This is a genomic window from Buttiauxella cochleicola, from assembly GCF_021283185.1.
GTDB lineage: Bacteria > Pseudomonadota > Gammaproteobacteria > Enterobacterales > Enterobacteriaceae > Buttiauxella > Buttiauxella massiliensis.
In genome coordinates this window covers 229,646-287,316 of the sequence record NZ_JAJSOS010000004.1, presented here as the reverse complement: position 1 = coordinate 287,316, position 57,671 = coordinate 229,646, and the positions used below count along the sequence as shown (strand labels likewise).

The window sequence follows — 57,671 nt, the reverse complement described above, 5'->3', positions numbered from 1 at the left end:
CCCATCCGGTTGTCGGCGATGAGCCAGTAGCCGTTATTCTGCCAGATGTAATTCTTGATGAGTTCGAATCCGATCTTTCGCAGGATAACCTGGCCGAAATGATCAAACGTTTTGATACTACAGGCCACAGCCAAATCATGGTTGAGCCGGTAGAAGATGTTACCGCTTACGGTGTTGTTGACTGCAAAGGCGTTGAGTTAAACGAAGGTGACAGCGTGCCAATGGTCGGTATTGTTGAGAAACCTAAAGCCAATGTTGCACCATCTAATCTTGCAGTTGTAGGCCGTTATGTGCTGACTGCTGATATTTGGCCGCTGTTGTCCAAAACACCTCCAGGTGCTGGTGATGAAATTCAGCTGACTGACTCCATTGCTATGTTGATGGAAAAACAGACTGTTGAAGCCTATCACATGAGAGGCGTGAGCCATGACTGTGGTAACAAACTCGGTTATATGCAGGCGTTTGTGGAGTACGGTATCCGTCACAGCACTTTGGGCGCAGACTTTAAAGCCTGGCTAGAAGAGACAGTTGGCGCGAAAAAGTAATTCATTTCAACGCAGGATAGAAAGATGAAAGTTACTGTATTTGGTATCGGCTATGTTGGACTTGTTCAGGCTGCAGTGCTTGCGGAAGTTGGTCACGATGTAATGTGCATAGATGTCGATGCGAAGAAAGTCGAAAATCTGAAAAACGGCGTGATCCCAATTTTTGAACCCGGCTTAACGCCGCTGGTGAAGAAAAACTATGAAGAAGGCCGCTTACAGTTCAGCACCGATGCTGAATTGGGCGTCCATCATGGTGAAATGCAATTTATTGCCGTTGGAACTCCGCCGGATGAAGACGGTTCTGCTGACCTGAAATATGTCACCGCTGTTGCACGTACTATCGCGCAGCACATGACATCCCACAAAGTTGTGCTCGATAAATCTACCGTTCCTGTCGGAACAGCAGACAAAGTTCGCAACGTAATGGAAGAGACGCTGAAAGCCCGTGGCGTGGATATTCCATTTGATGTGGTTTCTAACCCTGAATTCCTGAAGGAAGGTGCGGCAGTTTCTGACTGCATGCGCCCTGAGCGTATTGTTATCGGTACCGATAACGATGATGTGGTGGATTTGCTGCGTGAATTGTACGAGCCGTTCAATCGCAACCACGATCGCATGATCCTGATGGATATCCGTAGTGCTGAGCTGACCAAGTACGCCGCGAACTGCATGCTGGCGACTAAAATTAGCTTTATGAACGAAATCTCCAACCTGGCAGAACGGCTGGGCGCAGATATCGAAAAAGTGCGTATGGGTATTGGTTCAGACTCCCGCATCGGCTACAGCTTTATTTACCCTGGCTGCGGTTATGGTGGCTCCTGCTTCCCTAAAGATGTGCAGGCTCTGATTCGTACCGCTCAGCAGATTGGCTACACGCCACGTATTCTGCAAGCGGTAGAAGAGGTCAACCACGACCAGAAGTTAAAACTCCCTGAGTTTATTACTCGTCATTTCGGTGAAGATCTGAAAGGTAAAACCTTCGCGCTGTGGGGACTTTCATTCAAACCGAATACCGACGATATGCGTGAAGCCTCTAGCCGCGTCCTGATGGAAGCGCTGTGGGAACGCGGTGCTCAGGTGCAGGCGTATGACCCGGAAGCAATGGACGAAGCTCAGCGCATTTACGGACATCGTCCAGATCTGAAATTGATGGGAACTAAAGAAGCCGCATTACAAGATGCAGATGCTCTGGTTATTTGTACAGAATGGCAAAGTTTCCGTGCACCTGATTTTGATGCAATCAAGAAATCCCTAAAGCAACCAGTTATCTTTGACGGCCGTAACCTGTATGATCCTGAGAGACTTAACAAACGCGGCTTTGTCTATTATGCAATCGGCCGCGGAGCGTCCATCAATATTGCGTAATATATCCTAAATAATTCAAGCTGCATCGCGGCGGCAAGTGAACACATCCCGATGAACTTACATCAGTAGGTGATTCGGGTATGTTTACGAAGCCAACAAAGATGTAGTTTGGAGTATGACGGGTATAAATGAGGATTATATGAAATTTTTGGTTACCGGCAGTGCAGGCTTTATTGGATTTCATGTCAGTGAACGTTTGCTGGCAGCCGGTCACCAGGTTATCGGTATCGATAACCTGAATGACTATTACGATGTCAATCTTAAGCAAGCTCGTCTTGATCTCCTCGCACCACATTCTTCATTCCGTTTCGATAAAATTGACCTTGCCGATCGTAATGCCATGGCGGAATTATTTGCCAAAGAGAAATTTGATCGTGTGATTCATCTTGCTGCACAAGCAGGTGTACGTTATTCCATCGATAACCCTCACGCCTATGCTGATTCAAACCTTGTGGGGCATTTAAATGTTCTTGAAGGTTGTCGCCATTATAAAGTGGGGCATCTGTTATATGCTTCGTCCAGTTCGGTATATGGGCTAAATCGCAAACTTCCGTTCTCAACTGATGACACTGTTGATCATCCAATATCATTATATGCGGCAACCAAAAAAGCTAACGAGTTGATGTCGCATACGTACTCGCACTTATATGGGTTACCGACGACCGGGTTACGCTTTTTCACCGTTTATGGTCCATGGGGCCGCCCGGATATGGCGTTATTTAAATTTACTCGTGCGATTGTCGAAGGAAAGAGTATCGACGTTTATAATCATGGGCAAATGCGTCGTGACTTCACTTATATTGATGATATTGCAGAGGCAATCGTTCGTTTGCAGGATGTCATTCCGCAAGCCGATGCCACGTGGACAGTAGAGGAAGGAACTCCGGCGACAAGCTCAGCACCTTATCGAGTTTATAATATCGGGAACAGTAATCCGGTTACGTTGATGGATTATATTACTGCCCTTGAAAACTCTTTAGGTAAGGTTGCCCAGAAGAATATGATGCCTATGCAGCCAGGTGACGTTCTGGAGACGAGTGCGGACACGAAGGCGTTGTATGATGTCATTGGCTTTAAACCACAGACATCGGTTCAGGATGGCGTACAGCGCTTCGTAGACTGGTATAAGGCATTCTATAAAGTCAGCTAATGCTGAGAAGTTAAAAGAAAAAAGAAAAAAGGAAGCCTGGCTTCCTTTTTTTATGAGCACTATTTGTAGTAACAAAGATTCTGCTAATGATGCGCTCAAAATAAAAATCCCGCCGAAGCGGGATTTAATAAGCAGCACTAAAAGCGAAAATTAGGCGATCAGGAAGTCTTCCAGTTTCTTGCCTTGCTCTTCCATTGCTTTTTTGATTACAGCTGGAGTACGGCCTTGGCCAGTCCAGGTTTTGCTTTCGCCGTTTTCGTCGATGTACTGATATTTAGCTGGACGTGCAGCGCGTTTAGCTTTGCCTGTAGTTTTAACAGCAGCCATGCTATTCAGTAATTCATTAGGATCAATGCCGTCAGCAATTAGCATTTCACGGTATTGTTGCAGTTTACGAGTACGCTCTTCAATTTCTGCAGCAGCAGCGTTATCTTCTTCACGGCGTTCGTTAACAACAACTTCTAATTTTTCCAGCATTTCTTCCAGCGTTTCCAGGGTACATTCTCTGGCTTGTGCACGAAGAGTACGGATGTTGTTCAGAATTTTAAGTGCTTCGCTCATTTTAGTAATCTCAAACTTATATTGATGGTTGGCTTGTTGGGCTAATAATAGAGGCTTAAATTAAGTTCTGCAATAGGAAGTAATGTAAGGAATTCAAAATTCCATAATATTTTGTCGATTTATAAAAGGGTATTAACTTAAATTTTGGCTTGCATCTAAGGTAAACAAAACGTGGGGAACTCACTTTTTCTACAACAACCCTGATAGTTTCAGGGTTGCCGAAGTAGTAAATTGAGACATAAACGCATTAATGGTGAAATATCAACCTTTGGTATTATTGCCTGTAATGGTGGATATTTTTAATAGATAGTTATTATTGATGATCCAATAGATTTCAGGGAGTACCAGCAAAAACACTGAAAACTCCGTAAGTTAAGTGCAACGTGATGAACATCAAACATCTGCCGATTTCAGGCATTCCACGCTATGGTTTATATATCTCTCTAACAATCTATGAATTCTTCCTGGAGTCATAAGGTAAAAGCAACTCCCTAACGGCTTATGATATAATCCTGTGTTAATAATATTTACATTTTAACTCAGGCTAGCTGACCAATGGCACAACTTTACTTTTACTATTCCGCAATGAACGCGGGTAAATCTACGGCATTACTGCAATCGTCATACAACTATCAAGAGCGCGGAATGCGTACATTGGTGTATACCGCAGAAATTGACAATCGGTTTGGTTCTGGAAAGGTGAGTTCGCGTATTGGATTATCGTCGCCCGCAAAGCTCTACAATGACTCAACCCAATTATTCAATGAAATACGTGAAGAGCATCAGCGGGACGCTGTGCATTGCGTACTGGTAGATGAATGCCAGTTCCTGACACGCGATCAAGTTCTGGCGTTATCAGACGTCGTGGATGAATTAGATATTCCCGTATTATGTTATGGCCTACGCACTGATTTTCAGGGCGAGTTATTTGGCGGAAGCCAATATTTATTAGCGTGGTCAGACAAACTCGTGGAATTAAAAACTATCTGTTTTTGTGGACGTAAAGCCAGCATGGTTTTGCGCCTCGACCAGGAAGGTCGTCCGTATAACCAGGGAGAACAGGTTGTGATTGGTGGGAACGAGCGCTATGTGTCTGTTTGCCGTAAACACTATAAAGAAGCGCTGCAAACAGGCTCTCTGGAAGGCATTCAGAGCGAATTAAATTAAATAGGAAGGCAGATGAGTGCCTTTCTCAATCATCGTCGTGAGAGGCTTTGTGCGGCGTTTTTAGAAAGCAGAAACAAAAAAACCCGCCGAAGCGGGTTTTTTATTAGCTATTACAATTAAGCGGTTTTCTTCGCTTTCTTGTCAGCTTTCGCGGCAGGAGCTGCTGTTTTAGCCTGTGCTGCTTCGTTGCCTTCTTCGGAGAATTCACGACCGTAGAAGGTATCCATCAGAATTTGTTTCAGTTCAGAGATCAGTGGGTAACGTGGGTTAGCACCGGTACACTGGTCATCGAACGCATCTTCAGACAGTTTGTCAACGTGAGCCAGGAAGTCAGCTTCCTGAACACCAGCTTCGCGGATGGACTTAGGAATACCCAGTTCAGCCTTGATGCTGTCAAGCCATGCCAGCAGTTTCTCAATCTTAGCAGCAGTACGGTCGCCCGGTGCGCTCAGACCCAGATGGTCTGCGATTTCAGCATAACGACGACGCGCTTGTGGGCGGTCATACTGGCTGAATGCAGTCTGCTTAGTTGGGTTGTCGTTCGCGTTATAACGGATAACGTTGGAGATCAACAGGGCGTTCGCCAGACCGTGAGGAATGTGGAACTGAGAACCCAGTTTGTGAGCCATTGAGTGACACACACCCAGGAAGGCGTTCGCAAACGCGATACCCGCGATGGTCGCAGCGTTGTGTACACGCTCACGAGCAACTGGGTTTTTAGAGCCTTCGTTGTAAGATGCTGGCAGGTTTTCTTTCAGCAGTTTCAGTGCTTGCAGAGCCTGGCCGTCAGAGAACTCGCTCGCCAGAACAGAAACATAAGCTTCCAGTGCGTGAGTTACGGCATCAAGACCACCGAATGCACACAGGGACTTAGGCATGTCCATGACCAAGTTGGCATCAACAATCGCCATATCTGGAGTCAGAGCGTAGTCAGCCAGTGGGTATTTCTGACCAGTAGCATCATCAGTTACAACAGCAAACGGAGTCACTTCTGAACCAGTACCGGAAGTGGTGGTAACCGCGATCATTTTCGCTTTTACGCCCATTTTCGGGAACTTGTAGATACGCTTACGGATGTCCATGAAGCGCAGAGCCAGTTCTTCGAAGTGAGTTTCTGGGTGCTCGTACATAACCCACATGATTTTCGCAGCATCCATCGGTGAACCACCACCCAGCGCGATAATCACGTCTGGTTTGAAGGAGTTCGCCAGTTCTGCACCTTTACGTACTACGGACAGAGTTGGATCAGCTTCTACTTCGAAGAATACTTCAGTTTCAACGCCAGCTGCTTTCAGAACAGAAGTGATCTGGTCTGCATAACCGTTGTTGAACAGGAAACGGTCGGTAACGATCATCGCACGTTTGTGACCATCAGTAATCACTTCGTCCAGCGCGATTGGCAGGGAGCCACGGCGGAAGTAGATAGATTTCGGAAGTTTATGCCACAACATGTTCTCAGCTCGCTTAGCAACGGTTTTCTTGTTGATCAGGTGCTTAGGACCCACGTTCTCAGAGATAGAGTTACCACCCCATGAGCCACAACCCAGAGTCAGGGAAGGCGCGAGTTTGAAGTTGTACAGGTCACCGATACCACCCTGAGAAGCAGGGGTGTTGATCAGGATACGTGCAGTTTTCATTTTGTCGCCGAAGTGCTTAACGCGCTCTGGCTGGTTGTCCTGGTCTGTGTACAGGCAAGAGGTGTGGCCGATGCCGCCCATCTCCACCAGTTTCTCAGCTTTAACAACTGCATCTTCGAAGCTCTTAGCACGGTACATAGCCAGAGTTGGAGACAGTTTTTCGTGAGCGAATGGCTCAGATTCGTCAACAACACTTACTTCACCAATCAGGATCTTGGTGTCAGCCGGTACTGTGAAGCCTGCCAGTTCAGCAATTTTAGTTGCTGGCTGACCAACGATAGCTGCGTTCAGTGCGCCGTTTTTCAGGATGATATCCTGAACAGCTTTCAGCTCTTTACCCTGCAGCATGTAGCCGCCGTGGGATGCAAAACGTTCGCGCACTGCGTTGTAAGCAGAGTCAACAACGATAACTGATTGCTCGGAAGCACAGATTACGCCGTTATCGAAGGTTTTAGACATCAGGATAGAAGCAACAACACGTTTGATGTCGGCAGTTTCGTCAACAACAACAGGGGTGTTACCTGCGCCTACGCCGATTGCTGGTTTACCGGAGCTGTATGCTGCTTTAACCATGCCTGGGCCACCAGTTGCCAGAATCATGTTGATATCTGGGTGGTGCATCAGAGCGTTAGACAGTTCGACAGATGGCTGGTCAATCCAACCGATCAGATCTTTAGGTGCACCAGCAGCGATCGCAGCTTGCAGAACGATGTCTGCTGCTTTGTTGGTCGCGTCTTTTGCACGTGGGTGTGGAGAGAAGATGATCGCGTTACGAGTCTTCAGGCTGATCAGAGACTTAAAGATAGCCGTTGAAGTTGGGTTAGTCGTTGGCACGATACCGCAGATAATACCGATTGGCTCAGCGATGGTGATAGTCCCGAAGGTGTGGTCTTCATCCAACACACCGCAGGTTTTCTCATCTTTATAGGCGTTGTAGATATACTCTGAAGCAAAGTGGTTTTTGATCACTTTATCTTCAACGATACCCATGCCAGATTCAGCAACGGCCAGTTTCGCGAGAGGGATTCGAGCATCTGCAGCAGCCAGAGCGGCGGCGCGGAAGATTTTATCAACTTGCTCTTGAGTAAAGTTGGCATATTCACGCTGGGCTTTCTTGACGCGCTCTACAAGTGCGTTAAGTTCAGCGACATTAGTTACAGCCATAATGCTCTCCTGATAATGTTTAAACTCTTTTAGTAAATGAGCTGCTCGAGACGACAGTATAGTCAGCGGGCAACAGCTTGCGTAAGACACGAGCCACGACTATCCAAAAACTTCCCAAAACATCTTGCTGATTTACTAAAAGAGCCTACCTAAAAAAACCTATTCATCTTCTGAATCATTTGCTCTTCAGATGCATCAAGAGTACTCACTTCTGAGTAGGTTTTTTGTGATATAAATCACAATATTTTAAGGCTGACTCCATTCAGCAGGGAGGATTCAGGTAACTGATAAGTCTTTAAAATTTTAGTCACAGCAAAGATAAAACAAATTACCATATTTTCAACAAGTGGGTAACAATATCGTTTAATATCGCATTTGCTAATAAAAGTAGTTATCTATGCTGCGAAAGTGCGTGGCGCCAGCACCTGTTTTCCATTACATTACGCCGGCCTTTGCTACGTTCATTCGCGGAGTTTTGAGTGGCTCAATCCTTGTTCGATTTGCCTACCTATTTTAAGTTCTTTATTGGCTTGTTCGCGCTGGTAAACCCAGTGGGGATCATTCCTGTATTCATCAGTATGACCAGCTACCAAACGGCGTTGGCCAGGAATAAAACAAACCTTACCGCCAACTTGTCGGTAGCGATTATTTTATGGACGTCGTTGTTCCTCGGTGACGGTATTCTGCAATTATTTGGCATATCAATTGATTCTTTCCGCATTGCTGGCGGTATCCTGGTGGTCACCATAGCGATGTCGATGATCAGCGGTAAGCTCGGAGAAGATAAACAGAACAAACAAGAAAAATCAGAAAGCGCTATCCGTGAAAGTGTGGGTGTTGTGCCATTAGCATTGCCTTTAATGGCAGGTCCCGGTGCAATCAGTTCGACTATTGTATGGGGCACGCGTTACCATAGCTGGAATTATTTGGTTGGTTTTTCAATCGCTATTGCACTCTTTGCTTTTTGTTGCTGGTTGGTTTTCCGCCTTGCCCCGTGGTTAGTCCGTTTGTTGGGGCAAACCGGCATCAACGTTATCACCCGTATTATGGGGTTGTTGTTGATGGCGCTGGGTATCGAATTTATAGTGACTGGCCTGAAAACGATCTTCCCAGGGTTATTAAGTTAGTTCTGCTGAAACCGGCATATGAAAAAGCAGAATAGCCATTCTGCTTTTTTTTGTTAATTTTTTACCAATGCGATTAAAGCATAAGCATTTTTTTAGTTTTCATAAGAAAATTATTCATAAGAAAATGCTTTGGAAACCGCGTATTAACAACCTTCACTTTTCCCCGCTGTACATAAAACTGACAATCAGTTCGTTATTTAACTCACACTACACAATGATGCTTGCTGCCGCTTTATTGAGATGATATTAGTAAATCATGCTATCCAGTAGATGAATGTGCTAAAAAACAACCAATTGTTATTTTTTCGTGAATGACAGCTGAGTGCCATCAGTCTGCGTGAAATCCATCTTTTTGGTCACCGGTATCTCTTTTATTTTTAAAGAGTTAACCGAGTGTTTTGCACGGCAAAAGCATCGTTACGAACCAGTCTCCACATAGATAAAAGAGAAATGGTTAACAAATTTGCAAATTGTATTGGCGAGCGTCAAAGGCTTTTGATACTTTCCGGGCAACACAATTATCTGAGAAATGTTTCATTTACAGATGACTCATAAAAATCAACCTGAGTACAGGGTGGGTTGATTAAGAATCGACGGAACAGGGTGCCAATAAGAGCGTCCCAAAAAATAAAGTCGGTGATAGCAAGTAATACAGAAGTTAATCCGGACAGTCGCATAACGCTCTTGCGCTGTTAAGGAACCCTAAGGGGAAGAGGCTGGCTTTCGGGTCGGTAATTATAATGAGTGGAGTATCAACACAATGTCCATCATCACAAAAAAAAGTCTGGTAGCAGCAAGCATTTTATCCGCGCTAATCGTAGGCAATGTGGCCATGGCGGCCGAAGTTCCTGCAGGTGTTCAACTGTCAGAAAAGCAGACGTTGATCCGAAATAACGGTGCTGAACCACAGTCTCTGGACCCAAATAAGATTGAAGGTGTTCCTGAGTCAAACGTCAGCCGTGATCTGTTTGAAGGTTTATTGATTACTTCTCCAAAAGACGGTCACCCAATTCCGGGAGTAGCAGAGTCCTGGGATAATAAAGATTTCAAAGTCTGGACCTTCCATCTGCGTAAAGATGCGAAATGGTCTAACGGCGAGCCAGTCACAGCGCAAGATTTCGTTTATAGCTGGCAGCGTCTGGTTGATCCAAATACTGCTTCCCCATACGCAAGCTACCCGCAATACGGCCATATCGTAAACGTTGATGCCATCATCGACGGCAAAATGAAACCAAGTGAACTGGGCGTAAAAGCCATTGACGACCACACTCTGGAAGTCACTTTGAGCGAGCCTGTTCCTTACTTCTACAAACTTCTGGTTAACCCGGCGATGTCCCCGGTGAACAAAACCGCCATTGAGAAGTTTGGTGAGAAGTGGACCCAACCTGCAAACATCGTGAGCAACGGTGCTTATAAACTGAAAGACTGGGTTGTTAACGAACGCATCGTAATGGAGCGTAATACTAATTATTGGGATAACGCGAAAACCGTTATTTCGCAAATCACCTATCTGCCAATCTCTTCCGAAGTCACGGATGTGAACCGCTATCGCAGCGGCGAGATTGACATGACGTATAACAACCTGCCAATCGAGCTGTTCCAGAAACTGAAAAAAGAAATTCCAGCTGAAGTACACGTTGACCCATATCTGTGTACTTACTACTACGAAATTAACAACCAGAAAGCTCCATTTAACGATGCGCGTGTCCGTACCGCTCTGAAACTGGGTCTGGATCGTGACATTATCGTTAATAAAGTGAAGGCGCAGGGCGATCTGCCAGCATATGGCTATACCCCTCCTTATACTGACGGTGCAAAACTGACTAAACCTGAGTGGTTCTCATGGACTCAGGAAAAACGTAACGAAGAAGCTAAGAAGTTGCTGGCTGAAGCGGGTTACACCAAAGATAAACCGCTGACCTTCGACCTGTTGTACAACACCTCCGATCTGCACAAGAAACTGGCTATCGCAGCTGCTTCTATCTGGCAGAAAAACCTCGGTGTGAACGTTAAGTTGGTAAACCAGGAGTGGAAAACCTTCCTCGATACGCGTCACCAGGGTAACTACAACGTTGCACGTGCTGGCTGGTGTGCGGATTACAACGAACCGACTTCCTTCCTGAACACAATGCTGTCTTCAAGCTCAATGAACACCGCGCATTATAAGAGCCCAGCCTTTGACGCCATTATGGCGGAATCGCTGAAAGCGACTGATGATGCACAACGCGCTGCTGCATACGATAAAGCGGAACAGCAATTGGGCAAAGATTCTGCAATCGTTCCGGTTTATTACTACGTGAATGCCCGTCTGGTGAAACCATGGGTTGGCGGTTATACCGGTAAAGACCCGATGGATAATATCTATACTAAAGATATGTATATCATCAAACATTAATGGCAATTCGTGGGGCAGGTTTTATCCCTCATACTTCACGCTGCAGGTGCGTTAACTGCGCTCATTCACCCCAGTCACATAGTTTTCTATGTTCCTGGGGGTTCATGAGCTTGTCGCCTTCCTGCAACGTGAATTATTTAAGATAAAAGGGTAGAGCTTGCCCCATCGTGTCTTATTTTATCGCACTCTAAAGGCACAGCCAGAAGGTACGGGCAATGTTGAAATTTATTCTGCGTCGTTGTCTGGAAGCAATTCCGACACTATTTATTCTTATAACAATTTCATTCTTCATGATGCGCCTTGCGCCAGGTAGCCCTTTTACCAGCGAACGCGCACTGCCGCCGGAAGTTATGGCGAACATTGAAGCCAAATACCATTTAAACGATCCGATCTCGACCCAGTATTTCAGTTATCTGAAACAACTGGCTCACGGTGATTTTGGCCCGTCATTTAAATATAAAGATTATTCAGTGAACGACCTGGTGGCCTCAAGCTTCCCAGTCTCGGCAAAATTGGGTGCTGCTGCATTTATCTTTGCCGTTGTTTTAGGGGTTTTCGCTGGGGTTATTGCCGCACTGAATCAAAATACCAAATGGGATTACGCCGTAATGGGGATAGCCATGACCGGGGTAGTTATCCCGAGCTTCGTGGTTGCGCCATTACTGGTTCTGATATTTGCGATAACCCTCAAGTGGTTGCCCGGAGGCGGGTGGAACGGAGGGGCCATTCAATACATGATCCTGCCAATGGTCGCGTTGTCTTTGGCTTATATTGCCAGTATCGCGCGTATCACTCGTGGCTCCATGATTGAAGTTCTGCACTCAAACTTTATCCGTACCGCACGTGCGAAAGGTTTACCGATGCGCCGCATTATTTTGCGCCACGCGTTGAAACCTGCACTGCTACCCGTTCTGTCATATTTGGGCCCGGCATTTGTCGGTATCATCACAGGCTCGATGGTTATTGAAACCATTTACGGATTACCGGGTATCGGCCAGTTGTTCGTAAACGGAGCGTTGAACCGTGACTATTCATTGGTTCTGAGCCTGACCATTCTGGTTGGCGCGCTGACTATTCTCTTTAACGCGATTGTTGATGTGCTGTATGCCGTTATCGATCCGAAAATCCGTTACTGACGCTGGAGTACGCCATGATGTTGAGTAATAAAAACAGCGAGGCGCTGGAAAACTTCAGTGAAAAACTAGAAGTAGAAGGCCGTAGCCTTTGGCAAGACGCCCGTCGCCGCTTTATGCATAACCGTGCAGCGGTAGCGAGTTTGATTGTCCTGGCACTTATCGCGCTGTTCGTGACCTTCGCGCCGATGCTGTCGCAATTTAGCTATTTTGATACCGATTGGGGAATGATGTCGGCTGCACCGGATATGACCTCAGGTCACTATTTCGGGACGGACTCCTCGGGCCGTGACCTGCTGGTTCGTGTCGCAATCGGTGGTCGTATCTCGTTGATGGTTGGTGTTGCAGCGGCACTGGTCGCGGTAGTAGTTGGCACATTGTATGGCTCGCTTGCGGGTTATCTGGGTGGCAAAACCGACTCTGTGATGATGCGTCTGCTTGAGATCCTCAACTCCTTCCCATTCATGTTCTTCGTAATTTTGCTGGTGACATTCTTCGGGCAAAACATCCTGCTGATTTTTGTCGCAATCGGCATGGTTTCCTGGCTGGATATGGCGCGTATCGTGCGTGGCCAGACGCTGAGCCTGAAACGTAAAGAGTTCATTGAAGCAGCCCAGGTTGGCGGTGTTTCTACCGTTAACATTGTAGTTCGTCATATTGTGCCGAACGTGCTCGGCGTGGTGGTGGTTTATGCTTCGCTGCTGGTGCCAAGCATGATCCTGTTCGAATCTTTCCTGAGCTTCCTGGGTCTGGGTACACAAGAGCCATTAAGTAGCTGGGGTGCATTGTTGAGCGATGGTGCCAACTCCATGGAAGTTTCCCCATGGTTGCTGATGTTCCCGGCAGGCTTCCTGGTTATCACTCTGTTCTGTTTCAACTTTATCGGCGATGGCCTGCGTGATGCCCTCGACCCGAAAGATCGTTAAGGAGTGCCGCGATGAGCACAATTGAAAATCCTGCGGTGGTTACTCCACTGAGCCAGACTTCTACGTTGTTAGACGTAAAAGATCTGCGCGTCACCTTCGGAACGCCAGACGGTGATGTTACTGCGGTAAACGATCTGAATTTCAGCCTGAAAGCCGGTGAAACACTGGGTATTGTGGGCGAGTCCGGTTCCGGTAAATCGCAAACGGCTTTTGCTTTGATGGGTTTGCTGGCGGCGAACGGCCGTATTGGTGGCTCAGCGAAGTTTAATGGTAAAGAGATTCTGAATCTTCCAGAAAGCCAGCTTAACCGTCTGCGTGCAGAACAGATTTCGATGATCTTCCAGGACCCAATGACCTCACTGAACCCTTACATGCGTGTAGGCGAGCAGTTGATGGAAGTGCTGATGTTGCACAAAAAATTGGGTAAAGCGGAAGCGTTTGAAGAATCTGTTCGTATGCTCGATGCGGTGAAAATGCCTGAAGCACGTAAACGCATGCGCATGTTCCCGCATGAGTTTTCCGGCGGTATGCGCCAGCGCGTAATGATTGCCATGGCGTTACTGTGCCGTCCAAAACTGCTGATTGCCGATGAACCAACGACAGCACTGGACGTAACTGTTCAGGCACAAATCATGACGCTGTTGAATGAACTTAAGCGTGAGTTCAACACCGCTATTATCATGATCACCCACGATCTGGGTGTTGTTGCCGGGATCTGCGACAAAGTACTGGTGATGTATGCTGGCCGTACTATGGAGTATGGTCAGGCGCGGGATGTGTTTTACAACCCGGTTCACCCGTATTCTATCGGTCTGCTAAATGCGGTACCGCGTCTGGATGCTGAAGGTGAATCACTGCTGACTATTCCTGGCAACCCGCCAAACCTGTTGCGTTTGCCGAAGGGTTGTCCGTTCCAGCCGCGTTGCCCACATGCGATGGAAATCTGCAATACAGCACCGCCGCTGGAACAATTTGGTGAAGGCCGCTTACGCGCCTGCTTTAAGCCAGTGGAGGAGTTAGTATGAACGCCGTGACGCAAGAGAAAAAAGTCCTCTTAGAAATCGCTGACCTGAAAGTTCACTTTGATATCAAAGACGGCAAGCAGTGGTTCTGGCAACCCTCTAAAACCCTGAAAGCGGTTGATGGCGTGACGCTGCGTTTATACGAAGGCGAAACGCTGGGTGTGGTCGGGGAATCTGGCTGCGGAAAATCAACATTTGCTCGTGCGATTATCGGTCTGGTGAAAGCCACTGAAGGCCGCGTGGCATGGCTGGGTAAAGATTTGCTGGGCATGAATCAGGACGAGTGGCGCGATGTGCGTAGCGACATCCAGATGATTTTCCAGGACCCGCTGGCGTCGCTCAACCCGCGTATGAATATCGGCGATATTATCGCTGAGCCACTGCGCACGTATCACCCAAAAATGCCGCGCCAGGAAGTTCGTGACCGTGTAAAAGCGATGATGATGAAAGTAGGCTTGCTGCCAAACCTCATCAACCGCTACCCGCACGAGTTTTCAGGTGGCCAGTGCCAGAGGATCGGGATTGCCCGTGCTTTGATCCTTGAGCCAAAACTGATTATCTGTGACGAACCGGTTTCAGCGCTCGACGTATCAATCCAGGCTCAGGTTGTGAACCTGCTGCAAAAACTGCAACGTGAAATGGGGCTTTCCCTTATCTTCATCGCGCACGATTTAGCAGTGGTAAAACACATCTCTGACCGCGTTCTGGTGATGTATCTGGGCCATGCTGTTGAGTTGGGCACCTATGATGAGGTGTACCACAACCCGCTGCACCCTTATACCAAAGCATTGATGTCTGCGGTGCCGATTCCTGACCCGGATCTGGAGAGAAATAAAACGATACAACTTCTTGAAGGGGAGTTGCCATCACCAATTAACCCGCCGTCAGGCTGCGTATTCCGTACGCGCTGCCCGATTGCAGGCCCAGAATGTGCGAAAACTCGCCCGGTTCTGGAAGGCAGTTTCAAGCATGCCGTTTCCTGTCTGAAGGTTGACCCGTTATAATCTCGCAGGGCTGGCATTACGCCAGCCCTTTTTTACAGGCGAGGTTTTCGTGACAGGGAATAAGAGTTCTTTAAGACTACGTTGTTACCACGTTTTATTTGACCAACGAACCCGCGCAGGGCGCCGCTGTGAAGCATTCTGGGGTTTACTGGCGCTGCTTAGTGTCATCACTGTTTTTATTGAATCCAGCATCGGCAATCAAGTCACTTTCACACCAGATCAGTGGCGGATGTTTATCGCCATCGAAATTGGTTTTACCCTGGTCTTTACCCTTGAATACGTATTGCGCGTGCTTGTCTGGCCCGATCCGGTGCGCTATGTGTTCAGTTTCTGGGGATTTATCGATCTTGCGACGATCTTGCCGCTGTATGTTTTGTGGCTATGGCCGGAGCTGGCAATACACTATTTCTTTGCCTGGCGCGCCATGCGGGCAATTCGCGTTTTACGCATCCTGAAATTACTGCGCTTAATGCCGGCGCTTAATAGTTTATGGCGTGCGGTGGTTAACTCCCGGCATCAATTAATTCTATTCTATTCATTTATCGCCATCGTATTAGTCACGGCTGGCGCATTAATGTATGGAATTGAAGGGGCCGTTAACGGCTTTACGAGTCTTGGTGTTTCGGTTTATTGGGCAGTGGTGACGGTTGCGACAGTAGGTTACGGCGATATTACGCCTCATACCCCGTTAGGAAGGTTAGTGGCTTCATTGCTTATCTTGATTGGCTACTCGGTGATTGCTATCCCAACCGGGATTTTGACCGCGCAAATGACGACGGAATTACAACGCAAAAGGCTGGAGCGAAAATGCCCGTTATGTCACCAGCAAGATCATGAGACTAACGCTCAATATTGTAAGTCGTGTGGTGGGCGATTACCGCTAATAGGGAAAGAAGAGTAGCGCGGCAGCAGTGCCGCGCTAAAAAACATCACTCGCGCCAGAGGATATGGCAGAGCTTGTGATCTTTTTCGCGGCACAGCAGCACACGAGCAAAGATATCGTTGATTTCACCACCGTCTGTGTCGGCAAGGCCAATCACTACTTCGGCAAAGAAGTCAGGGTTCAGGTCGAAATCTACATGTTCCTGCCAGTCTTCAGCGGGGTCAAAAAGCTCGGCACCGCCACGCTCTTCAAATTGCAGGTTAAATAAAATCACATCTGCCGGGTCGAGGTTATCAACCGCCAGCTCCAGAAAAATATCGTAAGCCTGCTCGAGAGTTTCATCTTCTGTCAGGCGGTTGTTCAGATCCATTTCCATGTCTGGTTCCACTTATTAAGTACTGATGCGCCACGTTTTACAGTAACGGGCTAAAGAAGTAAAACAGTCGCTCTACCACACGTTGCCACATTGGACGTTTCAACCACAAGCGTAGATCAACTAGCCGTGAGCGGGAGATATAATCGTCCTGTACGGCGGCAAGGTCGCTGGCAAAACCGGAGTCGTCGATAACCAGGGTTATCTCGAAATTGAGCCAAAGACTACGCATATCCAGATTAACCGTACCCACCAGACTGAGTTGCCCATCGACCAGTACGCTCTTGGTATGCAGTAGGCCGCCTTCGAACTGGTAAATCTTCACGCCAGCTTCCAGCAATTCGGTAAAGAATGCCCGGCTTGCCCAACCCACCAGTAATGAGTCGTTCTTGCGTGGCACAATAATACTGACGTCCACGCCACGTTGTGCCGCAGTACAAATCGCGTGAAGCAAATCGTCGCTCGGCACAAAATAGGGGGTCGTCATAATCAGGTATTCACGTGCCGCATAAACTGACGTCAACAACGCCTGGTGAATCAAATCTTCCGGGAAACCTGGGCCTGAAGCAATCGTGTGAATGGTATGACCGCTGGCTTCTTCAAACGGCATAATATTGGCGTCTGGGGCAGGGGGTAAAATGCGCTTACCGGTTTCGATTTCCCAGTCACAGGAATAGACAATTCCCATAGCTGTCGCGACCGGGCCTTCCATACGAGCCATTAAATCAACCCATTGCCCAACGCCTGCATCTTGTTTAAAGAAGCGTGGGTCGACGAGATTCATACTGCCGGTATAAGCGATGTAATTATCGATCATCACCATTTTGCGGTGCTGGCGTAAATCCATGCGGCGCAAGAACACACGCATCAAATTAACTTTGAGCGCTTCAACGACTTCCACGCCGGCGTTACGCATCATATTTGCCCACGGGCTGCGGAAGAAGGCGACGCTACCGGCTGAGTCCAGCATTAACCGGCAGTGGATCCCACGACGCGCCGCAGCCATCAGTGATTCAGCCACTTGGTCTGCTAACCCTCCTGGCTGCCAGATATAAAACACCATCTCGATATTATGACGCGCCAGCTGGATATCGCGAATCAACGCATGCATCGTTTCATCAGAGGTCGTGAGTAGTTGTAGCTGGTTGCCTTTAACGCCACCAATCCCCTGGCGACGTTCACATAACTGGAATAACGATGTCGCGACTTCGCTGTTTTCTTCGGCAAAAATATGTTTGCAGCTTTTAAGATCGTTTAGCCATTTTGCGGTTGATGGCCACATAGCACGTGCACGTTCGGCACGACGCTTGCCCAGATGCAACTCACCAAACGAGAGGTAGGCGATTATCCCTACCAGAGGAAGAATATAAATAATCAGAAGCCAAGCCATGGCAGAAGGAACTGCGCGACGTTTCATTAAAATGCGGAGCGTCACGCCGGCAATTAATAGCCAGTAACCTAAAATTATCAGCCAACTAACGACTGTATAGAAGGTTGTCATAGTTCAAAAATCCTTTAGAAACCGTATGTTTTGAGTTTACGCATAACCGCCATAAAACAATACCCAAATAATTCGAGTTGTAGGAAGGCGGCAAACGCGTGAGTCCCCAGGAGCATAGATAACTATGTGACTGGGGTGAAGGCGAGTAGCCAACGCACCAACAACTTGAAGTATGACGGGTATAATCGTAAAACGTCTGGTCTGGCGTGAAGAAGACACTATAATGGCGCGTCTTACATGCAACCTGAGTCGTAAAAATGAGGCGTAGTAGAACTGAGGTCGGACGTTGGCGTATGCTGCGTCAGACACAACGGCGCAGATCGCGTTGGCTGGAAGGTCAGTCACGCCGTAATATGCGCATTCACGCCATCAGAAAGTGCCAGACAAACCGCCAGCGTAACTCCTTGCTGTTTGCCATTCACGATCAATGGGCGTCGTAAAGAAAAGGGCACCGCTTGCGGTGCCCAGTATCTTCAAAATCTTCAAAATCTTCAAAATCTTCAAAATCTTCAAAATCTTCTGAAACTTCGGTCTTACGAGAAATGCATTGCCAGTAAAATAATCAGCACTGTGACCGATGCCGCCGCGACAATCACCAAAGGATGTTTGGCAAGCCAGGCGTTCCAGCGTGCTTCCTGATTACCCACAGATTGCTTGTGGCGCTCATAAGACTCATCAAACAAATCCATAAAAATTTCCTGATAACTTCATTCACCGTACGAATAGTTGAATCAGAATACCTTCTTGAATGGCTTGATTGCTACCTGTTTATAGACACCCGCCGCAATATAAGGATCTGCTTCAGCCCAGGCTTGGGCATCTTCTAGAGATGCAAACTCAGCAATCACCGTTGAACCGGTAAAACCAGCAGCACCAGGGTCATTACTGTCGACGGCAGGCATAGGCCCGGCAGTTAACAGGCGACCTTCATCGCGTAAAAGTTGTAGACGGGCCAGGTGGGCAGGGCGCACAGCCGTGCGTTTTTCGAGAGAGTCGGCATTATCTTCCGCATAAATGACATACAGCACGTGCAGCACTCCTTATAGATATGAGGTTTGTAAAACACGGTAAGTGAATGGCGCTAAGACTGCAACTTGAAATCAATTGCGCGCTAACAAGATGTTACATTGTGGGTGTTAATTCAGCAGGAATCACCATCTGGCTAAAACTTACCAAAATGATAGCCGATACTTTGTTGGTCGTGTCAGCGAGCAGTCCAGATGGTTGGGGTATCAAATTTTTTTGAAGAGTATATACAATACTAATAATAATCTAACTAATACACATGATGTGCAATGGGCAGTTACTCATTTTTTTAATAGAGTTTAATTATAATCTTTGTCAGAGATGATATTTATATTTTATATGAGTTTGTATTTTTTATTTTTCTCGTGAATAGGCAGTAGCTTGTAATGTCTTATATGTCACTATGGAAGGGTATTTTAATTGAAGGAAGGCGAAAAATATTGTTTCATACAAATTCGATTTAATTAAAAGGATTTTGGCTATGGCAGGGCTATCCGAAACGGCTCAACAGCAAGATACTATAAACCGCTATTTATTGTATTTTCACTGTAACGAGAGTGTTATACCCGATGTGAATTCTTTCACAGCGAATGAAGCATTAAGCCAGCCTTATCGATATATCATCCGTTTTACAACCTCAGAACAAAACATTTCTATTGATACGGTGCTCAATCAGAAGGCTGAATTTATACTGCGTGCTCCGAACCCAATAGCAAAATGGCACGGAGAATCTAACTGGTTGCTGGTGCGACAAATTAATGGCGTAATCACTCGTTTATCACGTATCAGTTCCTCAGCCGATGAGGCACTGTACGAATGCGTACTGGAGCATGAATTAGTACTATTGAGTCAAAATCATCGTTCGGCTGTTTATATGAATATAACTGTGCCAGATCTCGTTACGCTGGTGATGAAAAACAGTGGTTTTTTTGAAGGTTTCAACATCGATTTCGATAAGCTGAGTCACGATTATCCGCGGCGTGAAATGGTTATTCAGTGGAAAGAAAACGACTTGCAGTTTATCCAGCGACTTCTTGCAGAGGTGGGTATCTGGTTCCGCATTGAAAATCACGACAAAGTGCAAAAGGAAACGGTCACTATCTTTGGTGACTCTGCGGCACGTTATATTTTCAGCGACAAACAAACACCATATATTCGCGATTCTGGCACGACAAGCCATGAAGAATATGTCACGGATCTTGAAGAGCAGCACAAGATAATCCCTCAAAGTGTACTGGTGCGTACATATAATTATCGTGCCCCTCAATCACCTCAGGTAAATAAAACCATCGCAACACAGAGTACGCCTGCCGGTATAAATAACGGGCAGGAATATCATTACGCAGATCATTATTTGGAAAAAGGGGATTCTTACGGTAAAGAGGCTGAAACAGCTAACTTTTATGCTCGCCTTCGTTATGAGCGTCTACTGAATGAGCAGTGTATTCTTGGGGCCAAAACTAATGATCCTGTACCCCAGCCTGGCATCATGTTCAACATATCTGGCCCTATTCCCGATGGATTTAAACCTGGACTCCTCATAACAGCCATGACGATAAGGGGCAGCCGGGCAGAACATTATTGCGCAGACCTGACAGGCATTCCTTATTTTCATATTTACAATTTCCGCCCAGAACTTATTTCTCGCCCAGTGATTGCAGGAACGGTACCCGCGAAAGTGGCCGCCATGACTTCCGATAAAACATATGCCGGAGTGGATGCTCAAGGCCGTTACCGTGTGCAGTTTGATTTTGATCTGGATGAAAAGCGGGATGGTTTTGAAAGTGCTCTGGTGCGCCTTGCACGGCCGTATGCCGGTGACACCTATGGTTTTCACTTCCCACTGCTTGAGGGGACTGAAGTGGCCGTAGCTTTTGAAGGTGGCGACCCGGACAGGCCATTTATCGCTCACGTCATGCATGACGGAAGTCGCCCGGACCTGGTGACAAATCGCAATGATACCCGCAACGTGATCCGCACCGCTGGGCTGAACAAAATTCGCCTTGAAGACCGGCGCAATCAGCAACATATCAAGATTTCCACTGAATATAGCAAAGGGCAACTTAGCGTTGGTCACCTTGTCGATGCCGACGGGAAAAAACGTGGAGAAGGTCTGGAGGCGCGCACCGATAGCTGGATGACATTGCGTGCTGCAAAAGGGGTGATGATTACCACCGAAAAACAACCCCGAGCCTTGGGTCAACAACTGGATATGAACGCCGCTATTGCACAGCTGGAAGCTGCTTTGAAAGTGGCAATGACGTTACAGCAAAGCGCCAATACAGCAGGAGCCAGTAATGTGGATACCGAGCAACAAAATGCGCTAAGTCAGACGCTGAACCAGCTCTCAGCTCCAGGTATTCTGACTTATGCCGGGGAAGGCATGGCACACGTCACGCCACAGAGCCTGCAGTTATCGGCTGGAAAAGATTTGATAGCGACTGCGGGAAATAACGCAAGTGTGAACGTAGTGAAGAAATTCTCGCTGGCCGTGGGTGAAAAGCTTTCATTGTTTGTCCGCAAACTCGGTATCCAGTTGATTGCTGGCGCAGGGGACATCAACACCCAAGCCCAGCGCGGTGCTATGCATATGCTTTCTGAGCAGGATTTCACCATGGTCAGTAAGGCCGGGAAATTGAACGGTAGTGCCAAACAGGGGCTGCAGTTTGTTTGCGCAGGTGGAGGGATTCGGGTCAGTCCGAGCGGGTTAGTGACAATATTCTCGCCTACGGGCATTGAACTTAAAGCGCCTAACCTGAAATACGACGGTGCGGAAAGTGCCCAGGTACAATCCCCTTCATTTAATAAAGGCGCATTTAAGCAGCGTTATCAGTTGCATGCGAGCGACGATGCAGACCAGGTCCTTGCAAACAGAAAATTTAAATTATCCAGCTCGTCTGGTCAGGTGGTGGAGGGCGTCACTGATAGCAACGGTTATTCCCCACTGCTTGATGCGGATGATCTTGATACCTACAAGCTGGAGTTAATGGAATGACGGAGACAAAAAACAGCCCATTTGCCCCACGGGTAGTTTCCCAGGGAGATATTCCGGTACACAAAAACCTGGGGGAAGTGGCTCAGACCTGTCGTGTGGGTGTACCACGCCCGATGCCGTGTATTGTGATTTTAATTCATGGCGTTAATGATGTTGGCGAAGCGTACCAAAACCAGGAGAAAGGCATTATTGCAGGGCTAAGTAAGCGCCTGGGTCGTAATGATTTTCATGCACATAGCTGGCGTGATTTCATCATGATGCATAACGAAGAAGCACAGAAGAAAGTCTCTGAATCAGGTCGATCTCCGGTCATTCCATTCTACTGGGGTTATAAGCCGGTGACGCATGCAGACTATCGTGCTGACCAGCAACGTTACCGCGAAGAAATTGATAAAGTTTCAGACGCGGCCCATCTTCCATATGACGCTTATCAGGAAGATAACGAAAAGAACAAAGCCGCATTGGGCAACGATGGCAGTAGCCCGTTTAAGTACCAGAACGACAATTTCAAAAACGCCCTGGATGCAAATTTTGCAAAAAATGGCGGGACGTTTGCGAACGCGACAACCAACATCCCCGATATGTTGGGGCCGGGAGCCGGAGGTGTGGCGTTAACTGTTGCCGGGTTTGGCACGCTGCATATGAACGGAGGAGATTATACCCATCCAATTTTCCCTAATCCGCACCGTATTTATCAGTTTTTTGCCGCCCAGCGTCTGGCAGATTTGATAATTCAGATCCGTGGTGAAGATGTTACTAAGAATGATGTGATTAACGTCGTGGCACATAGTCAGGGTACGATCATCACCATGCTGGCAAATATGCTGGTTAAGCAGGCCGGCTATGATCCGGTCAATTGCACCATCCTGAATCATTCACCGTACTCTCTTGAAGCTCGCTTGAGTGAAGACGCCCAGCCGGGTCATCACCAGACGGCTTTTGCGCGGCAGAAAACGTTTAAAAATTTCTGCGCACTGATGGCGACACAGTACAAAGGCGGGGAGCTGTCAGATGGCGCTATGCTGGAGATGGAGGCCAGCTGTACGCTGCGTAAACCGTCAGATAATCCGCTACGAAAAGATATGAAGTACCGCCGTGATAACAACGGCAAAGTTTATAACTACTTCTGCCCTCAGGATGGCACGGTGTCGTTACAAAATATTCAGGGGGTTGGTTGGCGTGGTATTCCGAATGATATAGCCAAAAACATGCCTAATCTCCGTCAACGCGGTTTTTGCCAGCATCGCTGGGTAGGACGGCTGGAAACGGAGCCGTTCAAAATGAGCCAGAAAAATAAAGGCGATTTCAGCACCACTCCAGTCATGAACGCTGGTTATTCCTATAGCGATGTGGTGATCAATGGTGAAGAACTGCCGGAGCCGTTTATTTTTGAGCTGCAAGGCGAGAGAAACAAAAAAGACGACGATCCAGCAACGTGGGATACACCTTATGAAGCCTATGTCGACCCAGACAGCCCGGATGCCTACATCTCCTATTCGGCAAAAGCCTATGCCGTTAAACGTACTGACTCAGCCACGTATTCTGTTAGCCATTATCAGAGTCTCAACTGGCGGCCCAGTCACGTTCTGACGCCTGAAGAGCTGAAGGTGGAAAGTGTTGGCCGCAAACATGAAGTGATTCGCGGTGTCGTTACGGGAACAAAAGACTTTCAGAATGTCACCCTAACCTGGCTGAAAACGCCGGAAGAGTTGCAGGCGGAATGGCAAAAAACCGATCCGGTAGGGTACAGCCAGCACTCATCTATCGTCATGAGCGAACTTGCCCCATCTCACGCGATGGCTTTTGACCTGGCACTAGGCCAGTGCAAAGCATTTGACTATAAAGCCGGTAAATTCTGGGAGGACCTACTGCACCGCGCTGACTGGCGCGACCCGCTGAATAAAAATCCTCAAGCAAAAAAATACTACCTGATAGGGAAACTGCCCGAGCCAGAAACCAAATTTTATATGAATAATCCCGATGATATTTTACCTAAAGGGGATTTTGGTGTTGAAAACCGGTTTAACAATCCCACAACGATTCAACCTTCCCGTGATCTGGCTGCCGGGAATCAGGAAACACCGAATCTGCAATGGGCTATGCCAAAACCGATGAGCGACAGCCAGTTGGCTTGAGGATAAACAATGAAAGGATTTAAAGCAGGACTTGCTGCTGTCGCTGTTTTACTGATTGCCGGATGCCAGTCCAAAGAGCCGCCGACACAGGTGGTTTACCGGTTTGATGACCATCGCTATCTGGAGCTGAAAGGCTGGGGCTGCGAGGGAGAACTTTGGTACACGGATACGCAACGAGGAATTCGCTCACGACCATATTCGCAGTTTTACCGCCTGTTTACGCGAAAGTTTGTCCATTCATCAGAAAAATATATTGCAATTACAAGCTGGGATGTTAGCGGTTTTACAGTTTCTAAAGACTATGGTGAAACCTGGCACCTTGCGCAATTTTCTCCATCAGGGAATGAACCTAACGGAGATAATCGTGCGCCAAGCCAGGATGTGATTTCCTTCACTGTCGTTAACGACCAGGGCTTTTTACAAACAAAACACCGACTGTATATGTCCTCCAAACCGTTTGATGATCCACGAGTGGTCGATGGTGGCCCTGGTATCACTTACACGCTTGATGACGGAACCATTCAAAGGATTGATCCCCGTTCGCCTGGGTGGAAATGGGGGATGGTGTATTTCACTAAAGAGGGATTACAAGGAAAAGTCATTAGTCATGAGACTAATTACCAGAATTTACCGGACCAGATACCCGATATTAAAGGCTATACGGGCTGGGACCACATGCGCTGCGATATGGATTTGGGGCGTAAGGATAAACAATGAAAGGATTTAAAGCAGGACTTGCTGCTGTCGCTGTTTTACTGATTGTCGGATGCCAGGCCAAAGAGCCGCCGACGCAGGTGGTTTACCGGTTTGATGAATATCGCTATCTGGAGCTGAAAGGCTGGGGCTGCGAGGGTGAACTCTGGTACACGGATAGCCAGCGAGGTATTCACACTGAACCCGTAAAACAGTTTTACCGTATTTTTACCAAAAAATTCGTTCATCCTTCCGAACGTTATATCGCTTTACCTACTTGGGATTCTGCAGCGTCAATCGTTTCGAAGGATTACGGGCAAACCTGGTACCCCATGATGTTCTCCCCAGGTGAAAATGAGCCGAATGGGGATTCGTCCCCACCTTACGATGACGTTCTTTCCTTCACTGTCGTCAACGACCAGGGCTTTTTACAGACCAAGCACCGGCTGTATATGTCCTCCAAACCGTTTGATGATCCACGAGTGGTCGATGGTGGCCCTGGTATCACTTACACGCTTGATGACGGAACCATTCAAAGGATTGATCCCCGTTCGCCCGGGTGGAAATGGGGGATGGTGTATTTCACTAAAGAGGGATTACAAGGAAAAGTCATTAGTCATGAGACTAATTACCAGAATTTACCGGACCAGATACCCGATATTAAAGGCTATACGGGCTGGGACCACATGGGCTGCGATATGGATTTGGGGCGTAAGGATAAACAATGAGAGGATTTAAAGCAGGTCTTGCTGCTGTCGCTGGTTTACTGATTGCCGGATGCCAGTCCAAAGAGCCGCCGACGCAGGTGGTTTATCGGTTTGATGACCATCGCTATCTGGAGCTAAAAGGCTGGGGCTGCGAGGGAGAGCTTTGGTACACGGATACGCAACGAGGAATTCGCTCACGACCATATTCGCAGTTTTACCGCCTGTTTACGCGAAAGTTTATCCATTCATCAGAAAAATATATTGCAATTACAAGCTGGGATGTTAGCGGTTTTACTGTTTCTAAAGACTATGGGGAAACCTGGCAACTTGCGCAATTTTCTCCATCAGGGAATGAACCTAACGGAGATAATCGTGCGCCAAGCCAGGATGCGATTTCCTTCACTGTCGTTAACGACCAGGGCTTTTTACAGACCAAACACCGGCTGTATATGTCCTCCAAACCGTTTGGTGATCCACGCCTTGGCGCTGGCGGGCCGGGAATCACTTACACAGCATCAGATGGTGCAGTACATCACATAGATCCCCGATCCCCCGGTTGGGCCTGGGGTATGGTGTATATGACTAAGCAGGGACTGCAACAAACCACGGAGCAATTTAAATCTAACTGGCAGGAACCACCAGATAAGGTGCCGGAAGTGAACGGCTATACGGGCTGGGACCACATGCGCTGCGATATGAACGCCGGGCGATAAGGATATAAGCAATGAAAGGAGTTATCCGTCTTAATGACCCGCTGGTGAGTGGCGGGAAGGTGATTAGCGCGTCAGGGGCCGATTTTATGGGGAAATCTGTCGCGCTGAAGGGCGATAAGGTTGAGTGTCCAGAACATAAAGGGGTGTTTGCCATTTCTGAATGTCATCCGTCATGGACAATGCACGACCGTGGCGTTGTGGTGGATGGTTGTAAGGCTGAATGCGGTTGTGTAATAAAAACGACACTAACGATTGCGGGAGCTGCATGATGAATTGGTGGTTATTTAAGGAGCAAAAAAAGCCTGAGCGATCAGAGTTTCCAGTACTAGCGACGGTAATTATTGCCCTGTTTGTCCTTATCATCAGTGTTGCTGTTCGTGCAGTGACGTGGCCGGGCGATAAACACGTCGATGAATATTTTTTTACTCAATCCGTCGTTTTTCCACTGCTCGTGCTGTTGTGCGTAGTGTTTCTCTTTCTTATACCTGTCAGTACCAGGAAGCACTACGAGGAAACTCGGGTGGCGATTGCAAAAGAGCGGGAAGAGCAGTTAAAGCAGTACGCCAGGCGGCACCTCATTATTGCTGGTTGGGCTACGCTGACTCCACTGGATGAACCAGCATTAAACATGCTTAAACTGGAAGGGGAGTTTCCGCTAGCGCCAAAAACACCTATTAAGATTCCCCGCGAATATGATTTTGAGTTTACCCACACCGAACTACTGCTGAATCGCTTATTGGCCCCACTTGCAGAAAAGCTAAAAACACCCCATTACAGAAATTTTGATTCAACATTGTGGGTTCGCGGAGGTGATGAATCGTGTTGTGACGATCTGCGCCGTACATTTGAACGCCTGGGGCTGGCATCAAACAAAATTGAATATTTACAAGACTGCCCGGATTACTCGCTGGTCACCAACTGGATAGATAGTTCCACTAACTATGTGACGAACCGGCTGCTTGTCATAGTGGATATGCATGACGAGGGAAGTGAATCGAAATCGATGGAAAACGCTAGTGCTTTTTGGCTGACTAATATATATGGCAAAACGGAAGGTGAGAAACCGATGTACTTGTATCGGCCAATTACGGATGTAACAGACGTGGAAACAGTCATACCCGTGTATTTGTACATAGCCCCAGTAAGTTCGCCCAAAACGCTCTGGTACACCGCTTTATCTAAGGTCGAAAAATATCCACTCATGCAAATACTCGATGATCGTAAGCTGGTGGCGAGTCGGCTGGATGTAGAGACTTCTTTCGGGGGAAAAACGGCGGGTTATCGATGGTTAGTCTTGGCGTTGGCTGCTGATGCTGTCAAATATTCCCAAGGCGATCAGCTTGTTGCCGCTTCTGATAATAACAAGTTAGGTTTAGCTGCTGTGTCATCACGTTTAACTACTGCACCTTCGTCATCCTGGTATGTGGACTATATGTACCCTTGGCAATACGGAGGATTATTTGGAATGTTTCTTTCAGGATCGTTGTTCGTTGGGATATGCGGCTTCGGTAAACCGGAAGCAATGGCTAATGTTTCGGGTTGGTCAGTATTATTTTGGGCATTATTCCTGCTGACTTTATTTTTGAGTATGGGGATCATGGCGACCTGGCATGCAGGCAACGAAGCATACAGGGATATGTGGGGGCTCGACGAATAAAGCTTTGAGTATTTGAACTCATCCAGCCAGCAAATGAAGTGGACGGTGAGCTTGTTTGCAACCAAGCGCTGCTACTTGAATAGCTAAATTGTCGTGAAATGGGTATTGCGTATCTGGGTTTGTTTCAGCTTGATTTCAAATCAGGGACTTGCTGCTGAAACGTAAATAGGTGATAACACTTCTCATTTGCGGTACAATCTCTGAAAGTCGTAATAACACTACAATTTCAAATGATACTTTCAGCGAATAGTTCAAATACAATGACCCTTGATTTACCTCGCCGCCGCTTTCCGTGGCCGACCGCACTCTCTGTCGTACTTCATGGTGCTATTGTCGCGGCGGCTCTCTATACCTCGGTACATCATCAGGTTGTTGAGTTGCCAGCACCTGCACAGCCTATCAGTATCACCATGGTGACTCCGGCTGAGCTTGAACCACCGCAACCTGAAGTTGTTCAGCCACCGCCAGAGCCGGTAGCCGAACCTGAGCCTGAACCGATCCCTGAGCCGCCGAAAGAGGCGCCAGTTGTCATTCATAAGCCAGAACCGAAACCAAAACCTAAGCCAAAACCGAAGCCGGTGAAAAAGGTTGAAGAGCCGAAGCGCGAAGTAAGGCCGGTTGAACCGCGTCCGAGCGCACCGGTAACTAACACCGCACCCGCACGTCCCGCACCGGTTGCAAACACTGCACCTGTTGCCTCAGCAGCACCTGTTGCCACTGGGCCGCGTGCGCTGAGCCGTAATTCGCCACAGTATCCTGCGCGTGCGCATGCACTACGCATTGAAGGCAAGGTACGTGTGAAGTTTGATGTTGCTGCAGATGGTAGCGTAAGCAATGTGACTATTCTTTCCGCGACACCTGCCAATATGTTCGAACGCGAAGTGAAACTGGCGATGAAAAAATGGCGCTATGAAAGCGGCAAGCCAGGGCAAGGTATGATTGTCAACGTGGTGTTTAAACTTAACGGCGGCGCGACGATGGAGTAATCCATCTCCCGGCACCAAATAAAAACGGAACCTGTCGGGGTTCCGTTTTTTTATGCTTATAAGAATGTGTAACTCAGGTTCACCCCCACACCATAATTTCGCCCCGGTGCGGGCTCGTAGTAGCGACCATTACTTTCGTTAACAATAACGGAACCGACATACTCGCGATCGAACAGGTTATCGACGCGTCCCCAAATATCCAATAACCAGCTTTCTTGAATCCGCAGTTTATAACCGCTATTGAGTGTGGCGACCGTGTAAGTCGGTGCTTTCGCAGTATTTTCATCATTGGCCTGAATATCACTCATATAACGCACGTCGGCTCCAGCATAGAACCCTTCTGGCGGTGCGTATTCAAGCGAAGCGTATCCCATATTACGCGCGATGCCCGGAATACGATTACCCTCGCAGTTGTCATCACCGCATGCGTTGCTGCGATAGGTCGCATCGAGATAAGTCCATGCCATTTTAACGCGCCAGTCGTAGCCAAGTTGGCTATCTGCAGAGAGTTCCACCCCACGGCGGCGGGTTTCACCGGCGTTTTTGTAGGTTGTGCGCCCACCACTGCTTTGGTCTGCAACAATTTCATCATCGGTATCTGTCTGGAAGAGTGCCGCAGTAAACAAATTATTGCCGACGCGCGTTTTACTGCCGATTTCCACGGTATCGCTGGTGGACGGTTTTAATCCAAAATTCAAACCTGACTGGCCGTTATCACGATACGAGAGTTCGTTGATGGTCGGCGTTTCAAAACCACGGCCTGCCGAGGTGTAAATATTCCAGGCATCGGTCACGGCGTATTTCAACGCGGCGGCAGGTAGCCATTTGTGGTAGCTCGCATCGCCGCTGTCATCGCCATTTTTACCGGTAATGTACTGATCATTCGAGTCGAACCAGACCGAGCTGAAACGCACACCTGCATCGAGGCTGAGTTTATCGGTGAGTTGCCAGGCAGTTTGCAGATAGGGGTCAACGTTCCACATCAGGTTACGTTCGTCACGGCGAAGGTCGCCTTTTTCGCCTAAAGCGGTGGTGCCGTTTTCTACCACAAAGTTTTCATACCCTTTGCGCTTTTCCGACATGGTTTCGTAATCAAGCCCGGTGGTAAACGTTACCGGCACAGATAGAAGATTGCCTCGATGTGTCCAGCGAGAATCTATCCCTTGGTAATGGCGTGAAAGTTCAATCACGCCACCTGGATGTGTTGGGTTTAATGGGTTTAACTGAGGGGCCACGGGAATTGACTGATATTGCGTAGTTTCGCGCACCCCTGCATAGGTCATGACACTTAAATCATCATTGGCGGTTAACTGCCTGTCGTAGCGCAGGCCAGCCTGAGTCTGTTTAGTGGTCTTGCGGGTATTGTACTGTTCGGCACGAGGGGCCTGAGTCGGGTCATTGCGCCATTCCTGCTCGGTTAACCCGCCAGGATCGTTAGCATCTATATCTACGCTATTGAGCAGCAACGTTAATTTGCTTGCTTCATTGAGACGCACACCCAGTTTGGCATTGCCGAGATTCTTTTGGGCGCTGCTGTGGTCGCGATAGCCATGAGTAGTAAAGCGTGAAGCTGATACGGCGTAATCGACATCGCCGGCCTGCGTACCATCACCCATTGCGCCGGTTGCTTTAATACTGTTACGCCAGCTTCCGAAACTGCCGTAATAGCTGCTGGCTTCAAAAGTTGGCGGCTGTGTACCCGTTGTAGTGCTGACATTAATCACGCCACCCGATGCGTTGCCATAAAGTGCCGAGAAGGGGCCGCGTAACACTTCAATACTTTCTACGCTGTTAATATCGATATTCGAGGTTTGGCCCTGGCCATCAGGCATGGTAGCGGGAATACCATCGACATACATTCTTATGCCGCGCACACCATAGGTGGAGCGAGAACCAAATCCGCGCACCGAAAGCTGTAAATCTTGCGCATAGTTCTGGCGATTCTGAACTTGCAAACCCGGTACGCTGCTAAGGCTTTCTGAAAGATTAACGCGTGGTGCCGCCTGGCGCATATCGTCGCCATTGACGACACTCACTGCCGCTGGCGTATCCAGCTCGGAAATCGTGCCTTGTGTTGCGGTAACGACCATCGTCTCTTCGGCGGCAAGTACCGGAAGGGCAAAAGACGAAAGGGCCGGGACTAATATCAGTGGCAGGGAGATCTTTCCATGGTGCACAATTTTCATCAGACATTTTCACAGGTGGGAGCATTTTACGTTCCGGACGAACCATCTGGAACATTCAAGAGGGTATGTTAATACTTGTGATGAATGTTTGAAAAGTGTTAACGGCACATAACGTTAATGCAAGTTTTTATGAACGAAAGTGTTTTGTGAGTATTTACGCGGCGCCAGGAGTGATTTTTCAGAAGTGAAAAAATATTTTCATATTCCTGCATCCAGTTCATTTCCTCGTACGTATATCAGAGTGTGAGCCAACAACGTGCTCCTGACTCAATGAGGAAATAACCATGAACAGAATCCTTACTGCTGCTATCTCTACATCATTACTCTTTAGTGCCGCCAGCATGGCTGCCATGATGTCAGACTCCGTGATGGTGGGCGGCGCTGCGATGTATCCTTCAAAAAATATCGTAGAAAATGCGCTCAACTCTAAAGACCACACAACCCTGGTTGCCGCGGTAAAAGCTGCGGGTCTGGTCGACACATTGCAGGGAACAGGACCATTTACTGTGTTCGCACCAACTAATGCAGCATTTGCAAAACTGCCCGCAGGGACCGTTGAGAATCTGGTGAAACCGGAAAACAAAGCGGTACTGACCAACATCCTGACTTATCACGTCGTGGCAGGAAAATACGACATGAAGCAGCTTGAGAAAAAAATTAAAGATGGCGGCGGCCATGCGGAGTTGAAAACCGTAAATGGGCAACCTTTATGGGTAATGAGTAACGGCCCGCATAACATCCAGTTGAAAGATGCTCAGGGAAATATCGCGAATATCAGTACTTATGACGTAAATCAGAAAAACGGTGTAATTGACGTTATTGATACTGTCCTGATGCCTAAATAAATCCTGTCTATACTCGGTGTGAGTGACTGACTCACACCCAATCAGGAAAGATATGGATAATCAGCAAGTGCAACAACAGGTAGCGCTTGTGCGGGCGGTTGCCGATGGTGACCGCCGCGCCTTTGAACAACTTTATCGCCAGACGTCACCACTCCTTTTCCCGGTAGCGTTGCGTATGTTGCGCCGCTCTGCATGGGCCGAAGAGGTCCTGCATGATAGTTTTCTTGCCGTCTGGAATCGTGCTGCAACTTATGACCCTGCCTTTAGCTCCCCGATGACCTGGCTTACGCACATTGTGCGCAATCGTTGTATCGATTGGCTAAGAAGTGGCGCCGCTCGTAGTAGTGAACTGGAAGATGAACTGAATGAATATACGCCAGTAACGAGCCATCAAAATGAAGATAGCCAGCACGACGATAAGCAAGTCGACAAACTCACACTGTGCCTTGCGCATCTGCCCCCAGAACAACGGCAAAGCGTGGTGCTGGCCTACTATCAGGGGTTGTCGCATAGCGAAATTGCAACCTGGATGCATCAACCGCTTGGTACCGTAAAAAGTTGGGTGCGCCGTGCTCTGGACCACCTTAAGGACTGCGTAGGATTATGAAAAGCAGACAAGATATCGACAGCGCATTGAGCGCGCAGTATGCCCTGGGCACCCTGCGTGGGAATGCGCGTCTGCGTTTCGAAAAACGCCTCGCACATGAACAAGAGTTGGCACAGCAACTTGGTCGTTGGCAAACCTTGCTGGCACCATTTGAAAACAACACACAGCACCAGATTCCACCAGAACGGGTGTGGAAAAAAATACAGCTTAGCTTACCGCCGCAAAAACCAACGTCATTGTGGAACTGGAATTACCTGGGGTGGGCGCTGGCAGCCGGACTCGCCGCGGTTATTCTGGTGCCGTATTTCGCGAACCGCTCACCCGATCTCGCACCGCTGGTGGTGTTAAACAGCAGCGATACAACCAAAGGTCAATGGGTTGTCAGTGCTGACAGTGAACGTAAAACGCTGCAGTTGGTTCCGGTTCAGCCTCGCGCAATTGCGGCCAATAACAGCTTGCAGTTATGGGCGATACCTTCAGGTGCAAAACCGATTTCACTTGGCTTAGTGAATGCCAGTGAGCCGACACAACTTACTGCAACCAGCGTGGCTTTATCTCCAGGCACGACGATTGCAATCAGCCTCGAACCACAAGGCGGCTCTCCAACGGGGCAACCGACCGGGCCAGTCCTATTTAGCGGGACATTGTAAAGAGCAGCAAAAAGGGCAGAAAATATTCTGCCCTTTATCGCTACGAAACATTGGCTCAGTATAGGTTTACTTCACCTTTTGCGGCGCTTCCTCATGGTGAGCGTCGGGATTGTGGGCAAGTTCTTGAACACGCTTACGTGCGCCAAACCAGCCAATCACCAGTAACAAAGCAATCAGCGGAATAGATGCAATGGTATAAGTTCCGTTCGGGTAATCGAACCCCATCAATACCAATACGCTAAACAGGAAGAGCAGGGTTAACCATGAGGTAAATGGTGCGCCAGGTAATTTAAAGCTAACGTCTTCAGCTTTCCCCTCTTTAATCGCTTTACGCAAGCGCATCTGGCAAACCATGATAAATGCCCAGGAAGAGATAATCCCCAGTGAGGCAACATTGAGAACTATCTCGAACACTTGTGATGGCACAAGATAATTCAGTACCACACCAATCACATATATCCCAAGCGTAACCAATATCCCGGCATAGGGTACATGCTGCTTGCTCATTTTCGACATGAACTGAGGTGCTGAGCCACCCATGGACATTGAACGCAAAATACGCCCGGTGGAATAGAGGCCAGAGTTTAGGCTGGAAAGCGCAGCAGTCAGAACCACCATATTCATGATGTCGCCAATATATGGCACACCGAGTTTAGAGAAAAATGTCACAAACGGGCTTTGCCCTGCCTGGTAGGCGTTCCATGGCAGCAATAAAACCAACAGTGTCACGGAGCCGACGTAAAAAAGCCCGATACGCCAGATAACGCTGTTAATCGCTTTTGGCACCATTGTTTTTGGATCTTTGCATTCACCCGCTGCCGTCCCCACCAGTTCGATTGAAGCAAAAGCAAACACCACGCCCTGAATAAGCACTAATGCAGGCAGTAACCCATGCGGGAAGAAACCACCGTTATCAGTAATTAAATGGAAACCTGTCGTGTTGCCATCAAGCATTTTCCCGCTGCCAAGGAATACCGTTCCGACCACCAGGAAGGCGACGATTGCGAGGACTTTTATCAGCGCAAACCAGAACTCCATTTCTGCGAACCATTTCACGCCGATCATATTCATGGCACCGACAATACCCAGCGCACCGAGAGCAAATACCCACTGCGGGACATCGCCAAAAGCGCCCCAATAGTGCATATAAAGTGCCACGGCGGTGATATCGACAATGCCGGTCATTGCCCAGTTCACAAAGTACATCCAGCCTGCTACGTAGGAGGCTTTCTCACCGAGAAACTCACGGGCATAAGAAACGAAACTGCCGCTCGAAGGGCGATGAAGTACCAGTTCACCTAGCGCGCGTAAAATGAAGAAAGAGAAGATGCCGCAGACCAGATAGACGATTGCCAGAGCCGGGCCTGCCATTTGTAGACGTGCGCCAGCGCCCAGGAAAAGCCCTGTGCCAATTGCGCCGCCGATGGCAATCATCTGTACCTGGCGGTTACCCATTGCTTTGTGATACCCGGAATCATGCGAATTTAGCCAGCGGCGTTTAGCTGCGTGCTTTTCCGCTTCCGTTTTGTGTGTTGTGTTCATGTAGACCCTGTTCCTTTGTTTAAAAGACCCCTGTGTAATGCCTGACATTTTTATAACTTCAACGCCATGACAAAATAGGGCGACAGATCCTATCCATAAATGGTTAAGGACGCTAACGTCTTTTTTCAAAGAGTACAGATTGTAGCGGTTATTCGAAGATGGCCTGCAACTACACAGGCCATCGCTGAAGAAGGGACGTTAGCGGCGTTGCCAACTTAACTGGTAGTGATAATGCTGCTTATCAAGCAAGTATTCCGGTGAAACGCTTGGGCTCCAGGAGTCATCGCCACCAACACCCATATGGAAACCATCCAGGTTTAAGCAGGTGCCTGTTTCTGCCACAAGCAAATGGCGATGCGAGGTTTCGCGCAATTGTTGTTGGCTAAAGCGGCTGATATTGAAGTGGAAATTCCCGCGCCACTGGTTGCCGCCGTATTCCAGTATTTGGGTATCGCAGCGCAAGCCATTCTCCGTTGGGAAAACATACGGTGTGTACAGTTCTTCCAGTGGAAGCTGCCAACTATCGAAGAGGGCAGATTGCTTGCGATCGGGGTAGTTTTCATGGGGCCCGAGCCCGAGCCAGCTCACTTCAGGATACAATTCCGCTAACTGGCAGGTCAGGCCAATGCGCGCAGGTGGCGGTGTGCCATAAGCAATTTCAACATCAACGCTGACGTGGAGTTCGCCCTGGCAGTCAATTCGCCAAAGCTTACGGCTGATAAACAGCGTTTTGCCGTTGTGCTGCCAGCTATGAACGGTGCGCAGCTGCACTTCATTGTCCAAAGCCTCCGCTTCGCAGCTCTCCACACGCCGCTCAAGCTCATACATTCCTGCTGCCTTCCAACGCTCGACCCACGCGTTCGGGTCAATGCGCGTCACTTCGCTGACGCCAATATCGTTATCTAACGGCGCGCGGGTGAACTGATCTTGCAGCGGTGTGATGAGCGCAGGTTGCTGTGCTTTCCACCACTGGTTTAACAAACCGGTTTCGCGGTTGAACTGCCAGTGATGCAGGCCGAGGCGAATATCGAAATGGCAGTTACTGGTTGTCAGTTCAGGCACTTTACCATTAAAAGGCAGCGGGGTTGCGTTGAGAATACTCGGCAGTTGCCACTGATCCCATGCACAAATATGCCCGGCATCAGACCAGTCTGTGGCGTTGGTTTGCAGCACTTTTACCGTCAGCCATACGTCACCGGAACGCTCGATGGTTGGCAGTGAATCAAAGGTAATTGTCTGCTTACCCTCTGGCGCGATATCGAGCAGCACTTCACCTTCTGCGAGGGGTTCACCCGCTTGCGAAACCTGCCAAATCAGGCGTTCGTTATCGCTGTGACGGAACAGATACTCGCTGGTTATTTCGAGGCGCAACGGGGTTTCACGATGAAGTTCAAACTGGAAAAACTGTTGTGCTTGTTGTGCTTCATACAGTGCCGGATGCGCTGTGCGGTCGGCAAAAACAAGGCCGTTCATGCAGAACTGACGATCGTTTGGTTTGTCGCCAAAATCCCCACCGTAGGCTGAGAAGGGTTCGTCATTTTCATCGTGTTTAATCAGCGACTGATCGACCCAGTCCCAGACAAAACCACCTTGCAGCCGCGGGTGCTGGCGGAATGCCTGCCAGTATTTATGGAAGCCGCCAAAACTGTTGCCCATGGCGTGGGCATATTCGCAAAGGATCAGCGGGCGGGTTTCATCCGGCATACCTATCCACTTTTTAATGGACCATTTAGGCACTGCCGGGAAGGGCTGATCCTGGTCAACACGCGCATACATTGGGCAAATAATATCGGTTGCCGCGCTGTTGGCACCACCACCTTCGTACTGCACCGGACGGGTGGGGTCGACAGATTTTACCCAGCGATAAAGTACATCATGATTGGCACCGTGACCGGACTCGTTACCAAGCGACCAGATAATAATTGATGGATGATTAATATCGCGTTTCACCATACGAGTGACACGTTCCATCATCGCGGGCAGCCAGCCAGGATCGTCACTCAGGCGATTCATCGGCACCATGCCGTGTGTTTCAATGTTTGCCTCATCTACCACGTACAGGCCGTAACGGTCGCACAAGCGATACCACAACGGGTGATTTGGGTAATGGGAACAGCGCACCGCGTTGAAGTTGTGCTGCTTCATCAACAGAATATCCTGGCGCATGGTTTCCACATCCATCACCTGGCCAAATTCCTGGTGATGTTCATGGCGGTTGGTACCGCGAATCAGCAAAGGTTTGCCGTTGAGTTTCAACAACCCTTGATGGATTTCGACTTTACGAAAACCCACGTCATAAGCTTCTGCCTCTATTGTCGCGCCTGCGCTATCCAGCAAAATAACGACAGCACGATAGAGGTTGGGGATTTCCGCACTCCACAGCAGAGGGTTTGCGACAGGCATTCGGAGGGTGGTGCGGTCGTTATATGCTCCACGTTCATCAATAATCTTGCTGACCAGCGCTTGTTGCCGCTCACTCACGCATTCGTCACCGCGCCACAGCTGCACTTTTACCTGTAACGCGCCGTCGGTTTCGCCTTTCACCGCAACAGCTGTTTCCAGTATCGCATGGCTGAAATCTTCGTTTAAATGGGTGGCAATGTGCACATCGCTCAACTGGGTGGAAGGTTTATGCAGTAGCGTCACATCGCGGAAAATACCGCTCATGCGCCACATATCCTGATCTTCCAGATAACTTCCATCACACCAACGTAGCACCATCACCGCAATGCGGTTTTGCCCCGCATTAAGGACTTCACTGAGGTCAAATTCAGAGGGCAGGCGACTATCCTGTCCGTACCCGATCCAGTGGCCGTTACACCAAAAATGGAATGCCGAATTCACTCCATCGAAAATAATCCTCGTCTGACCATCATCAAGCCATGACTGTTCGACATTAAATGTGAGCGAGTAACATCCGGTTGGGTTGTTTTGTGGCACAAATGGCGGTGTAACCGGAATGGGATAGGTGACATTGGTATAAATCGGGGCATCAAAGCCATGCATTTGCCAGTTTGATGGGACTGGTAAGATTTGAGCATCGGCTAAATCAACCTCAAGCCAACTTTCGGGAACACACTCGGGCTGAGTGAAGTAGCTAAACTGCCACTCACCGTTAAGACTGCGCAGACTTTCAGATGATGAGTCGACGCGTGCGGCGAGAGCATCATGCCAACTGGAAAATGGTGGATGGGCAGGCAAGCGATTTAATTGCGTCACTGCTGGGTTCTCCCAGTCGCGTCGCCCAAGGATCGCGGCCAACGTGGCCGCAACAGAACCCGATCTGATGGTCATACTTGATGTTCCTTTACATTTTTGCGAAGCGCTCACAATTATTGATTAATATGTTTTTTACCTGCGCAGATGTAAAGCAGTAAAACAACTTCAGGTGAGCCGATTCACAAAAATCACTTCAGACGCGCGACCTGGTGGGCAAGTACCGCAAGCGCGTCGGCCAGGGCTTGTGGTGACACAGTTTCAGAATTTGGTGCTGCCGTCGTTTTACGCTCAATAAGCGTGACGGGAAGGACGGTGGCATGGCCCGGTAATGCGGGCGTGTGGATTTGGGCAATCAGTTGGTCAACGCTGGTATTCCCCAGTGCTTTGAAGTCTTGCTTGATGGTAGTGAGCGGCGGGATAAAACAGGCGCTGTCTTCGGTATCGTCATAACCCACCACTGAGACTTGCCCAGGAACGGATAAGCCTGATTCATTGAGTGCGCGTAATGCACCTAATGCCATTTGATCGTTAGCGACCAGCAGGGCGGTAAACTTCGATCCCGTACTAATGAGCGCCAGTGTCTGGAGATAACCGGAGATTGAACTCCAGTCACCCTGCAATTGCGCGATAGCCATCAGCTGATGCTTTGCCAGAGCCCGTTGCCAACCTTCCAGACGCAGGCGGGCTGAAACTGAGGTCAACGGCCCGCTCAGTAAAGCAATATGCTGGTGGCCTTGTTGGACGAGATGAGTTACTGCCAACTGCGTGCCGGTGGTGGCATCGAATGTGATGCTGTGGGTATTGAGAGTCGGGGATACATCGAGGAACAATACCGGCACATTGCCGCACATGTCAGTGATGGCTCGAACCTGGTCATCTTCCAGAGGAATATTCACAATCAGCCCATCAACCCGCTGGGAGAGTAGGCTATTCACTGCACCTTTGCAGGCACTCAAATCAGGCTGCTCAATCATCGATATCACCACGTTAAAGTGGAGTTTGCTGGCCTGAGACTTAATGGCTGCGGCGATTTGCGACGGAGCGTGGAGGGACAAATTGCTGGTCACAAGCCCAATCGTTTGGCTTAGTTTTCCGGCCAGTTGCTGCGCCACCCGGTTAGGAACGTAGTTAAGTGCCTGCATCGCTGCTTCGACTTTACGGCGCGTTTTATCAGAAACGTGCTCTGCCTGGTTGATAACCCGCGAAACGGTCTGATAGGAAACATTGGCATGTTTTGCCACATCATAGAGAGTCATCGACTTGGGTTTCATGGCGCATCCTTCTGGCACTTTATTTCCGGGGGATAGTCTACAGGCCTGTTGTAGCCAGAGCATTATCGATCATTTGCCATGAAAAAAACGCTTTATAGTAAAGACATCGGATTTTAAGAGGTTGAGATGATGACTTTCGAGCGACAAACCTATTTTGCGCGTATCGGTTTTCATGGTGAAGCCATACCCACCTTAGAAACCTTGCAACGTATTCATCTGCTGCATGCTTGTTCCATTCCTTTCGAAAACTTAGATGCGCTTCTTGGTCGAACCATCAGGCTTGAACTCGATAATGTTTTTGAAAAGCTCGTCGTTGCTGGTCGAGGCGGTTATTGCTATGAGCAAAATGCTTTGCTGCGCGCAGCGCTTGAAGACATTGGTTTTGAAGTGGAAGACCTGGCGGCGAGAGTGTTGATCACGCAACCGCCTGAAATGCCACCAAGAACGCACCGCCTATTGCTGGTGACGATAAATCAACAGCGTTATCTGGCTGATGTAGGATTTGGCGGGAAAACGCTGACTTCCCCTTTGCGGTTGGAAACTGATGTTGAGCAGCCTACGGCGCATGGTGTCTATCGCTTAACGCATCTGGATGGCGATTACTTGCTGAGCATCAAACAACAAGATGGCTGGATGCCTCTGTATCGGTTTGATCTGCAACCCCAATATTTCAGTGATTTTCAGGTTGCAAATCACTATGTTTCGACCTGGCCTGAATCGTATTTCCGTCATCATTTAATGTTGTGTTTGCATAAACCCGATGGCACAACGTTAACGCTGAGTAACCGGCAGTTTAGCGGTGAGCAACGCGAAGAAATGGTTGATGAGAGGGCGGTGTATCAACTGCTACAAGAAAAATTTGGTTTGCGACTGGACCACGAGCAGTACGGTATCAGCTTTGATGAGTTTGCCCCCATCTGCCCCAAATGATTTTCTGTTGCTATAACCTGATTGTTTAACGTAAGAATAGAGTTCGCCATTCAAAGGAGATCTGTTGTGCCGCATATCACCGTAAAACACTTCCCGCGTGAGTTGACTGAAGAGCAAAAAGAGGCGCTTGCCGCTGATATTTGTGCCGTGCTGAAGAAGCACTTTAATTCATCTGACGAGTCGCTCTCTGTTGCGCTAACACCTATCCAGAAAGATCGCTGGAAAGAGGATGTCTACGATAAAGAGATAGCTCCGGCACTGGATACTTTGGCCAAAAAACCGGGTTACAGTATGTAGCGTTACTCCATAGTCGCTCTGTTATCCGGAGCGGCTATGGCTCTTTAGTTTTTGGTCACATCACTCAACAGCACGGCAATACTCTTGCCACCCTCGTTTTGTTCAAGTGCTATTTTCACCGCGATAGTCAGTGGAACCGACAGTAGCATTCCCACCGGGCCCAGCAACCAGCCCCAAAAAATCAGCGATAAGAAAACCACCAGAGTCGATAAACCCAATCCTCGCCCCATCATGCGTGGTTCGATGATATTGCCAAACACCAGGTTGATGGCCAGATAACCGGCAACGACAAGCAGCGCATCATACAGTCCACTAAATACCAGCACCTGTGCAACCGGTGGGATTGCTGCGAGAACGGAGCCAATATTGGGAATATAGTTGAGCGAGAAGGCGAGTAGCCCCCAGACAAAGGCAAAACGCACATCCAGCATGGCTAACATTATCCAGACCACCAATCCCGTCACCAGGCTGATAGCGGTTTTTAGTACAAGATAATGGCTGACGCTGTCTAAAGCTCGCTGGATAGCACCCATGCCTTCTGCCGGCCGAGACATCAATTGTTGGAGCTTTACCGGCAATTGCGGTACTTCAATCAACATAAATACGACGGTCAAAAGCAGCAAAAAGATTGAGGTCATCGCGTTGGAAAGCTGCGTGATAAGACTTGTGACTAACGTCATTGCCGCGTTAGGGTCGATATACTTAACCAGTTCATCCACCGACACAGAAATCCCGACCCGTTGCAGCCACGGGTCCAATGTTTGCAGAGGTGAGATTAGCAAGGAACGGTATTGTGGCAGCGTGCGCGTCAGCTCATTAAGCGTGGTTCCCAGGTAGGCGAGTAACACAGCCATAAAGAAAATAATTACTGAAATGACGAAGGTAATCGCCAGCACGCGCGGGACCCGTATGCGCTCCAGACGACGAATCATTGGATTGAGGATAATGGCAATAAACAGTGCCAGAATAAATGGCACGATGATCTCGGCAGCCACTTTTATACCCGCAAGGATGATGACTAACATCCCCAACATAATGACTGCTTTTAATCCACTTAACGTAATAATGGGTTTTGCCATTATTGACGGTCTCCATCAAAATAATCCGTTCCTTAATTGTGTATATAGTACGGGTGAGGAAAGGAGGGGTATACACTTATTTTCTGCTGCACAAGCGTAAAGAATTGAAAAGGGAAGTCAGGCATCTTGCGAAATATGGTACAAATTCAGCGTGTTTGACTACTGAGGACAATTTACTATCCGCAACTGATGAGAAGCAACACCGCGGATACGTTGTGAAAACTATGGACATTATGCTTACGAACAAGCTGTTCAAAACGTTAATAACCCATCAAGCCCCATCTTTCTCTTCTGCTTTTTCGCTTTCCGGTGAACAACACTGGCGTAACGCGCTGTAGATTCGCTCTCCTGTTTTTCCCTTGATACTTCGCTCCCCAGTTGCGTTGACTGCACCGGCTTGCTTACGGTTTTGTCGCCTTACTGGTACACGAATTATTGCGGGTAAATAAGCTTATTTTTTATTCGGCTTGTGCGCTTTATTTAGCACATTACAAGCATTAGTACGGCTATTTTCTCTATCAGGAGAGGAATCATGATCTATTGGATATTATTAGCATTGGCTATTATTGCCGAAATTACCGGCACGTTATCCATGAAATGGTCCAGCGTCAGTGATGATAATCTCGGCTATATTTTTATGCTGTTGATGATCACCTTGTCTTATATTTTATTATCATTTTCGGTTAAAAAAATCGCCCTTGGCGTCGCGTATGCCATGTGGGAAGGAATTGGTATTTTATTTATTACCCTTTTCAGTGTTCTGTTGTTCGACGAATCGATCTCGCTACTGAAAATCATCGGTCTGACCACGCTGGTGGTGGGAATTGCTTTGATTAAATCGGGAACCAGCGCTAAAAAAACGCGAACGGTAAAACCAGCAAAGGAGAGCGAACATGCAATCATTTGAATGGGTTCACGCGCTATGGCTGTTCCTGGCAATCGTGTTAGAAATTGCCGCTAATATTTTCTTGAAACACTCTGATGGTTTTCGCCGTTTTGGCTATGGCATATTGTCGCTGTGTGCAGTTCTGGCAGCCTTCAGCGCGCTGGCGCAGGCAGTAAAAGGAATTGAGCTGTCGGTAGCTTATGCACTATGGGGTGGCTTCGGCATTATCGCCACCGTGGCGGCAGGCTGGATTTTATTCGGCCAACGTCTTAACCGTAAAGGCTGGGTAGGGCTGGTTTTATTACTCACGGGCATGGTGCTTATCAAACTGGCTTAAAAGAAAACCGCCGGGAGTGATACCCGGCGGTGAAATTATTGGCTGGCTAAACTCTGTAGCTGGTCACGAAACCCGGTCACAGAAATCGCACGATTATCAGCCCGATAACGATCTTTCGCAGCAGGCGCTGAGCTTTGTACCGCAATCAGCTGCCAACCATTTTCCGTTTTCAGCATCAAGGGTGAGCCACTATCACCAGGCAAAGTATCGCACTGATGTGAGAGTACAGTTTTCTGTGCCCAGCCGGTAATCAGGCAATCGTTATGGGTATAGAGATCGTCCAGATGATCCTCGGGATAACCCGACTGTGTGACCTTACGATTCTGATTTTTAAGCGCTTCAGTTAGTGCGTCACGGTCACCCTCAAACAATGGCAACGGTGTGATACCAGAAGGCGGGTTGTGCAAAATAATCAGACCAAAATCATGAGGCGCCGCACTGGCGGGGACAATCCAACCGTCACCATCGGGTTTAAGGCGACGACCCAGCGTAGATTCAACCCGGCCTTCAATATCATGAATTTCATAACGCCATTTGCCTTTATTAGATACAAAGCGCAAAGCGATGGCTTTATCGGGTTTTCCACGGGGTGGTTGTAGCAAACAGTGCCCGGCGGTAAGTGCCAGGTGAGGGGAAATTAAGGTCGCGGTGCAAAGATTGCCGCTGGCCGTCTCAAGTTGACCGATAGCATCCCACGGCGGTGTTGCGGGATCATTCACTCTTGTGCGGTCATCCTTGCCAAAAAACAGCGTTTTGACATTTGCAGCACTTTCGTCATCAGCATGAGAAAGGGCAGGCAACAAGCACAGTACACCTAACAACATCACAACTTTTTTGCGCATATCACTCTCTGTGGGGCGATTAATTTTGATTGTTATATAAACCCAGCGAATGGACTAACTATAGACGGGTCGCACAAAAAGTGGGAGTAAAAAGTCATTACAGCCAGAAGCTTAGCGTAATAATGCCGCAAAGAATAAGCAGCGTGAGGATGATTTCAAAGCTGTAGCGTCGCAACATCATCCAGACTCCGGAAGTAAACACCCGGCGAACCGGGTGTTTTTAACCGTCATACTTCAGGTTATCGGTGTGTTGGCGTCGGTCGTTCACCCCAGTCACATAGTTATCTACGCTTCTGGGGACTCACTTACTTGCCACCTGCCGACAACTCGAATTATGCAGGTTAGTAGTGTGGCTATGCTTTCGGGATAACCCCGATAACCTTATGCAGCTGGCTGAGTTGCAGGTTTTGCTGCTTCAGTTTTAGCGGTAGGTTTTTTGTGGTGCTTTTTAGCAGCCTGGGCTTTCTGTGCAGCTGGTTTTGCCGCTTCAGTTTTGGTTACTGCTTTTTTGTGTTTTTTAGCAGCCTGAGCTTTCTGTTCGGTCTGCGCAGGTTTTGCTGCTTCAGTTTTCTTCACTTCTTTTTTGTGCTTTTTATGATGAGTAGTTTTTGCAGCAGGGGCTTTAGCTGCAGCAGAAGTGGTAGCAGGAGCTGGAGTCGCAGTAGTTTCAGCAGCGAAAGCAGCAGAAGACAGACCCATTGCAGCGGCAACAACCAGAGCTAGTACTTTATTCATCTCGACATCCTCAATTCATGTTTGAATTTATGTTTCTTTGAAGCCCTGCGGGGCCGTTGAGATGAACTATAGACTTGTGGATCAATGCGTTCAGTGAGTGATTGGTTTCGGCGTGTAACGGTTTGTACACGCCGGGGAATTGATGACGAAATTCCTTCGTAGGTCGGATTAGCGCAGCGACATCCGACATAACCTGCGTCAATGGTGGATGTCGCTAACGCTAATCCCCCCTACAATCCGAATTATTTAGGGCGCGGACAGGTGAGGAAGATTAAAGATAACGCGCTTCTAAATGTTTGCGGAAATACAATGGGTTAAGGTCTTCACCGGTAGCGTTGGTGATAAGTTCTGACGTTGTGAAGCGACTGCCGTGTTGCCAGATATTCTGACGTAGCCAGTCGAACAATGCGCTGAAGTTTCCTTCCGAAATATCGCTTTCGAGCTGTGGCAGCGCAAGTTTTGCAGCATTGAACAATTGAGCGGCATACATTGCGCCCAGCGTGTACGAAGGGAAGTAACCGAAAGCACCGTCAGTCCAGTGAATATCCTGCATACAGCCATTGCGGAAGTTATTTTTGGTAGAAAGCCCCAACCATTGCTGCATTTTTTCATCCCACAGTGCCGGGATGTCTTCCACTTCAATTTCGCCGTCAATCAGCGCGCGCTCAATTTCGTAACGCAACACAACATGGGCTGGATAGCTCACTTCATCCGCATCAACGCGGATAAAACCACGCTCAACACGCTGGTTAACGGCAATAAAGTTTGCCGTCTCAAACGCAGGTTGTTTGCCAAAGCGCGATGTAACCATCGGCAGCAGCAGTTTAAGGAACTCTTTGCTGCGACCCAACTGCATCTCAAAGAAGAGACTTTGTGACTCATGAATCGCCGTGGAACGCGCAAGAGCAACAGGCTGACCGAGCCATTCACGTGGCAGGTTCTGCTCGTAACGCGCATGGCCCGTTTCGTGGATAACGCCAAACAGTGCGCTGACCAGATCGCTTTCATCGTAACGTGTGGTGATGCGTACATCTTCCGGCACTCCACCACAGAACGGATGCGCGCTAACATCAAGCCGGCCACCGTTAAAATCAAAGCCCAACAGCTTCATGGTTTCCAGGCCAAGCTCGCGTTGGTCGTTCGTGGCGAATGGGCCAACAGGAGTTATGACCGACTCTTTTGCTTGTTTATCGACAACTTTTTGCAGCAATGCTGGCAACCAGGTGCGCAAGTCACCAAACAGAACGTCAAGTTTAGCGCTGGTCATCCCTGGTTCATAAATGTCTAACAGCGCGTCGTATGGAGATTTCCCCTTTGCTTCGGCGCGCAGTTTTGCTTCTTCACGGCTAACACGAACCACTTCTTTTAAATTGGTAGAAAAACCCTGCCAGTCGTTGGCTGGGCGTTGCGTGCGCCAGCCATGTTCACAGTGCGTCCCAACCAGCGATTTTTCTTCTACCAGTGAGGCGGGTAATAGAATGGCTTCCTGGTACTGGCGTGTCATTTCACGCAGGTTTGCACGTTCTACATCATTCAAATTTTCCTGAACCGCGGCCTGCAATAGCGTGGCGATTTTTTTATCGGTCAGGATTTGGTGCTGCAAAACACTCAGTTCGGCCAGGGCTTCGCCGCGCGCTGTGCTGCCGTTCGGTGGCATATTGGTGAACATATCCCAGCCAGCGATGGCTGAGAGATGTCCAAAACGGGAAAGACGCTGGAAGGTGCGGGTGAGATGATTATAGTTTTGCTTTTCCATAGAGCCTCATAAAGAGATGGTTTACGCTGCGAAAATAGCAAAAAGCCATCCCGAAAACGAGGCCGTAACGGGGTTATTGTGCGCGATGATGCAAACGTGTCCCCACCATTAAGGAGATGACCAGGAGTGAGCCAATAAAACTCGCGACTCCCGGCCAGCCAAACTGGTGCCAGAACACACCGCCAAGCGTCCCGGCAAGACTTGAACCAAGGTAATAGCTGAATAAATAAAGTGACGAGGCTTGCCCTTTTGCGCGTTTAGCTCGCGGGCCAATCCAGCCACTGGCGACGGAGTGTGCGGCGAAGAATCCAGCAGAAAAGAGCAGCATGCCGATGAAGATAATCGGCAGCGGTGAAAAGACCGTTAACACCAAGCCTGCCAGCATCACCGCGGTGGAAAAGACCATCACCGGGCCACGGCCAAATTTTGCGGTCATTGCCCCGGCTTTTGGCGAACTCCATGTCCCGGTCAAATACGCTACCGACAAAAGCCCGACCACCGCCTGGCTTAAATACCACGGCCCCTGCATCAGGCGATAACCAATGTAGTTAAACAGGGTGACAAACGCCCCCATCAGCAAAAAGCCTTGCGCAAATAACAGCGGTAGCCCCTGGTCACGCCAGTGCAGTCGGAAGTTGATAAACAGCGTTTTTGGCCGCAGCGAAGAAGGGCGAAAATGTTTTGATGCTGGCAGTATTTTCCAGAACATTAATGCTGACGCGAGTGCGAAGCAGCCAATAGCTGCAACCGCAATCCGCCAGTTAAAGAAGTCGGTCAACACGCCGCTTAACAGGCGGCCACTCATGCCACCAATCGAGTTCCCACTGATATACAGCCCCATCGAAAATGCCACTACGCTTGGGTGGATTTCTTCACTCAGATAAGTCATGCCAACCGCAGCAACACCGCTAAGAGACAGCCCAATCAGGGCACGCATCACCAATATGCCGTGCCAACTTGTCATCATGGTGGAAAGCAGCGTGCAGCATGAGGCGAGTAATAGCGCCGTAACCATCACGGGTTTACGACCAATGGCATCAGACAGCGGGCCAGTAAAGAGCAGCCCAATCGCCAGCATAGCGGTAGAAACAGATAGCGAAATACTGCTACTGGCCGGTGAGACTCCAAATTCATGAGAAAGAACCGGCAGTATTGGTTGTACACAATAAAGCAGCGCGAAGGTGGCAAGTCCTGCGGAAAAGAGCGCAAGCGTAACGCGCATAAATTGAGGTGAACCACGCTTGATGTAAGTGACCGGCTGGGGAGATCGTCTTTCGTCAATATCTGCTGCCGGGGCGGTGTTGACGAGGGTTGTACGGCTCAAAATCGGTCCTTAAAAATCCACAAATGAAGTCTTCTTTTCAGAGTAGAAAATTGTAATTGTTCTGTCTAATATATTAATAATCTCAATTAATATTTTAAAAGTATGAATATTGAATTGCGCCATCTGCGTTACTTTATTGCCGTTGCTGAAGAGCTGCATTTTGGACGGGCTGCCGCGCGTTTACGTATCTCTCAGCCACCTTTGAGCCAGCAAATTCAAATCCTGGAACAGCAAATTGGTGCGCGTCTACTGGCGAGAACTAATCGCAGCGTGAATCTGACCGCCGCAGGCAGCCAGTTTTTGCAAGATGCCCGGCAGATTTTAAGCCAGGTTGATGCAGCGGCAGGGCGCGCAGCCCGGCTTCATCAAGGGGAAACCGGCGAGTTGCGTATTGGTTTCACCTCATCCGCGCCCTTTATTAAAACGGTATCCGATAGTCTTTCGACATTTCGCCGCAGCTACCCGGACGTACATCTCCAGATGCGGGAAATCAACACTCGCAAGCAAATTGCACCGTTAAACGACGGTGAACTCGAACTCGGTTTAATGCGCAACACGCGGCTTCCGGATACGCTCGACTGGAGTCTGGTTCTACGTGAGCCACTACTGGCAATGGTGCATCGTGACCATCCGTTGGCCCAATGCTCAAAAATTTCACTGCAACAGCTCGCACATGAACCTTTTGTCTTCTTTGACCCGCTCGTTGGGACCGGGCTGTATGAGGATATTCTCGGCCTGCTGCAACGCCACGGGATTTCACCCTACATCACCCAGGAAGTGGGCGAGGCTATGACGATTATTGGGTTGGTGTCCGCCGGGTTAGGGGTGTCGATACTTCCGGCTTCATTTAAACGCGTCCGTCTATCTGAAGTGGTGTGGCTACCCATTGATGAGCCGGAAGCGCAATCTGAAATGTGGCTGGTTTGGCCAAAGCACCGTGAACTTTCTGCGGCGGCACTTCGCATCTCTGCGCTGCTCACTGAGTCAATAACGACGTTAAAAGAGGGTTAATACAGCAGATTATGTGCGGTAAATCACAACCCTACCTAAATATTTGACTCCTTCACTTGAAGTGTTTCACCATAGCCCAAAGTTTATTTCGAAGCGCGAAAATAAAGGGAGTCGCAAGTGGTTGCTGATAGTCAACCGGGCCATATTGATCAGATCAAGCAAACTAATGCGGGCGTAGTTTATCGCTTGATTGATACCCATGGGCCGGTGTCGCGCATCGATCTTTCTCGCCTGGCGCAACTTGCGCCTGCCAGCATCACGAAAATTGTTCGTGAAATGATTGAAGCTCATCTGGTGCAGGAAACGGAAATTCAAGACCCCGGTAGCCGGGGCCGTCCAGCAGTGGGTTTGATGCTGGAAACTGAAGCATGGCACTACTTGTCCGTGCGTATTAGTCGTGGGGAAATCTCGCTTGGCCTGCATGATTTAAGCAGCAAGCTGATAGTTGAAGATACGGTTGACCTTGCTATAAATGACGCACAACCGCTTATTGAACGAATCATCGCGCAGATTGACCAGTTCTTTATCCGCCATCAGCAAAAACTTGAGCGCCTGACGGCGATAGCTATCACTATGCCGGGTATTATCGACACCAAGCGCGGCATAGTGCATCGGATGCCGTTTTATGAAGTCTGTGATATGCCGCTCGGTGAGATTCTGGAGAACTATACCGGTGTGCCGGTCTATATTCAGCATGACATCAGCGCCTGGACGATGGCGGAAGGGCTGTTTGGCGCCTCAAAGGGCGCTCGTGATGTGATTCAGGTTGTTATTGATGATAACGTCGGAGCCGGTGTGATTACCGATGGCCGCCTGCTCCATGCGGGCAGTAGCAGCCTGGTTGAAATTGGCCATACGCAAGTCGATCCGTATGGTAAACGTTGTTATTGCGGTAACCACGGTTGCCTGGAAACGATTGCCAGTATCGACAGCGTGCTTGAGTTGGCGCAGCTTCGCATGAGCCAGTCGATGGGTTCCATGCTGCATGAGCAACCTCTGACAGTCGAGTCTCTCTGTGATGCTGCATTAAGTGGCGATCTATTAGCGAAAGATATCATTCTCGGTATTGGCACTAACGTCGGCCGTATACTTGCGATAATGGTGAATCTGTTCCATCCACAAAAAATCCTGATTGGTTCCCCGTTTAACCGAGCCGCAGAGATTCTGCATCCGGCAATCACCAGTTGTATTCGCCAACAAGCACTCCCTGCATATAGCGAACATATGGTTGTTGAAAGTACCCAGTACAATCATCGTGGAACAATGGCGGGCGCGGCGCTGGTAAAAGATGCAATGTATAACGGTTCATTATTGATTCGCTTGCTGCAAGGTTAATGTCATTGCCTGATCCACTAAAAATTGCGCTATCTCAATCTGGTCGAATGACTATTCTTTTAGACTTTCACTCCTGAATTATTCAATTTTTAATCACTCATACCCTGAATAATTTGAGTTGCGGGCGGGCTATAACCACACCTGCAACCTTAAGTTTGATGGGTACTTAAAGCATTACCTTGGGAGTTAGTCATGCTTACGCGTTTCTTTATAACGGGTACCGATACTGCAGTCGGGAAGACTGTGGTTTCTCGCGCCTTGTTGCAGGCTCTTGCAGCCAGTGGCAAAAGTGTCGTCGGCTATAAGCCGGTAGCCAAAGGCAGTAAAGAGACGCCAGAGGGCCTACGCAACAAAGACGCGTTAGTTCTACAAAGCGTTTCCACTGTCAATTTACCTTATGAAGCCATCAATCCTATCGCTCTTAGCGAAGAAGAAAGCAGCGTGAGCCATAACTGCCAGATTAACTATTCGCTGCTGTCTGATGGGCTTCAACGTTTGGCCGGGCAGGTGGATCATGTTGTTGTCGAAGGCACTGGCGGCTGGCGCAGCCTGATGAACGACTTACGTCCATTATCGGAGTGGGTGGTTCAGGAACAGTTACCGGTGTTGATGGTGGTTGGGATTCAGGAAGGCTGCATCAATCATGCCTTACTGACAGCTCAGGCGATTGCCAATGATGGCTTGCCACTGATTGGTTGGGTGGCAAACCGTATCAATCCAGGGCTTGCACACTACGCAGAAATTATCGATGTATTAAGCAAGAAATTGCCTGCACCGCTGGTGGGCGAACTGCCTTATTTGCCTCGAGCTGAGCAGCGTGAACTGGCAAATTACATCGATTTATCCCGTCTTAGCAGCGTTCTGACTGTAGACCGTTTGCGGGCGTAACCAGCGCGAAAGTGCTGAAGCAATTACGCACGCCAGCAGTAAACCGGGGAGTAAAGTAAATTCCCCGGTCATTTCACAAACCATCAATGTGGACATAATCGGTGCATGCGTAGTCGCCGCTAAAAGCGTTGCCATTCCGGTTAATGCCAGCAAAATAGCGATACTATCGCCGCTCCACGTCCAAATCCCAAACCATTGTCCGACCAGCATTCCGAGCGCGGCACCCACAAATAGTGTCGGTGTGAACACGCCACCGGGTGCGCCTGAACCGCTACTTGCCAGCACCGCTGCTAGTTTGTAAACCAGAATCCCTGCCACAAACAGCAGCGCCGGAGGCTGAGAAAGGAACGATTGCACCACGCTGTAACCATTTCCCCAAACCAATGGTGTAATCAGCGAAAGCAGCCCAACCAGCAAACCACCCAGCGCCAGTTGCAACGGCGGCGTTAAATGCAAACGTTGGAACAATTTACTACTGTGGGACATCAGCCAGAGTAATAACGGCCCGGCGACACCGGCTATCACACCGAAGGTTGCCATCAGCAAATACTGTATAGGTTGCGGAGCGCTTAACGCTCGCACGGTATAAAGCAATGTTTGTTCGTCATTGAGTAAATGAGTCATCAACAAGGCGCTGACGGCGGCAATCACTACTGGGCCCAGCGAGGCGAGCATCAGTGTGCCAAACAGAATCTCTGCGATAAACAAACTGCCCGCTAGTGGCGCGTGATAAGCACTTGCCATCCCGGCGGCAGCTCCGCAGGCGACCCATAGTTTCCATTCATCTTTATTGGTGAAACGCTGGGCGAATACCGAAGCAAACACGGTGGCCAGCAGGATCATGGCCCCTTCACGGCCAATGGCGCTGCCGCTTGCTACCACAATCAATGACGCGGTCGATTTGACCAGACTTGCGGATACATCAAGACGCCCATCGCCGGTTTCGATGGCTTCCATATAGTCGGTGGGAGCAGAAGGGCGCTGGCGTGTGGCGCGTTGCCAGCCCCAAAGTAGTGTACCCGCTAGTAAACCACCAATAGCCGGGGTGAGTAATCTGCGCCACGGCGGGAGTGCTGCAGCGGCTGCAACCAGGCTTCCACTATGGTCGCCAAGGAAAAGGCCTTCAAGGAAATACATTGACTGGCGAAACAGCCAGACGACTAATGCAGAGGCAACGCCAATCCAGACGGCGAATATTAGCCGTCGAAGCATGCCTTTCATATCGGGGAAGTGGTTTAGATGGTGCATCCAGGTATTGTAAGGTGGATGAGCGTTAGCGTCATCCACCGTTTGTTGCTGTTTTGTCGGATGTCGCTGGCGCTAACCCGACTAATGTTGGCGTTGTTAAACTACGAAATATTCAGTGCTCGGCGGGTGCGGCCTGAACTAAGGTAATCGGCGATATAATCTTGCGAAATTTCACCGCTGTAGCGGCCATCTTCGTCAGTAATCGGCATCCATACCATGTTGTGCTCGTAGAGTTTAGATAGCACAATTCGCAGGTTATCTTCCGCACGCCCGGTCACGCGGAACGGATGCAGTAACTCAGAGCAAGAACCGATTGCCCCACGCGCTTCGCGGCGCTTCACAAAGCCTAATGGCTTACCTTCACCATCCACAACGGTTATCGAGCGCATGTCGTTATCATCCATAGTAGAAAATGCCTCCGGTAACGGTGTGGACTCACGCGCGGTAATTGTCGGTTGTTGGTCGGTGACGTCACCTGCCTGAACCAACAACAGGCGTTTCAGGGTGCGATCCTGGCCAACAAACGAGCCTACAAATTCATTGGCAGGCTTAGCTAAGAGTTCATCGGGACTGGCACATTGCACAATTTTCCCCTGACGGAATACGGCGATGCGGTCACCCAATTTCAGTGCTTCATCAATATCATGGCTGACCAGCATGACTGTTTTCTTCAGTTGACGCTGCATTTCCAGAAATTCATTCTGGATTGCTTCACGGTTGATAGGGTCGACCGCGCCAAACGGCTCGTCCATCAGCAGCACCGGGGGATCCGCCGCCAGGGCACGAATCACACCGATACGTTGCTGCTGGCCGCCTGACATTTCACGCGGATACCGGTTCAGGAACTTGCTCGGGTCAAGCGCCACCATGCTCATTAATTCGCTGGCGCGTTCTTTATAGCGCGCTTTATCCCAACCCAGCATTCGCGGCACGACGGTAATGTTTTCTTCAATCGTCATATTCGGGAACAGACCGATTTGCTGGATAACGTAGCCAATATTGCGGCGTAGCGTGACGGTATCCAGCTCGTTAGTGTTTTTACCGTTAATCAGAATATTGCCGCCGGTTGGGGCAATCAGGCGGTTAATCATCTTGAGCGTAGTGGTTTTACCGCAGCCGGAAGGGCCGAGCAGCACGCACATTTCGCCTTCAGGCACGTTCAGGCTGACGTTATCAACCGCGTTAAACGTCTGGCCGTTTTTCTGAACGAACTGTTTGGTGAGATTTTCTAGTTTAATCATTATCGAATCCCCTTAGGAGTCAGCACCAATTGAAGGCGGTGCAATAACCAATCAAGCACAATAGCCAAAACACAAATCATCACCGCACCGGCAATCAACATACGGATGTCGCTGCTGCCGATACCGTTTAGCAATAACAAACCTAAGCCGCCAGCACCGATCACCGCAGCAATCGCCATCACACCAATATTCATGACCACTGCGGTACGAATACCACCAAAAATCACCGGTAAAGCCATTGGGATTTCAACCCAACGCAGGCGTTGCCAGAAGGTCATGCCGATACCGCGTCCCGCTTCGCGTAAGCCGGGCGGCAGGCTATCTAATGCGGTGTGCGTGTTGCGTACAATAGGCAAGAGCGAATAGAGGAAGACAGCGGTAATGGCGGGGAATACGCCAATCCCTTGTCCAACCAGCGAAAACAGCGGAATCATCAGGCCAAACAGCGCGATAGACGGGATCGTCAGCACGATGGTGGCGATACCCAAAACGGGCGTGGCGAGCCATTTGTGGCGCACAATTAAAATTCCCAACGGCACGCCAATAACTATCGCCAGCCCCACAGCTAATAAGACTAGCCACAAGTGTTGTAGAGTCAGACTGCCAAGATAACCTGCGTTATCAATCATATAATGTAACGTTTCCATGATGCCTCCTTAGAGCAAGCCTTTGCGCTGCAGGAATTCTTGCGCAACTTTTTGTGGGGTTTCATGGTCGATATCCACTTTGGCATTCAGGGTGGATATCACGTCGTTATTGAGTGATGCGGAGAGGGTGTCGAGAGCCTCCTCAAGCCCAGGGTTCGCCGCTAACGTCTCTTTACGCACAACAGGCGTCACGGCATAACTTGGGAAGAAGCCCTTATCGTCTTCCAGCACTTTTAGATCAAAGCCTTTCACGCGCCCGTCCGTGGTGTAAATCAACCCAGCATCCACAAACCCATCGCGCACTGCGTTATAGACAAGGCCTGGGTCCATTTGGCGAATCTGCGGTCTGTCGAGCGGCATGTTGTAGGCGTGCTGCAATGGCTTCATGCCATCGCTACGCCCGGCAAACTCCAGGTCTAGTCCGAGCATCCAGTTGTTGTCCGGGTCTGTTTTGCGGATTTGTTCAATTTTTGCCACCAGTTCCGACATGGTATTGATGTTCTCTTCTTCAGCGCGTTTGCGCTGCATCGCGAAGGCGTAGGTGTTGTTCATATCGGCAGGTTTCAACCACACCAATCCGAGTTTGGCATCGAGTTTTTTAACGGTGTCGTAGGACTCCTGTGGGGTCATACGTTTGTTGATGTGATTAAAAATAATCAATGAGGTACCGGTATATTCCCAGGTCATATCCACCTGTTTGTTGATCATCGCATTACGGGAAATTACGGTGGCAATGTTGGTCTGCGGCGTCACCTGGAAGCCTTTCTTACGCAGGTACTGTGTGGTCATGGCAGACAAAATATGTTGTTCGGTAAAGCTTTTTGTTGCCAGCACGATAGGTTCGGCTTTTGCTGCGCCTGCAAATAACAGCGTTGTGGTGAGTGCGGCAAGTAACGGTTTAAATGGTTTCATGACGGGCTCCTTTTTATTGTTTTTATTTCACTGTGTGAGGACTTAACACGCGTCCTAAGCCCGCGAGTGCAACATCAAGGATCAGGGCAAAGAGTGCTGTGGCAGCTGCACCTAAAATCAGCGTCGGGAAATCATTGAGGTAGATGCCCGGGAAAATAAGCTCACCGTAACTGCTGGCACCTATCAAAAACGCCAGCGGTGCAGTACCAACGTTAATTGCGGTTGCAATACGGATACCCGAAAGCATGACAGGCCATGCGTTAGGTAATTCGACCTGACGCAAGCGTTGCCATTTAGTCATGCCAATGCCGTTGGCAGCTTCGATAAGTGAAGAAGGGACACCGGATAAACCCGAGTACGTATTACGGACAATTGGCAGCAGCGAAGCGAGGAACAGTGCGATTATTGCAGGTTTGTCGCCAATCCCGATAAACACCATCGCCAACGCTAAGACGGCCAGCGGCGGCAAGGTATTTCCGACGTTAAAGATTTGCATCGCATATTCAGCGAAACGGCGAGCAGCAGGGCGACTGAGCAGAATTCCGCTCGGGATCCCCACCAGTAGAGCCAGCGCCATCGAACTAAACACCAAAATTAAGTGTTGTTGCCCGAGATAAAGCAAATCCACTTTACGCGCGATTATAGTTTCGGGGCCAATTCCCCAAATCAATAATCCGAGGACGACGATTATTGCCAGTGCACCAAAAAAAGTGCGTTTTACGATGGAAGTATTATGCATTGCAGTGTGTCTCCCTGGGTGCACGTTATAGCAACCTTGAGGTCGCTTGTTGTTATGCCTTGTGTCGGCAGGGTGTTTTGACCTATAGCAACGCAATGGGAATGATTCCAGTAAACAGGGAAATTACCAGGCGAATGATTAGCGTGTAAATTAACGAGTTAGCCTTGTGCCGCCTCGCTTGAAACGTGGTTGTAAAGAATTGTCTTAAAAGTGTTTGAGTGAAGTTACGTTGTAACTTTTACGGGGAAAGTGACTGAGAGTAAATGCCGGATAATGAGGGGGTAATATGCGGTTTGATATTAGAGAAATAGTCGGTGGATAAGCGAAAACGTCATCCACCGTTACTCAGATTCTTAGGAATAGAGCTCTTTTTGTGCGACAGGAATCTGCAAACCTTTACTCCATTCAGCAAGTGTCAGGTTAGTTAGTTCGCCTAACGCCTGATAGAACGGATGTTCAGCATTGGCGATAAACAACTCCAGGAAACGCCCGCTCCACGGCAGGATGTGCCAGGCAAGAAGTTCGTCAACTTTAGGCTGCAATCTTTCTTCAGCAAGCCAGGCGGCCAGCATCAGTAGCAAACCGAAGTGATCTTCGGGTTCGTTGTTTTCTTGCTCGTTGGAGATGTCGTTTTTACGCATCCAGCGGCGTAACTCAAGCATCGAATCACCAAAAAGCACTTGTTCTTTATCGAGATAGACCGAACCCCAGGGCGAGGCAGGTAAAGCGTCCAGGCCGATGAACAGGCGCTGCCAGGCTTCACTCAAAGATTCTGGCTCATAGCTAAAACCTTCCGCCATACGCTGAGCGATACTCGCCAGCTCTTCATGCTGCACTGGCCATTGCTCAGTCCAGGATGGATCCTGAAGTGAGGCATACAGTGATGCGACATCCCGGCTTTTGGGTTCTTGATAAAAAAGCGCACCGAGCACTCTTCCCGTCAGGGCGATAGTCGCCAGTCGTTGCGTTGTTTCAGACATCATTCTCTTCCTTGTTGCGCGAGTTATGCCGCGCATTCTCTACGGATTGCCTGGCAATTGCTATGCATTAGACATCGACATCCGTTTTAATAACTATTGTGGCTCACTTTGTGACCCATCCTGCGTACTACCACCGCTTACCGGATAGTTTCCGCTGCTGGTACGCGTATAAAGGATTTTTTGCGTATCATTACCACAATGGCCAACAACCTGGGCATCAGGCTTATCAGCTTGATCGTTAGGAACAATTGTTAAACTAAAGCCTGACTCTGGGACACCGTTATTGATTATCTTTTGCTGAATGTCGGCCTTGACCGTATCGCAGGAAGTCTGTGCGGCTAGTACGGGAGTTGCTGCAGCCAACAGGCATACACCAAGCCAAATTGAACGTTTCATCGTATCTTCCTTCTGTTTAGGGGCTGTAGTAAGAATAGTATCTGCAGTGTAAATTGTTGTATTTGCTTATACCCTTCATACTTCAAGTTGCATGTGCGTTGGCTGCGTTTACTCACCCGCATCACTTACCAGAGTAAGCTCATCGGGACTCGCTCTCTTGCCGTCTTCTTGCAACTCGAATTATTTTGGGTACATCATTGTTGTTACATTTCAAGTCGGGGACAGGTATTACGTGAAGAAAATCATTATCCTCTGTGCGCTGGCAGCCTCTGTTGCCGGGTGTGACGATCAGAACAATACGCTTTCTTACACGCCAGAAATGGCGAGTTTCTCGAATGAATTTGATTTTGACCCGCTGCGTGGGCCGGTAAAAGACTTCAGTCAGACATTAATCAATGAAAAAGGCGAAGTCGTGAAACGCATTGTTGGCCTGATATCGGAAGAAGGGTGTTTCAACGAGCTAGAATTTCACGATCTGGAAAACAATACCGGGGCAACCCTGGTGTTGGATGCTAATTACTATCTTGACGCTATCACCCGAGAAAAACGGGTAAAGCTTCAGGGGAAATGCCAGTTGGCAGAATTGCCGAGTGTCGCTATTACCTATGAGACGGACGATAAAGGTTTTGTGGTGGCAGCGCACAGTGAAGCGACATCCATTGTTTATAACTACGACGCAGATGGATATCCGTTAGGTAAGGTAACTACAGCAAAAAATGACACCCTGGCTATCAAGGCGAAATCCGGTAGCGACAATAAGAAAAAACTCGATTACACCTCTGAAAGCACACTCAACGGCAAGTCTATCGCTTTGGTCAAACAAACTTGCGATTACGACGGGTATTTCAACCCACTGGAATGTGTACTGAACATCACCGATGAAAGTGTCAAACCGCCGAAAGT

Annotated in this window: 55 protein-coding genes (2 of these 55 running past the window's edge); 32 read left to right on the top strand and 23 right to left on the bottom strand. The window is 48.8% G+C overall.

What is annotated here, in order from left to right; all coding sequences use genetic code 11:
* The 3 genes from galU to LVQ76_RS08470 form a co-directional block, all read left to right on the top strand.
* Positions 1 to 545: the 3' portion of a UTP--glucose-1-phosphate uridylyltransferase GalU gene (gene galU, locus LVQ76_RS08480; protein ID WP_151995691.1), read on the top strand. The gene continues 364 nt to the left of window position 1, outside the view; the window shows 545 of its 909 coding nt (coding positions 365-909); the start codon falls outside the window, past its left edge; the stop codon is at positions 543 to 545.
* Positions 546 to 569: 24 nt separating this feature from the next.
* Complete coding sequence (locus LVQ76_RS08475) at positions 570 to 1,910, top strand: UDP-glucose dehydrogenase family protein (protein ID WP_064518490.1); 1,341 nt, start codon at positions 570 to 572, stop codon at positions 1,908 to 1,910.
* 139 nt (positions 1,911 to 2,049) lie between these two features.
* Positions 2,050 to 3,060 carry an NAD-dependent epimerase gene (locus LVQ76_RS08470; protein ID WP_232921411.1) on the top strand — a complete coding sequence of 337 codons (1,011 nt, stop codon included), beginning with the start codon at positions 2,050 to 2,052 and terminating at the stop codon, positions 3,058 to 3,060.
* Between the two features lie 150 nt (positions 3,061 to 3,210).
* Here the strand turns inward: LVQ76_RS08470 and hns are convergent, their stop codons facing one another.
* On the bottom strand, positions 3,211 to 3,621 hold the full coding sequence (gene hns, locus LVQ76_RS08465; protein WP_151995693.1) for a histone-like nucleoid-structuring protein H-NS: 411 nt from the start codon (positions 3,619 to 3,621) through the stop codon (positions 3,211 to 3,213).
* A 555-nt stretch (positions 3,622 to 4,176) separates the two neighbouring features.
* On the opposite strand from hns, the gene tdk reads away from it, so the two are divergent.
* Positions 4,177 to 4,788 (top strand): thymidine kinase, encoded by a 612-nt coding sequence (gene tdk, locus LVQ76_RS08460; RefSeq protein ID WP_232864420.1) that lies wholly within the window; start codon positions 4,177 to 4,179, stop codon positions 4,786 to 4,788.
* Between the two features lie 116 nt (positions 4,789 to 4,904).
* Here the strand turns inward: tdk and adhE are convergent, their stop codons facing one another.
* Positions 4,905 to 7,589: a bifunctional acetaldehyde-CoA/alcohol dehydrogenase gene (gene adhE / locus LVQ76_RS08455; RefSeq protein ID WP_232903707.1), complete on the bottom strand. Its 2,685-nt coding sequence runs from the start codon at positions 7,587 to 7,589 to the stop codon at positions 4,905 to 4,907.
* A 479-nt stretch (positions 7,590 to 8,068) separates the two neighbouring features.
* On the opposite strand from adhE, the gene LVQ76_RS08450 reads away from it, so the two are divergent.
* The 7 genes from LVQ76_RS08450 to LVQ76_RS08420 all read left to right on the top strand — a co-directional run bounded on the left by LVQ76_RS08450 (position 8,069) and on the right by LVQ76_RS08420 (position 16,097).
* Positions 8,069 to 8,716, top strand: a complete 648-nt coding sequence (locus LVQ76_RS08450; protein WP_034455840.1) for a YchE family NAAT transporter — start codon at positions 8,069 to 8,071, stop codon at positions 8,714 to 8,716.
* 760 nt (positions 8,717 to 9,476) lie between these two features.
* Complete coding sequence (oppA, locus tag LVQ76_RS08445) at positions 9,477 to 11,111, top strand: oligopeptide ABC transporter substrate-binding protein OppA (RefSeq protein ID WP_232864422.1); 1,635 nt, start codon at positions 9,477 to 9,479, stop codon at positions 11,109 to 11,111.
* Between the two features lie 215 nt (positions 11,112 to 11,326).
* Entirely contained in the window at positions 11,327 to 12,247 is a 921-nt protein-coding gene (oppB, locus tag LVQ76_RS08440; protein ID WP_064518504.1) for an oligopeptide ABC transporter permease OppB, read from the top strand.
* A 14-nt stretch (positions 12,248 to 12,261) separates the two neighbouring features.
* Positions 12,262 to 13,170, top strand: coding sequence for an oligopeptide ABC transporter permease OppC (oppC, locus tag LVQ76_RS08435; protein WP_064518507.1), 909 nt, complete (start codon positions 12,262 to 12,264; stop codon positions 13,168 to 13,170).
* Positions 13,171 to 13,181: 11 nt separating this feature from the next.
* Positions 13,182 to 14,195, top strand: coding sequence for an ABC transporter ATP-binding protein (locus LVQ76_RS08430; protein ID WP_232864423.1), 1,014 nt, complete (start codon positions 13,182 to 13,184; stop codon positions 14,193 to 14,195).
* The gene (gene oppF / locus LVQ76_RS08425; protein ID WP_232864424.1) at positions 14,192 to 15,196 is read left to right on the top strand and encodes a murein tripeptide/oligopeptide ABC transporter ATP binding protein OppF; all 1,005 of its coding nucleotides are present in this window, start codon (positions 14,192 to 14,194) and stop codon (positions 15,194 to 15,196) included. Before LVQ76_RS08430 ends, oppF begins: the two co-directional genes overlap by 4 nt.
* A gap of 49 nt (positions 15,197 to 15,245) precedes the next feature.
* Positions 15,246 to 16,097, top strand: a complete 852-nt coding sequence (locus LVQ76_RS08420) for an ion transporter (RefSeq protein WP_232903706.1) — start codon at positions 15,246 to 15,248, stop codon at positions 16,095 to 16,097.
* 28 nt (positions 16,098 to 16,125) lie between these two features.
* Here the strand turns inward: LVQ76_RS08420 and LVQ76_RS08415 are convergent, their stop codons facing one another.
* Positions 16,126 to 16,455, bottom strand: coding sequence for an HI1450 family dsDNA-mimic protein (locus tag LVQ76_RS08415; protein ID WP_034455830.1), 330 nt, complete (start codon positions 16,453 to 16,455; stop codon positions 16,126 to 16,128).
* 37 nt (positions 16,456 to 16,492) lie between these two features.
* Complete coding sequence (gene cls, locus LVQ76_RS08410) at positions 16,493 to 17,953, bottom strand: cardiolipin synthase (RefSeq protein WP_151993295.1); 1,461 nt, start codon at positions 17,951 to 17,953, stop codon at positions 16,493 to 16,495.
* A gap of 257 nt (positions 17,954 to 18,210) precedes the next feature.
* Here cls and LVQ76_RS08405 point away from each other — a divergent pair, with 257 nt between their 5' ends.
* Positions 18,211 to 18,393 carry a YciY family protein gene (locus LVQ76_RS08405; RefSeq protein ID WP_072009405.1) on the top strand — a complete coding sequence of 61 codons (183 nt, stop codon included), beginning with the start codon at positions 18,211 to 18,213 and terminating at the stop codon, positions 18,391 to 18,393.
* 93 nt (positions 18,394 to 18,486) lie between these two features.
* On the opposite strand, the gene LVQ76_RS08400 is transcribed toward LVQ76_RS08405, so the two are convergent.
* Both LVQ76_RS08400 and LVQ76_RS08395 read right to left on the bottom strand, forming a co-directional pair.
* The gene (locus LVQ76_RS08400) at positions 18,487 to 18,642 is read right to left on the bottom strand and encodes a hypothetical protein (RefSeq protein ID WP_154150139.1); all 156 of its coding nucleotides are present in this window, start codon (positions 18,640 to 18,642) and stop codon (positions 18,487 to 18,489) included.
* Positions 18,643 to 18,684: 42 nt separating this feature from the next.
* Complete coding sequence (locus LVQ76_RS08395; RefSeq protein WP_034455828.1) at positions 18,685 to 18,981, bottom strand: YciI family protein; 297 nt, start codon at positions 18,979 to 18,981, stop codon at positions 18,685 to 18,687.
* A gap of 479 nt (positions 18,982 to 19,460) precedes the next feature.
* Between LVQ76_RS08395 and LVQ76_RS08390 the strand changes: the two genes are divergently transcribed.
* From LVQ76_RS08390 to tonB, 8 genes are all read left to right on the top strand, one after another.
* Positions 19,461 to 21,974, top strand: a complete 2,514-nt coding sequence (locus tag LVQ76_RS08390; RefSeq protein ID WP_232921410.1) for a type VI secretion system Vgr family protein — start codon at positions 19,461 to 19,463, stop codon at positions 21,972 to 21,974.
* Positions 21,971 to 24,109, top strand: a complete 2,139-nt coding sequence (locus LVQ76_RS08385; RefSeq protein WP_232921409.1) for a T6SS effector phospholipase Tle3 domain-containing protein — start codon at positions 21,971 to 21,973, stop codon at positions 24,107 to 24,109. The genes LVQ76_RS08390 and LVQ76_RS08385 overlap by 4 nt, the downstream gene beginning before the upstream one ends.
* A 9-nt stretch (positions 24,110 to 24,118) precedes the next feature.
* Complete coding sequence (locus tag LVQ76_RS08380; RefSeq protein WP_232864428.1) at positions 24,119 to 24,826, top strand: sialidase family protein; 708 nt, start codon at positions 24,119 to 24,121, stop codon at positions 24,824 to 24,826.
* Complete coding sequence (locus LVQ76_RS08375; protein ID WP_232921408.1) at positions 24,823 to 25,530, top strand: T6SS immunity protein Tli3 family protein; 708 nt, start codon at positions 24,823 to 24,825, stop codon at positions 25,528 to 25,530. Before LVQ76_RS08380 ends, LVQ76_RS08375 begins: the two co-directional genes overlap by 4 nt.
* On the top strand, positions 25,527 to 26,222 hold the full coding sequence (locus LVQ76_RS08370) for a T6SS immunity protein Tli3 family protein (RefSeq protein WP_232921407.1): 696 nt from the start codon (positions 25,527 to 25,529) through the stop codon (positions 26,220 to 26,222). The genes LVQ76_RS08375 and LVQ76_RS08370 overlap by 4 nt, the downstream gene beginning before the upstream one ends.
* A gap of 11 nt (positions 26,223 to 26,233) precedes the next feature.
* On the top strand, positions 26,234 to 26,491 hold the full coding sequence (locus LVQ76_RS08365; protein ID WP_232903702.1) for a PAAR domain-containing protein: 258 nt from the start codon (positions 26,234 to 26,236) through the stop codon (positions 26,489 to 26,491).
* Positions 26,488 to 27,879 (top strand): hypothetical protein, encoded by a 1,392-nt coding sequence (locus LVQ76_RS08360; protein WP_232921406.1) that lies wholly within the window; start codon positions 26,488 to 26,490, stop codon positions 27,877 to 27,879. The genes LVQ76_RS08365 and LVQ76_RS08360 overlap by 4 nt, the downstream gene beginning before the upstream one ends.
* Positions 27,880 to 28,139: 260 nt before the next feature.
* Entirely contained in the window at positions 28,140 to 28,865 is a 726-nt protein-coding gene (gene tonB, locus LVQ76_RS08355; RefSeq protein WP_232864433.1) for a TonB system transport protein TonB, read from the top strand.
* A gap of 56 nt (positions 28,866 to 28,921) precedes the next feature.
* On the opposite strand, the gene pqqU is transcribed toward tonB, so the two are convergent.
* Positions 28,922 to 31,051, bottom strand: a complete 2,130-nt coding sequence (pqqU, locus tag LVQ76_RS08350) for a TonB-dependent receptor PqqU (RefSeq protein ID WP_232921405.1) — start codon at positions 31,049 to 31,051, stop codon at positions 28,922 to 28,924.
* Between the two features lie 284 nt (positions 31,052 to 31,335).
* Between pqqU and LVQ76_RS08345 the strand changes: the two genes are divergently transcribed.
* The 3 genes from LVQ76_RS08345 to LVQ76_RS08335 are packed head-to-tail and all read left to right on the top strand — an operon-like array spanning position 31,336 to position 33,153.
* Positions 31,336 to 31,896 (top strand): fasciclin domain-containing protein, encoded by a 561-nt coding sequence (locus tag LVQ76_RS08345; protein WP_232864435.1) that lies wholly within the window; start codon positions 31,336 to 31,338, stop codon positions 31,894 to 31,896.
* A gap of 52 nt (positions 31,897 to 31,948) precedes the next feature.
* A complete protein-coding gene (locus tag LVQ76_RS08340) occupies positions 31,949 to 32,503 on the top strand; it encodes an RNA polymerase sigma factor (protein WP_232864436.1) in 555 nt (184 codons plus the stop codon).
* Positions 32,500 to 33,153 (top strand): anti-sigma factor, encoded by a 654-nt coding sequence (locus tag LVQ76_RS08335; RefSeq protein WP_232921404.1) that lies wholly within the window; start codon positions 32,500 to 32,502, stop codon positions 33,151 to 33,153. Before LVQ76_RS08340 ends, LVQ76_RS08335 begins: the two co-directional genes overlap by 4 nt.
* Positions 33,154 to 33,219: 66 nt before the next feature.
* Here the strand turns inward: LVQ76_RS08335 and ansP are convergent, their stop codons facing one another.
* The 3 genes from ansP to LVQ76_RS08320 form a co-directional block, all read right to left on the bottom strand.
* Positions 33,220 to 34,695 carry an L-asparagine permease gene (gene ansP / locus LVQ76_RS08330; RefSeq protein WP_232921403.1) on the bottom strand — a complete coding sequence of 492 codons (1,476 nt, stop codon included), beginning with the start codon at positions 34,693 to 34,695 and terminating at the stop codon, positions 33,220 to 33,222.
* 198 nt (positions 34,696 to 34,893) lie between these two features.
* Positions 34,894 to 37,989 (bottom strand): beta-galactosidase, encoded by a 3,096-nt coding sequence (locus LVQ76_RS08325; protein ID WP_232921402.1) that lies wholly within the window; start codon positions 37,987 to 37,989, stop codon positions 34,894 to 34,896.
* A 113-nt stretch (positions 37,990 to 38,102) separates the two neighbouring features.
* Positions 38,103 to 39,185 (bottom strand): LacI family DNA-binding transcriptional regulator, encoded by a 1,083-nt coding sequence (locus LVQ76_RS08320; RefSeq protein ID WP_232921401.1) that lies wholly within the window; start codon positions 39,183 to 39,185, stop codon positions 38,103 to 38,105.
* 126 nt (positions 39,186 to 39,311) lie between these two features.
* Between LVQ76_RS08320 and LVQ76_RS08315 the strand changes: the two genes are divergently transcribed.
* Positions 39,312 to 40,115 carry an arylamine N-acetyltransferase family protein gene (locus tag LVQ76_RS08315; protein ID WP_370640072.1) on the top strand — a complete coding sequence of 268 codons (804 nt, stop codon included), beginning with the start codon at positions 39,312 to 39,314 and terminating at the stop codon, positions 40,113 to 40,115.
* Positions 40,116 to 40,181: 66 nt separating this feature from the next.
* Positions 40,182 to 40,412 (top strand): tautomerase PptA, encoded by a 231-nt coding sequence (gene pptA / locus LVQ76_RS08310; protein ID WP_034455817.1) that lies wholly within the window; start codon positions 40,182 to 40,184, stop codon positions 40,410 to 40,412.
* 44 nt (positions 40,413 to 40,456) lie between these two features.
* Here pptA and LVQ76_RS08305 read toward each other — a convergent pair whose 3' ends face one another.
* On the bottom strand, positions 40,457 to 41,491 hold the full coding sequence (locus LVQ76_RS08305) for an AI-2E family transporter (protein ID WP_232864441.1): 1,035 nt from the start codon (positions 41,489 to 41,491) through the stop codon (positions 40,457 to 40,459).
* 224 nt (positions 41,492 to 41,715) lie between these two features.
* On the opposite strand from LVQ76_RS08305, the gene LVQ76_RS22465 reads away from it, so the two are divergent.
* The 3 genes from LVQ76_RS22465 to mdtI all read left to right on the top strand — a co-directional run bounded on the left by LVQ76_RS22465 (position 41,716) and on the right by mdtI (position 42,714).
* Complete coding sequence (locus LVQ76_RS22465; RefSeq protein WP_502258064.1) at positions 41,716 to 41,829, top strand: protein YdgV; 114 nt, start codon at positions 41,716 to 41,718, stop codon at positions 41,827 to 41,829.
* Positions 41,830 to 42,020: 191 nt separating this feature from the next.
* Positions 42,021 to 42,398, top strand: coding sequence for a multidrug/spermidine efflux SMR transporter subunit MdtJ (gene mdtJ, locus LVQ76_RS08300; RefSeq protein WP_232864516.1), 378 nt, complete (start codon positions 42,021 to 42,023; stop codon positions 42,396 to 42,398).
* Positions 42,385 to 42,714: a multidrug/spermidine efflux SMR transporter subunit MdtI gene (gene mdtI / locus LVQ76_RS08295; protein ID WP_232921400.1), complete on the top strand. Its 330-nt coding sequence runs from the start codon at positions 42,385 to 42,387 to the stop codon at positions 42,712 to 42,714. The genes mdtJ and mdtI overlap by 14 nt, the downstream gene beginning before the upstream one ends.
* Positions 42,715 to 42,749: 35 nt before the next feature.
* On the opposite strand, the gene LVQ76_RS08290 is transcribed toward mdtI, so the two are convergent.
* The 5 genes from LVQ76_RS08290 to ynfM all read right to left on the bottom strand — a co-directional run bounded on the left by LVQ76_RS08290 (position 42,750) and on the right by ynfM (position 47,371).
* The gene (locus LVQ76_RS08290; protein ID WP_151993309.1) at positions 42,750 to 43,556 is read right to left on the bottom strand and encodes a trypsin-like serine peptidase; all 807 of its coding nucleotides are present in this window, start codon (positions 43,554 to 43,556) and stop codon (positions 42,750 to 42,752) included.
* A 97-nt stretch (positions 43,557 to 43,653) separates the two neighbouring features.
* Positions 43,654 to 43,758: a small membrane protein YdgU gene (gene ydgU / locus LVQ76_RS22460; protein WP_456061802.1), complete on the bottom strand. Its 105-nt coding sequence runs from the start codon at positions 43,756 to 43,758 to the stop codon at positions 43,654 to 43,656.
* A gap of 179 nt (positions 43,759 to 43,937) precedes the next feature.
* On the bottom strand, positions 43,938 to 44,291 hold the full coding sequence (asr, locus tag LVQ76_RS08285) for an acid resistance repetitive basic protein Asr (RefSeq protein ID WP_232921399.1): 354 nt from the start codon (positions 44,289 to 44,291) through the stop codon (positions 43,938 to 43,940).
* Positions 44,292 to 44,562: 271 nt separating this feature from the next.
* Positions 44,563 to 46,047, bottom strand: coding sequence for a carboxypeptidase M32 (locus tag LVQ76_RS08280; RefSeq protein ID WP_232921398.1), 1,485 nt, complete (start codon positions 46,045 to 46,047; stop codon positions 44,563 to 44,565).
* Between the two features lie 73 nt (positions 46,048 to 46,120).
* Positions 46,121 to 47,371, bottom strand: coding sequence for a multidrug efflux MFS transporter YnfM/SxtP(Kp) (gene ynfM, locus LVQ76_RS08275; RefSeq protein ID WP_232921397.1), 1,251 nt, complete (start codon positions 47,369 to 47,371; stop codon positions 46,121 to 46,123).
* A gap of 102 nt (positions 47,372 to 47,473) precedes the next feature.
* On the opposite strand from ynfM, the gene ynfL reads away from it, so the two are divergent.
* The 3 genes from ynfL to bioD all read left to right on the top strand — a co-directional run bounded on the left by ynfL (position 47,474) and on the right by bioD (position 50,605).
* The gene (gene ynfL, locus LVQ76_RS08270) at positions 47,474 to 48,382 is read left to right on the top strand and encodes a multidrug efflux transcriptional activator YnfL/SxtR(Kp) (protein ID WP_151993313.1); all 909 of its coding nucleotides are present in this window, start codon (positions 47,474 to 47,476) and stop codon (positions 48,380 to 48,382) included.
* Positions 48,383 to 48,499: 117 nt separating this feature from the next.
* A complete protein-coding gene (gene mlc, locus LVQ76_RS08265; RefSeq protein WP_232864445.1) occupies positions 48,500 to 49,717 on the top strand; it encodes a sugar metabolism global transcriptional regulator Mlc in 1,218 nt (405 codons plus the stop codon).
* Between the two features lie 192 nt (positions 49,718 to 49,909).
* Positions 49,910 to 50,605, top strand: a complete 696-nt coding sequence (bioD, locus tag LVQ76_RS08260) for a dethiobiotin synthase (protein ID WP_034455805.1) — start codon at positions 49,910 to 49,912, stop codon at positions 50,603 to 50,605.
* Here the strand turns inward: bioD and clcB are convergent.
* From clcB to LVQ76_RS08225, 7 genes are all read right to left on the bottom strand, one after another.
* Positions 50,558 to 51,853, bottom strand: a complete 1,296-nt coding sequence (clcB, locus tag LVQ76_RS08255) for a voltage-gated ClC-type chloride channel ClcB (protein WP_232921431.1) — start codon at positions 51,851 to 51,853, stop codon at positions 50,558 to 50,560. The genes bioD and clcB overlap by 48 nt on opposite strands.
* A 101-nt stretch (positions 51,854 to 51,954) precedes the next feature.
* Positions 51,955 to 53,094 carry an osmoprotectant ABC transporter ATP-binding protein OsmV gene (gene osmV / locus LVQ76_RS08250; RefSeq protein WP_232903692.1) on the bottom strand — a complete coding sequence of 380 codons (1,140 nt, stop codon included), beginning with the start codon at positions 53,092 to 53,094 and terminating at the stop codon, positions 51,955 to 51,957.
* Positions 53,094 to 53,741, bottom strand: a complete 648-nt coding sequence (gene osmW / locus LVQ76_RS08245; RefSeq protein ID WP_232864448.1) for an osmoprotectant ABC transporter permease OsmW — start codon at positions 53,739 to 53,741, stop codon at positions 53,094 to 53,096. The genes osmV and osmW overlap by 1 nt, the downstream gene beginning before the upstream one ends.
* 9 nt (positions 53,742 to 53,750) lie before the next feature.
* The gene (gene osmX, locus LVQ76_RS08240; protein ID WP_232864449.1) at positions 53,751 to 54,653 is read right to left on the bottom strand and encodes a glycine betaine ABC transporter substrate-binding protein; all 903 of its coding nucleotides are present in this window, start codon (positions 54,651 to 54,653) and stop codon (positions 53,751 to 53,753) included.
* A 22-nt stretch (positions 54,654 to 54,675) separates the two neighbouring features.
* A complete protein-coding gene (gene osmY / locus LVQ76_RS08235; protein ID WP_154150169.1) occupies positions 54,676 to 55,392 on the bottom strand; it encodes an osmoprotectant ABC transporter permease OsmY in 717 nt (238 codons plus the stop codon).
* Positions 55,393 to 55,745: 353 nt separating this feature from the next.
* The gene (dmsD, locus tag LVQ76_RS08230; protein ID WP_370640071.1) at positions 55,746 to 56,375 is read right to left on the bottom strand and encodes a Tat proofreading chaperone DmsD; all 630 of its coding nucleotides are present in this window, start codon (positions 56,373 to 56,375) and stop codon (positions 55,746 to 55,748) included.
* A 90-nt stretch (positions 56,376 to 56,465) separates the two neighbouring features.
* Positions 56,466 to 56,768 (bottom strand): DUF1161 domain-containing protein, encoded by a 303-nt coding sequence (locus LVQ76_RS08225; protein WP_134182927.1) that lies wholly within the window; start codon positions 56,766 to 56,768, stop codon positions 56,466 to 56,468.
* A gap of 232 nt (positions 56,769 to 57,000) precedes the next feature.
* On the opposite strand from LVQ76_RS08225, the gene LVQ76_RS08220 reads away from it, so the two are divergent.
* Positions 57,001 to 57,671, top strand: the 5' portion of a protein-coding gene (locus tag LVQ76_RS08220; RefSeq protein ID WP_232903688.1) for a YnfC family lipoprotein. 40 nt of this gene lie beyond the right edge of the window; only the first 671 of its 711 coding nucleotides appear in the window; its start codon is at positions 57,001 to 57,003; the stop codon falls past the right edge of the window.

Bases quoted from the DNA above. Each gene is read 5' to 3' on its own strand.
- LVQ76_RS08475 (WP_064518490.1), top strand. From the start codon at position 570: ATGAAAGTTACTGTATTTGGTATCGGCTATGTTGGACTTGTTCAGGCT.
- LVQ76_RS08470 (WP_232921411.1), top strand. From the start codon at position 2,050: ATGAAATTTTTGGTTACCGGCAGTGCAGGCTTTATTGGATTTCATGTC.
- hns (WP_151995693.1), bottom strand. From the start codon at position 3,621: ATGAGCGAAGCACTTAAAATTCTGAACAACATCCGTACTCTTCGTGCA.
- tdk (WP_232864420.1), top strand. From the start codon at position 4,177: ATGGCACAACTTTACTTTTACTATTCCGCAATGAACGCGGGTAAATCT.
- adhE (WP_232903707.1), bottom strand. From the start codon at position 7,589: ATGGCTGTAACTAATGTCGCTGAACTTAACGCACTTGTAGAGCGCGTC.
- oppA (WP_232864422.1), top strand. From the start codon at position 9,477: ATGTCCATCATCACAAAAAAAAGTCTGGTAGCAGCAAGCATTTTATCC.
- oppB (WP_064518504.1), top strand. From the start codon at position 11,327: ATGTTGAAATTTATTCTGCGTCGTTGTCTGGAAGCAATTCCGACACTA.
- oppC (WP_064518507.1), top strand. From the start codon at position 12,262: ATGATGTTGAGTAATAAAAACAGCGAGGCGCTGGAAAACTTCAGTGAA.
- LVQ76_RS08430 (WP_232864423.1), top strand. From the start codon at position 13,182: ATGAGCACAATTGAAAATCCTGCGGTGGTTACTCCACTGAGCCAGACT.
- oppF (WP_232864424.1), top strand. From the start codon at position 14,192: ATGAACGCCGTGACGCAAGAGAAAAAAGTCCTCTTAGAAATCGCTGAC.
- LVQ76_RS08415 (WP_034455830.1), bottom strand. From the start codon at position 16,455: ATGGAAATGGATCTGAACAACCGCCTGACAGAAGATGAAACTCTCGAG.
- cls (WP_151993295.1), bottom strand. From the start codon at position 17,953: ATGACAACCTTCTATACAGTCGTTAGTTGGCTGATAATTTTAGGTTAC.
- LVQ76_RS08405 (WP_072009405.1), top strand. From the start codon at position 18,211: ATGAGGCGTAGTAGAACTGAGGTCGGACGTTGGCGTATGCTGCGTCAG.
- LVQ76_RS08400 (WP_154150139.1), bottom strand. From the start codon at position 18,642: ATGGATTTGTTTGATGAGTCTTATGAGCGCCACAAGCAATCTGTGGGT.
- LVQ76_RS08390 (WP_232921410.1), top strand. From the start codon at position 19,461: ATGGCAGGGCTATCCGAAACGGCTCAACAGCAAGATACTATAAACCGC.
- LVQ76_RS08385 (WP_232921409.1), top strand. From the start codon at position 21,971: ATGACGGAGACAAAAAACAGCCCATTTGCCCCACGGGTAGTTTCCCAG.
- LVQ76_RS08380 (WP_232864428.1), top strand. From the start codon at position 24,119: ATGAAAGGATTTAAAGCAGGACTTGCTGCTGTCGCTGTTTTACTGATT.
- LVQ76_RS08375 (WP_232921408.1), top strand. From the start codon at position 24,823: ATGAAAGGATTTAAAGCAGGACTTGCTGCTGTCGCTGTTTTACTGATT.
- LVQ76_RS08370 (WP_232921407.1), top strand. From the start codon at position 25,527: ATGAGAGGATTTAAAGCAGGTCTTGCTGCTGTCGCTGGTTTACTGATT.
- LVQ76_RS08365 (WP_232903702.1), top strand. From the start codon at position 26,234: ATGAAAGGAGTTATCCGTCTTAATGACCCGCTGGTGAGTGGCGGGAAG.
- LVQ76_RS08360 (WP_232921406.1), top strand. From the start codon at position 26,488: ATGATGAATTGGTGGTTATTTAAGGAGCAAAAAAAGCCTGAGCGATCA.
- tonB (WP_232864433.1), top strand. From the start codon at position 28,140: ATGACCCTTGATTTACCTCGCCGCCGCTTTCCGTGGCCGACCGCACTC.
- pqqU (WP_232921405.1), bottom strand. From the start codon at position 31,051: ATGAAAATTGTGCACCATGGAAAGATCTCCCTGCCACTGATATTAGTC.
- LVQ76_RS08345 (WP_232864435.1), top strand. From the start codon at position 31,336: ATGAACAGAATCCTTACTGCTGCTATCTCTACATCATTACTCTTTAGT.
- LVQ76_RS08340 (WP_232864436.1), top strand. From the start codon at position 31,949: ATGGATAATCAGCAAGTGCAACAACAGGTAGCGCTTGTGCGGGCGGTT.
- LVQ76_RS08335 (WP_232921404.1), top strand. From the start codon at position 32,500: ATGAAAAGCAGACAAGATATCGACAGCGCATTGAGCGCGCAGTATGCC.
- ansP (WP_232921403.1), bottom strand. From the start codon at position 34,695: ATGAACACAACACACAAAACGGAAGCGGAAAAGCACGCAGCTAAACGC.
- LVQ76_RS08325 (WP_232921402.1), bottom strand. From the start codon at position 37,989: ATGACCATCAGATCGGGTTCTGTTGCGGCCACGTTGGCCGCGATCCTT.
- LVQ76_RS08320 (WP_232921401.1), bottom strand. From the start codon at position 39,185: ATGAAACCCAAGTCGATGACTCTCTATGATGTGGCAAAACATGCCAAT.
- LVQ76_RS08315 (WP_370640072.1), top strand. From the start codon at position 39,312: ATGATGACTTTCGAGCGACAAACCTATTTTGCGCGTATCGGTTTTCAT.
- LVQ76_RS08305 (WP_232864441.1), bottom strand. From the start codon at position 41,491: ATGGCAAAACCCATTATTACGTTAAGTGGATTAAAAGCAGTCATTATG.
- LVQ76_RS22465 (WP_502258064.1), top strand. From the start codon at position 41,716: ATGGACATTATGCTTACGAACAAGCTGTTCAAAACGTTAATAACCCAT.
- mdtI (WP_232921400.1), top strand. From the start codon at position 42,385: ATGCAATCATTTGAATGGGTTCACGCGCTATGGCTGTTCCTGGCAATC.
- LVQ76_RS08290 (WP_151993309.1), bottom strand. From the start codon at position 43,556: ATGCGCAAAAAAGTTGTGATGTTGTTAGGTGTACTGTGCTTGTTGCCT.
- asr (WP_232921399.1), bottom strand. From the start codon at position 44,291: ATGAATAAAGTACTAGCTCTGGTTGTTGCCGCTGCAATGGGTCTGTCT.
- LVQ76_RS08280 (WP_232921398.1), bottom strand. From the start codon at position 46,047: ATGGAAAAGCAAAACTATAATCATCTCACCCGCACCTTCCAGCGTCTT.
- ynfL (WP_151993313.1), top strand. From the start codon at position 47,474: ATGAATATTGAATTGCGCCATCTGCGTTACTTTATTGCCGTTGCTGAA.
- bioD (WP_034455805.1), top strand. From the start codon at position 49,910: ATGCTTACGCGTTTCTTTATAACGGGTACCGATACTGCAGTCGGGAAG.
- clcB (WP_232921431.1), bottom strand. From the start codon at position 51,853: ATGCACCATCTAAACCACTTCCCCGATATGAAAGGCATGCTTCGACGG.
- osmV (WP_232903692.1), bottom strand. From the start codon at position 53,094: ATGATTAAACTAGAAAATCTCACCAAACAGTTCGTTCAGAAAAACGGC.
- osmW (WP_232864448.1), bottom strand. From the start codon at position 53,741: ATGGAAACGTTACATTATATGATTGATAACGCAGGTTATCTTGGCAGT.
- osmX (WP_232864449.1), bottom strand. From the start codon at position 54,653: ATGAAACCATTTAAACCGTTACTTGCCGCACTCACCACAACGCTGTTA.
- osmY (WP_154150169.1), bottom strand. From the start codon at position 55,392: ATGCATAATACTTCCATCGTAAAACGCACTTTTTTTGGTGCACTGGCA.
- dmsD (WP_370640071.1), bottom strand. From the start codon at position 56,375: ATGATGTCTGAAACAACGCAACGACTGGCGACTATCGCCCTGACGGGA.
- LVQ76_RS08225 (WP_134182927.1), bottom strand. From the start codon at position 56,768: ATGAAACGTTCAATTTGGCTTGGTGTATGCCTGTTGGCTGCAGCAACT.